44 protein-coding genes, 1 tRNA gene, 1 pseudogene and 2 riboswitches (1 of these 48 running past the window's edge) are annotated in these 57,671 nt (G+C 65.1%); of the genes and pseudogenes, 22 read left to right on the top strand and 24 right to left on the bottom strand.

Annotated features, from left to right (window positions below; translation table 11 throughout):
• From GY769_18470 to GY769_18455, 4 genes are all read left to right on the top strand, one after another.
• Window positions 1-11,890, top strand: partial view of a hypothetical protein gene (locus GY769_18470; GenBank protein MCP4203906.1) — the 3' portion only. 5,372 nt of this gene lie to the left of the window's left edge; only the last 11,890 of its 17,262 coding nucleotides appear in the window; its start codon lies beyond the left edge, outside the window; it ends in the stop codon at window positions 11,888-11,890.
• Window positions 11,842-12,678 (top strand): hypothetical protein, encoded by an 837-nt coding sequence (locus GY769_18465; GenBank protein ID MCP4203905.1) that lies wholly within the window; start codon window positions 11,842-11,844, stop codon window positions 12,676-12,678. The genes GY769_18470 and GY769_18465 overlap by 49 nt, the downstream gene beginning before the upstream one ends.
• 64 nt (window positions 12,679-12,742) lie before the next feature.
• Entirely contained in the window at window positions 12,743-12,997 is a 255-nt protein-coding gene (locus GY769_18460; protein ID MCP4203904.1) for a hypothetical protein, read from the top strand.
• A 150-nt stretch (window positions 12,998-13,147) separates the two neighbouring features.
• Window positions 13,148-13,681 (top strand): hypothetical protein, encoded by a 534-nt coding sequence (locus GY769_18455; protein MCP4203903.1) that lies wholly within the window; start codon window positions 13,148-13,150, stop codon window positions 13,679-13,681.
• 345 nt (window positions 13,682-14,026) lie between these two features.
• On the opposite strand, the gene GY769_18450 is transcribed toward GY769_18455, so the two are convergent.
• Together GY769_18450 and GY769_18445 are read right to left on the bottom strand one after the other, a co-directional pair.
• Window positions 14,027-14,206 carry a hypothetical protein gene (locus tag GY769_18450; protein MCP4203902.1) on the bottom strand — a complete coding sequence of 60 codons (180 nt, stop codon included), beginning with the start codon at window positions 14,204-14,206 and terminating at the stop codon, window positions 14,027-14,029.
• Window positions 14,207-14,308: 102 nt separating this feature from the next.
• Window positions 14,309-14,461, bottom strand: coding sequence for a hypothetical protein (locus tag GY769_18445; GenBank protein MCP4203901.1), 153 nt, complete (start codon window positions 14,459-14,461; stop codon window positions 14,309-14,311).
• A 97-nt stretch (window positions 14,462-14,558) separates the two neighbouring features.
• Window positions 14,559-14,641, top strand: a riboswitch (cyclic di-GMP riboswitch).
• 21 nt (window positions 14,642-14,662) lie between these two features.
• Here GY769_18445 and GY769_18440 point away from each other — a divergent pair.
• Entirely contained in the window at window positions 14,663-16,090 is a 1,428-nt protein-coding gene (locus tag GY769_18440; GenBank protein ID MCP4203900.1) for a DUF1566 domain-containing protein, read from the top strand.
• Between the two features lie 383 nt (window positions 16,091-16,473).
• Here GY769_18440 and GY769_18435 read toward each other — a convergent pair whose 3' ends face one another.
• Entirely contained in the window at window positions 16,474-17,286 is an 813-nt protein-coding gene (locus GY769_18435) for a hypothetical protein (protein MCP4203899.1), read from the bottom strand.
• 454 nt (window positions 17,287-17,740) lie between these two features.
• Here GY769_18435 and GY769_18430 point away from each other — a divergent pair, with 454 nt between their 5' ends.
• Together GY769_18430 and GY769_18425 are read left to right on the top strand one after the other, a co-directional pair.
• Window positions 17,741-17,962, top strand: a complete 222-nt coding sequence (locus GY769_18430) for a hypothetical protein (protein ID MCP4203898.1) — start codon at window positions 17,741-17,743, stop codon at window positions 17,960-17,962.
• A gap of 110 nt (window positions 17,963-18,072) precedes the next feature.
• The gene (locus GY769_18425) at window positions 18,073-19,197 is read left to right on the top strand and encodes a hypothetical protein (protein MCP4203897.1); all 1,125 of its coding nucleotides are present in this window, start codon (window positions 18,073-18,075) and stop codon (window positions 19,195-19,197) included.
• Here the strand turns inward: GY769_18425 and GY769_18420 are convergent.
• A complete protein-coding gene (locus tag GY769_18420; GenBank protein MCP4203896.1) occupies window positions 19,194-19,583 on the bottom strand; it encodes a PIN domain-containing protein in 390 nt (129 codons plus the stop codon). The genes GY769_18425 and GY769_18420 overlap by 4 nt on opposite strands.
• Window positions 19,570-19,800: a type II toxin-antitoxin system VapB family antitoxin gene (locus GY769_18415; protein MCP4203895.1), complete on the bottom strand. Its 231-nt coding sequence runs from the start codon at window positions 19,798-19,800 to the stop codon at window positions 19,570-19,572. The genes GY769_18420 and GY769_18415 overlap by 14 nt, the downstream gene beginning before the upstream one ends.
• A 226-nt stretch (window positions 19,801-20,026) precedes the next feature.
• On the opposite strand from GY769_18415, the gene GY769_18410 reads away from it, so the two are divergent.
• Window positions 20,027-20,548 (top strand): GNAT family N-acetyltransferase, encoded by a 522-nt coding sequence (locus tag GY769_18410; GenBank protein MCP4203894.1) that lies wholly within the window; start codon window positions 20,027-20,029, stop codon window positions 20,546-20,548.
• A gap of 136 nt (window positions 20,549-20,684) precedes the next feature.
• Here the strand turns inward: GY769_18410 and GY769_18405 are convergent, their stop codons facing one another.
• The 4 genes from GY769_18405 to GY769_18390 all read right to left on the bottom strand — a co-directional run bounded on the left by GY769_18405 (window position 20,685) and on the right by GY769_18390 (window position 26,271).
• Complete coding sequence (locus tag GY769_18405; protein ID MCP4203893.1) at window positions 20,685-22,139, bottom strand: GMC family oxidoreductase; 1,455 nt, start codon at window positions 22,137-22,139, stop codon at window positions 20,685-20,687.
• Window positions 22,140-22,467: 328 nt separating this feature from the next.
• Window positions 22,468-22,863 (bottom strand): hypothetical protein, encoded by a 396-nt coding sequence (locus GY769_18400; GenBank protein MCP4203892.1) that lies wholly within the window; start codon window positions 22,861-22,863, stop codon window positions 22,468-22,470.
• A 68-nt stretch (window positions 22,864-22,931) separates the two neighbouring features.
• Window positions 22,932-25,712: a protein kinase gene (locus GY769_18395; GenBank protein MCP4203891.1), complete on the bottom strand. Its 2,781-nt coding sequence runs from the start codon at window positions 25,710-25,712 to the stop codon at window positions 22,932-22,934.
• A 7-nt stretch (window positions 25,713-25,719) separates the two neighbouring features.
• Window positions 25,720-26,271 (bottom strand): sigma-70 family RNA polymerase sigma factor, encoded by a 552-nt coding sequence (locus GY769_18390; protein MCP4203890.1) that lies wholly within the window; start codon window positions 26,269-26,271, stop codon window positions 25,720-25,722.
• Window positions 26,272-26,605: 334 nt separating this feature from the next.
• Between GY769_18390 and GY769_18385 the strand changes: the two genes are divergently transcribed.
• The 5 genes from GY769_18385 (at window position 26,606) to GY769_18365 (ending at window position 32,358) form a co-directional block, all read left to right on the top strand.
• Window positions 26,606-28,972 (top strand): trypsin-like peptidase domain-containing protein, encoded by a 2,367-nt coding sequence (locus tag GY769_18385; GenBank protein MCP4203889.1) that lies wholly within the window; start codon window positions 26,606-26,608, stop codon window positions 28,970-28,972.
• A gap of 185 nt (window positions 28,973-29,157) precedes the next feature.
• Window positions 29,158-29,868, top strand: coding sequence for a hypothetical protein (locus GY769_18380; protein MCP4203888.1), 711 nt, complete (start codon window positions 29,158-29,160; stop codon window positions 29,866-29,868).
• Window positions 29,865-31,076 carry a hypothetical protein gene (locus GY769_18375; protein ID MCP4203887.1) on the top strand — a complete coding sequence of 404 codons (1,212 nt, stop codon included), beginning with the start codon at window positions 29,865-29,867 and terminating at the stop codon, window positions 31,074-31,076. The genes GY769_18380 and GY769_18375 overlap by 4 nt, the downstream gene beginning before the upstream one ends.
• A 729-nt stretch (window positions 31,077-31,805) precedes the next feature.
• Window positions 31,806-32,078 carry a DUF4258 domain-containing protein gene (locus tag GY769_18370; GenBank protein ID MCP4203886.1) on the top strand — a complete coding sequence of 91 codons (273 nt, stop codon included), beginning with the start codon at window positions 31,806-31,808 and terminating at the stop codon, window positions 32,076-32,078.
• 4 nt (window positions 32,079-32,082) lie between these two features.
• Window positions 32,083-32,358, top strand: coding sequence for an antitoxin (locus tag GY769_18365; protein MCP4203885.1), 276 nt, complete (start codon window positions 32,083-32,085; stop codon window positions 32,356-32,358).
• A gap of 8 nt (window positions 32,359-32,366) precedes the next feature.
• Here the strand turns inward: GY769_18365 and GY769_18360 are convergent, their stop codons facing one another.
• The 10 genes and pseudogenes from GY769_18360 to GY769_18315 all read right to left on the bottom strand — a co-directional run bounded on the left by GY769_18360 (window position 32,367) and on the right by GY769_18315 (window position 40,469).
• Window positions 32,367-32,564, bottom strand: a complete 198-nt coding sequence (locus GY769_18360) for a hypothetical protein (GenBank protein ID MCP4203884.1) — start codon at window positions 32,562-32,564, stop codon at window positions 32,367-32,369.
• Between the two features lie 265 nt (window positions 32,565-32,829).
• Window positions 32,830-35,187: a S8 family serine peptidase gene (locus tag GY769_18355; GenBank protein ID MCP4203883.1), complete on the bottom strand. Its 2,358-nt coding sequence runs from the start codon at window positions 35,185-35,187 to the stop codon at window positions 32,830-32,832.
• Between the two features lie 223 nt (window positions 35,188-35,410).
• Window positions 35,411-35,521, bottom strand: a riboswitch (cyclic di-GMP riboswitch).
• Window positions 35,522-35,644: 123 nt separating this feature from the next.
• The gene (locus GY769_18350; GenBank protein MCP4203882.1) at window positions 35,645-36,103 is read right to left on the bottom strand and encodes a helix-turn-helix transcriptional regulator; all 459 of its coding nucleotides are present in this window, start codon (window positions 36,101-36,103) and stop codon (window positions 35,645-35,647) included.
• A gap of 93 nt (window positions 36,104-36,196) precedes the next feature.
• Window positions 36,197-36,361, bottom strand: a pseudogene (locus GY769_18345) (PAS domain-containing protein).
• A 322-nt stretch (window positions 36,362-36,683) separates the two neighbouring features.
• Window positions 36,684-37,370 (bottom strand): carbohydrate kinase family protein, encoded by a 687-nt coding sequence (locus GY769_18340; protein MCP4203881.1) that lies wholly within the window; start codon window positions 37,368-37,370, stop codon window positions 36,684-36,686.
• A gap of 140 nt (window positions 37,371-37,510) precedes the next feature.
• Window positions 37,511-37,705: a hypothetical protein gene (locus GY769_18335; GenBank protein MCP4203880.1), complete on the bottom strand. Its 195-nt coding sequence runs from the start codon at window positions 37,703-37,705 to the stop codon at window positions 37,511-37,513.
• Between the two features lie 298 nt (window positions 37,706-38,003).
• The gene (locus GY769_18330; GenBank protein MCP4203879.1) at window positions 38,004-38,693 is read right to left on the bottom strand and encodes a hypothetical protein; all 690 of its coding nucleotides are present in this window, start codon (window positions 38,691-38,693) and stop codon (window positions 38,004-38,006) included.
• 10 nt (window positions 38,694-38,703) lie between these two features.
• A complete protein-coding gene (locus GY769_18325; protein MCP4203878.1) occupies window positions 38,704-38,952 on the bottom strand; it encodes a hypothetical protein in 249 nt (82 codons plus the stop codon).
• The gene (locus tag GY769_18320; protein MCP4203877.1) at window positions 38,949-39,986 is read right to left on the bottom strand and encodes a zinc-binding dehydrogenase; all 1,038 of its coding nucleotides are present in this window, start codon (window positions 39,984-39,986) and stop codon (window positions 38,949-38,951) included. The genes GY769_18325 and GY769_18320 overlap by 4 nt, the downstream gene beginning before the upstream one ends.
• 45 nt (window positions 39,987-40,031) lie before the next feature.
• On the bottom strand, window positions 40,032-40,469 hold the full coding sequence (locus GY769_18315) for an Hpt domain-containing protein (GenBank protein ID MCP4203876.1): 438 nt from the start codon (window positions 40,467-40,469) through the stop codon (window positions 40,032-40,034).
• A gap of 287 nt (window positions 40,470-40,756) precedes the next feature.
• On the opposite strand from GY769_18315, the gene GY769_18310 reads away from it, so the two are divergent.
• Both GY769_18310 and GY769_18305 read left to right on the top strand, forming a co-directional pair.
• Window positions 40,757-41,431, top strand: a complete 675-nt coding sequence (locus GY769_18310) for a DUF4198 domain-containing protein (protein ID MCP4203875.1) — start codon at window positions 40,757-40,759, stop codon at window positions 41,429-41,431.
• The gene (locus GY769_18305; protein MCP4203874.1) at window positions 41,421-43,556 is read left to right on the top strand and encodes a hypothetical protein; all 2,136 of its coding nucleotides are present in this window, start codon (window positions 41,421-41,423) and stop codon (window positions 43,554-43,556) included. Before GY769_18310 ends, GY769_18305 begins: the two co-directional genes overlap by 11 nt.
• 11 nt (window positions 43,557-43,567) lie before the next feature.
• Here GY769_18305 and GY769_18300 read toward each other — a convergent pair whose 3' ends face one another.
• The 5 genes from GY769_18300 to GY769_18280 all read right to left on the bottom strand — a co-directional run bounded on the left by GY769_18300 (window position 43,568) and on the right by GY769_18280 (window position 50,540).
• Window positions 43,568-43,831, bottom strand: a complete 264-nt coding sequence (locus GY769_18300; protein MCP4203873.1) for an FHA domain-containing protein — start codon at window positions 43,829-43,831, stop codon at window positions 43,568-43,570.
• A gap of 340 nt (window positions 43,832-44,171) precedes the next feature.
• The gene (locus GY769_18295) at window positions 44,172-45,920 is read right to left on the bottom strand and encodes a protein kinase (protein ID MCP4203872.1); all 1,749 of its coding nucleotides are present in this window, start codon (window positions 45,918-45,920) and stop codon (window positions 44,172-44,174) included.
• Window positions 45,921-46,116: 196 nt separating this feature from the next.
• The gene (locus tag GY769_18290; GenBank protein ID MCP4203871.1) at window positions 46,117-47,430 is read right to left on the bottom strand and encodes a hypothetical protein; all 1,314 of its coding nucleotides are present in this window, start codon (window positions 47,428-47,430) and stop codon (window positions 46,117-46,119) included.
• A gap of 13 nt (window positions 47,431-47,443) precedes the next feature.
• On the bottom strand, window positions 47,444-49,216 hold the full coding sequence (locus GY769_18285; GenBank protein ID MCP4203870.1) for a hypothetical protein: 1,773 nt from the start codon (window positions 49,214-49,216) through the stop codon (window positions 47,444-47,446).
• Between the two features lie 49 nt (window positions 49,217-49,265).
• A complete protein-coding gene (locus GY769_18280) occupies window positions 49,266-50,540 on the bottom strand; it encodes a hypothetical protein (protein ID MCP4203869.1) in 1,275 nt (424 codons plus the stop codon).
• Window positions 50,541-50,667: 127 nt separating this feature from the next.
• Here GY769_18280 and GY769_18275 point away from each other — a divergent pair.
• The 7 genes from GY769_18275 to rho all read left to right on the top strand — a co-directional run.
• Window positions 50,668-50,754: transfer RNA gene (locus GY769_18275), tRNA-Leu, on the top strand.
• 44 nt (window positions 50,755-50,798) lie between these two features.
• Window positions 50,799-52,151 (top strand): trigger factor, encoded by a 1,353-nt coding sequence (gene tig, locus GY769_18270; protein MCP4203868.1) that lies wholly within the window; start codon window positions 50,799-50,801, stop codon window positions 52,149-52,151.
• A gap of 20 nt (window positions 52,152-52,171) precedes the next feature.
• The gene (locus GY769_18265; GenBank protein MCP4203867.1) at window positions 52,172-52,774 is read left to right on the top strand and encodes an ATP-dependent Clp protease proteolytic subunit; all 603 of its coding nucleotides are present in this window, start codon (window positions 52,172-52,174) and stop codon (window positions 52,772-52,774) included.
• A gap of 141 nt (window positions 52,775-52,915) precedes the next feature.
• Window positions 52,916-54,151, top strand: coding sequence for an ATP-dependent Clp protease ATP-binding subunit ClpX (clpX, locus tag GY769_18260; GenBank protein ID MCP4203866.1), 1,236 nt, complete (start codon window positions 52,916-52,918; stop codon window positions 54,149-54,151).
• Between the two features lie 48 nt (window positions 54,152-54,199).
• On the top strand, window positions 54,200-56,617 hold the full coding sequence (lon, locus tag GY769_18255; GenBank protein ID MCP4203865.1) for an endopeptidase La: 2,418 nt from the start codon (window positions 54,200-54,202) through the stop codon (window positions 56,615-56,617).
• A gap of 138 nt (window positions 56,618-56,755) precedes the next feature.
• A complete protein-coding gene (locus GY769_18250) occupies window positions 56,756-57,379 on the top strand; it encodes a YihA family ribosome biogenesis GTP-binding protein (GenBank protein ID MCP4203864.1) in 624 nt (207 codons plus the stop codon).
• A partial coding sequence (gene rho / locus GY769_18245) for a transcription termination factor Rho (protein ID MCP4203863.1) occupies window positions 57,372-57,671 on the top strand: 300 nt, incomplete at its 3' end. The genes GY769_18250 and rho, both read left to right, overlap by 8 nt.

Here is a 57,671-nt window from a genome sequence, read left to right as displayed (position 1 = left end):
CCCCGCCTCGGTGGCGCTGCCGGGCGCCGTGACGTTGAGTGCCTCGACCGGAGCGCTGGCCGGCAGCGTGGCCCTCGTGGCCGGCGGCGTCGAGGCGGTCTTCACGCCGGACGCCGCGCCACCCGCGGAGGCGCTACGCTTCGAGGTCTTCCGCCTGGTCGAGGATCGCGCCGCCAACCCGCTGGCGTACCCGTTCTCGCAGATCTTCGGCGGCGCGGAGGGGGAGAGCTTCATCACCGGCACGGTTCTCGACAACTCGACCGGACGGCCGCTGGCCGGAGCCCAGGTGACGGTCGTCGCCACCAACGGCACGCCGCTCCCCCAACCGGCGCCGCAGCAGACCACCGGCGCCGACGGCCGCTTCTCGATTCCCACTTCGGCCGGGACCCATGAGGTCCTGGTGCTCAGGTCCGATTACACGCCGGTCTTCCGCTTCGCCACCAACCAGAGCCAGCTCGGCGCCGACCTGCTGGACCCGCGGCTCACTCCGGTCGCCACGTCCCAGACCCTGGGCCCGGGGGGTGGCGTCTACGAGGACGGGAGCGGGCTCGTCCTGTCGTTCGCGGCCGGCGCTCTGGCGGCCAACGCCCCGGTGGCCACCAGCCCGGTCCAGGAGCAGGGGCTGCCGGCGCTGCTGCCGTTCGGCTGGACGCCGCGCGGCGCCGCGTGGACTGATCTGGGCGGCGAGGCGCTGCTGGTGCCGGCGACTCTCACCCTGCCGGTGACCGCGCCGGAGGGCACGCAGCTCGCCTTCGTCACCCTCGACCTCGCGACGTTGCAGTGGCGGGTAGCGCGGCTGCTGACCGTCGAGGACGGCGCCGTGACGACCACAGTGGAGACCGACGGAGCTTTCGCTGCGGTGGAGGCGGACGCCGGTGCGCTGGCGCCGCCGCCGCCGGTCGTCGGCACAGTCCTGGGCTCGTCGCCGACGCCGACCGGCCAGGAGGTGGACGCCGCCACGCTCGACTTCTCGCCGGAGGTGGTGCTGCCCTCCCAGCGCAGCCTGGCGACGGTGACGTACGAACTCGGCCTCGACGCGGCGAGCGGCCTGCCGCTCACGCTGGTGATCCAGGAGGAGCTGCAGCTCCTCGACGGAAGCGTTCGCTCCTCGGCTCCTTACCAGGCCGATCTGGTGCTCTACCGGGCGCCGGACGGCTCGCCGCGCTCCGAGTTCCTGCTGCAGCCGTCCGAGGCGGCGCGCCTGGCGCCGCTCACCCTCGGCCACGAGGACGTGAGCGTCAACCGCTTCGTCGACGAGTCGGTGCGCGGCAACGTGCTCGGTCCGGCGGGCGGCTCGGTGACCAACGCCGAGGGCGACCGGCTCGACGTTCCCGCCGGCGCCTTCGCCGAGCCGACCGCGGTGACCGTTCGCCGCAACCCGGTAGCCGACCTACCGCTACCGGCGCCACCCGAAGGCCAGGTGGACGGCGTCGTGACGATCGAGAGCGGTGGCAACACCTGGACGCCTTCCGCGGCCCTGAGCCTGGCGCTCGACCCGGCACCGACCGCGGGCGAGTATGGCGTGCTGCTCGAGGTCTTGGAGCTGGCGACTGGCGCCGCCTACCGTGCGGTGGCCGCGCTCGAGCCTACCGCCAGCGGCTGGACGACGGCCGCCATCGATCCGCTCGATCTCGCCTGGCCGGGGGTGACCGGCGACGGCACCTTCGTCTTCGTCCGCCATACCCAGGACGTCGCCTATCTGCGCGGCGCGGTGTTCGACGTGCTGTCTGCACCGCTCGCCGGCGCCCTGGTGAGCGCCGCCGAGGTCTCCTGGATCCAGGTCACCGCCGGCGACGGCTCCTACGTGCTGCCGGTTCTGCTCGGCGCCGCCACCGTCAGCGCCGAGGACGCCACCAGCGGCAACTCGGTAACGGTCGCCGCGGCTCCCGCCGTGGCCCGGGAGCGCCTCGATCTCGACCTGACGCTGGTCGTCGTGCGGCCGGAGGTCGTGTCGATCTCGCCCGCGGACGGCGCCATCGACGTGTCGGCCGGAATCCAGCCGACGGTGAGCTTCACCGAACCGGTGGCCCCGGCCTCGCTCGCCGCGGGCATCGAGCTCGTCCAGGAGGGCGTGCCCGTTGAGGTCACCTTCGACACCCAGGGCGCGGTGGTGACGGTTCTGCCGGCCGCGACGCTGCTGCCGGGGACGCCCACCGAGCTGCGCGTCGGCGGCGGCGTGACCGACCTCCAGGGTTTCGCTCTCGGCACCCCGGTAACCACGACCTTCACCACCATCGAGGTCCTCTTCAATGAGGACATCGACCTCACCAAGGTGCTGCTGATCGAGCCCGACGCGAGCGGCTTCGCCACCGTCATCGGGGAGCCGGGGGCGATCCCGTTCGGCACGCTTGTGTTCGTCGAGAACATCACCTCGCTCGCCACCACGACCTCCGTCGAGGCCGGGCCGGACGGCGACTTCCTCATCACCATCGAGGCCAGCGTCTCCGACCGCATCCTGCTGCACGTGCTGATCGAGGGCAGCAACGAGCTGGTGCTCGAGCTGACGCCGTTCCGCACCGCCGACCTGAAGGGCGCGTTCGTTGGTACGGAGGGGGCGCGCTTCGCCACCGCCGACGACCTCATCGTGACGGTCGAGGAGGGCACCTTCGACGCCCCGGCGCGGGTCGTCGTCGAGCCCATCACCATCGACGTGGATACCGTGCCCACCGCGCCGGGCTTCACGCCCACCTATGCGTTCTCGCTCGACCTGGGCGGCGCCCAGGCCAACAAGGGGCTGCGGATCAGCGTGCCGGCGCCGGTGGATGCCCTGGACGGCCAATACCTGCTGACGCGTGTGGTCGACACCTTCTTCGGCCCCCGCTGGATGATGGAGGACTTTGGCCTGCTCGTGGCCGGCCGCTTCACCAGCGAGCCGGAGCCGCCGCCGGCGACTGCCGCTCCGGCCACGGGCGCTCCCGCCGGCGTGAGAGCGGCCGGCGACGGACCCAGCACCGGCGCGGTGCGGAAGGTGAGCCTCGAGCGTCTTCGCGCCTCGACGCTGTCCGGGCTCGCTGCGCTCGGCCCGGAGGCGCAGGGGCCGCAGGCGGCGGGACCCGAGCCGCCGGATCTGCCACGTCACCTCCTGCCCGGTATGCACTCCCCGGTGGGCAAGCGCGACTACCAGTTCTGGCTCGCCAACGATCCGCTGGGCTGGGCCTCCCTGCCGCTCATCCCCGACGCCGTCTACTACAGCTCGTCGATGGTCATGGCGACCGCGATCGACGCCGCGGTGAGTCGCATCCTGGGCGGCAACGTCTCCAGCATCGTCATGCCGAGCCGGCTGCAGCAGCCGTTCGAAGTCGAGGCTCGTGATCTGACGACCGGCTTCAAGCTGTTCGAGGACGTCTTCGACCCGCCGCCGGGGCCGGGCGAGACCGTGGAGCTGCCGGTGGACACCACCGTCGCCGACGAGACGCCGCCGCTGCCGGTGGGTGGCTCGCCGGTCCGCCTCATCGTCCTCGAGGTAACGCCCGGCATGGACGAGCTGGTGACTCCCGACGTCATGGCGACCTTCGGCGGCGGCACGCTGGAGATCGAGGGGCTCGCGGGCGCGGTCCACTCGGAGGTGCGTGTCCGGGTGCTGGCGCTCGACCCCGAGCTCGACGAGGACCGGTTCACCACCGCCATGAGTGACGGCTCGTTCACGCTGTCGATCCCCGCCGAGGCCGGCCAACGGTACCTGCTCGCCCTGGGGGCGCGGGTGGCCACCGACGAGACCCTACTGCTCGAGTTCAGCGAGGCGCTCAACGAGGGGCTCACCGGCATCACGGTGACCGCCGCCGACGGCGTCGACGTGGACCCGAGGATCGATCCGCTGGGCACCCGGGAGACGGTACGCATCATGCCCAACCCCGGCTGGCTGGCGGGCGAGACCTACATCCTGAAGATCGAGTCGGACCTCACCGACAGCGCCGAGAACGAGTGGGGCAAGGAGCTCGAGATCCGCTTCGAGGTGGAGGAGAGCGAGGTCCTCGACACCTACGAGCTCGGCGACGCCCGCGACGTGGCGCGGCTGGGGAGCCTGCTGTTCGTGGCCGGCGCCTCCCAGGGCCTGGTGATCCTCGACGCCAGTGATCCCACGGACATCAAGAACCTGATCCCCAACGACATCACCTTCCCGCTGGTCTTCTCGGCCTCGGTGCGCGGCGTCGCTGTGGACCCGCACGGCCGCGTGCTGATGGTGGGCGGCGGCGACCGCAGCCCGGGCCAGATGTTGATTCTCGATCCGCTGGACCTCGATCCCGAGGCCATCGCCGCCAACCCCGACGACCTCGACGTGCGCTACGCGGCGTTCAAGGGCGACACGATCCTCTCCAACTACCCGGGCGGCTTCGTCGCCAACCTGCCCGTCGGCACCCCGCGTCGCACCGCGATCCTCTCCAACGACGACCGCGAGGAGTGGCGTCTGGGCGAGGCGCCTCCCGGCGGCGTCACCATCAGCCCCGACACGCCGCCCGAGGGGGTGACGGAGTACGAGGTCACGGTCACCGGGAGCGGTGCCTCCGGCGGCCTGCCGGTCACTCTCAAGGATCTCGAGAGCGGCCGCTGGAACCGGGTGGACGCCGACGAGTTCGGCAACTACATGGTCACGCTGACCGTCCGCGTCGGCACCCGCCTCGAACTCCTGATCAACCGCAACACGGTGGCCTACGTGGCGGTCGCGCTTGCCGGCGTCGCCGCGGTGGACGTCAACGCCTTCTACAACGAGCCGGACGACAACCCGATCAAAAGCGACCTCGTCGGGTTCTTCACCGGCGAGGGCGCCGGCATCAACCTCTGCGACGAGCCGATCAACTCGCTCGGGCTGGTGCTCAACGTCGGCGTGCTGCTGGACCAGCAGAACCCCAACCCGCTGGTCATCCCGTCGCTCATCTTCCAGAAGGGCCTGGAGATGCTGCAGAGCTTCCCGTCGTCGCCGGGCGCCATGCAGCACCTCACCAACCGCTGCATCACCCTCGACGGCACGCAGCAGGTGGTCGGCCTCGAGGTCCTCCAGGACTTCATCTTCGACCTCAACGACGACGGCATGCTGGACGAGAACGAGCGCAGCGACTACCTCGTGATCGGCCACGCGAGGGGCGGCATCCTGATCTACGACGTGCACAACCGCGCCGCGCCCTTCCAGGTGGCCCAGATCCGGGTGCCCGGGTCCGTCAACCACATCGGCGTCGACCGGACGAACCGGCGCATCTTCGGCGCCGGCTACGGCGGCGGGCTCTACGTCGTGGACATGAACGCGCCGCTCTCGAGCGAGCTGGTGGACGTCAACGGCGACGGCACCGACGACCGCATCCTCGAGACGGTGGACCTCGAGGGCACCACCAAATCGCCGATGGTCGTCGATCCCGAGCTCGGCATCGTCTACGTCGGCGGCAACAGCCGCGGCCTCACCGCGGTGAGCTTCGATAAGCCGCTGCTCACGGCTCTGGCCCGCAACGAGGACGGCAGCCTACGCCGCATCGACCGCCTGGCGCCGTTCGGCGTGCCCACCACTCCCGACGGCCGGCCGAGCGAGAGCGGCGAGGAGCCGCCCGACCTGAAGGGCTCTTTCTACGTACTGGCCTCGCTGCCCGGCTTCTCCGGCGACGAGGTCAAGCTCGACCTCGAGGCGCTGGGCCCCGGCGGCCTGCCGATGGACGGCGCCGGCGATCCTGACCTCATCCCCAACCTTCCGCCGACCTCGTTGACCGGCGACGACGGCATCGTCCTGCGCCGCCTCTCCGACACCAACACCGACACCGGCCACCAGCTCTACATGTCCGACGAGATCGCCGTCCTCGCCGATCTCCGAGCGACGCGCGAATACGGGCGCACCGAGGATGAGAAGGACGAGAACCTCTGCCCGCGCTGCGACCAGGCGATGGAGGAGGTCAGCGAGGACGCCGTCCAGATCCTCTCCGGCGACACCGTCCGGGTCTCCTTCCCGGCCGGTGTGCGCGAGCTGCTGTCAGGCATGTACAGCGAGAGCCGCCTCGACTCGGCCGAGCTGAAGCTCGCCAGTGTGCGCTGGGAGACGAGCCCGGCGGTGCGCCAGGAACCGACGCAGAATCCGTCGATGGGGACCGGGGACGTGGCGGCCGGCACGCTGCTGCACTCCGGCGAGTGCGCGATGAGCGCGGTGGACATGTCGGTGAAGAGCCGCGGATTCGACTTCCTCTTCCGCCGCACCCAGCGCACCCAGACGGTGGGCGCCGGCCCCTGCGGCCCGGGCTGCGATTTCAACTACCGGCAGCGCCTGCGCGAGCTACCCAACGGCGACGTCGAGTACTACGACGGCCGCGGCCGCCGCGAGCTGTTCGAGAGGAACGAGGAGAGCGAGGAGCTCGAGCCGCCGCCGGGCCGCTTCGCCGTCCTGCGCCGGACAGCCAACGGCTTCCTGATGATCGACGCGCGCCGCAACCTGGCGCGGTTCGACCGTTTCGGCCGCCTGGTCAGCCTCGCCGACTCCACCAAGGAGGCCGAGGACACCGGCAACGAGATGACCTTCGGCTACGACCTGGCGTCGCGGCTCACCCGCGTCACCGACACCCTGGACCGCGACTACTTCCTGGAGTACGACGACGACGGCCGGCTCACCAAGCTAAGAGACTTCGACGAGCGGGAGGTTCTCTACGAGTACGACGACGACGGGCGGCTGACCGACGTGCGCTCGCCGGAGGTCTCCACCGGCGGGCCGTCGGGACGGCTGACGAAGACGGCGGCCTACGAGCCGGTCGGCGGCGGCGATCTGGCGACCCTGCTCAACACCCGCGACAACATCGCCTCCTACGACGACGCGCGCGGCATTGAGTGGCTGACGCTCACTTACACCGACCCCGACAACGACGGGCGCTCGGACGAGGTGACGTCCCAGACCTGGGGCGGCCACGGGCTCTCGGTCTCGTACGACTTCGTGAGCCGGATCACCACGGTGACCGACCGGCGCGGCAACCCGTGGGTGTACCGCCACAACGACGACGGCCAGATGACCAGCGTGGCCGACCCCATCACCGCCACGACCTCCTACGAGTACAACGACGACGGGCTGGCCACCAGGATGGAGCTGCCGCTCGGCCGCGTCACCGAGTACGCCTACGACGAAGGCGAGAACCCGCGCAGGCACGGCAATGTGGTGCGGATCACGGTGACGGAGGACGGACGCGGCGCCAACGGCTCGAGCTCCGTGCTCGTTACAACGATCGAGTACGACTCGGTGACCAACCAGCCGTCGATGATCACCGATCCGCGCCAGGCCCTGACCTCGATCACGCGCGACAGCAAGGGGCTTGCGCGCGTCATCTCCCGTCCGGAGTCGAGCGTCACCCAGATCGACTACAACGAGTTCGGGCAGCCCACCAAGGCCACCAATCCGAACGACAACGTCACCGAGTTCACCTACTTCGACGGCGGACCATCCACCGGCTACCTGAGCCGCAAAGTGGAGGACCCGGGAGGTCTCGGGCTCACCACCCGTTACGAAACCGACGCACGGGGCAACGTGACCGAGGTGACCGACCCGCGCGGCGTGCGCCACACGACCGAGTACAACGAGCTCGATTGGCGGGTGTCGTCGACCGCGGCAGAGATCGGCTCTGACGACGGTCCCGACGCGCCGATGCTGGGCTACACAACGGTCTACGGCTACGACCGGAACGGCAACCTCGAGACGGAGCGCCTGCCGTTCGGGGAGACGGGTGCTTCGAGCACCACGAACACCTACAGCTACGGTGTGCTCAACCATCTGGAGACTACCGAGCGCGAGATCGGTCTGGGCGAATCCACGCTCGAGACCCGCACCTACGACGCCAACTTCAATCTCGAGACGGTGACCGACCCCGAGCTCAATGTCACCAGGTACACCTACGACCCGCGCAACCTGGTCGATACCGTGACCCGCGGCTTCGGCTCGCCGGAGGCCTCGACCGACACCTTCGTCTTCAACGCCGACCGCGAGCGGACGACCGTGACCGACGGTCGGACCCACCCCTGGACGACCGCGTACGACGGCTACGGCCGGGCGAAGAGGACGACCGACCCGGTGGGCAACTACGCGGTGTCGAGGTACGACAACAACGGCAACCTGACCGAGTCCCAAAGCTACGACGCGGCGAACACGCTTCTGGCCGAAGGCGGTGGTGTGTACGACCTCCTGAACCGAAGAACCGGGTTCAACCAGACCCTGTTCGGTGCCGGCGACCCGGCGACCGAGGGCCCCTTGAGCTCGACGACCGTCTACGACCCGGCTTCGAACGTGACCGCGACGACCGACTACGAGAGCCGGACGACGAGCTACCGGTACGACAAAGCCGAGCGGCTGATCGAGACAACCGACCCGGCAGGCAACCGGATGGCGTACACGCTCGATGCGAACGGCAACGCGAGTCTGACCCAGTCGATTGAGAAGACCGCCGACGGCGCGGGCGAGGTGACGGTCCCTTACACGGCGACCTACGACGCTCTGAACCGCCGGGTGACCTCGGCCGACGTCTTGGGCAACACGACCCGCACTTCCTACGACGCGCGCTCGAACGTGATCCGCTCGCGCGATCCGGAAGACTTTCTGACGACGTACGCCTCCGACGGGCTGCACCGGTTGACGAAGCCCGATCGCACCGACGGGATCTCGGGCGACGACAAGTACGACAAGAGTTCGCGCTTCGAGGAGTACAAAGACGCTAACGGTAACCGGACCACCTACACCTACGACGCGCTCGACCGTAAGGAAACGACGACCTATCAGGACGGGACGAGCGAGGTTCTGGCCTACGACCCGGCTTCGAACGTCATTCAGATCGCCGACGCCAACGGCACGACGATCGGCCAGGTCTTCGACCCGGCCAATCGGATGAGCTCGCGGTCGATCATCCCGGGAGGCGCTGTCGAAGGTGTGACCACCGAGACCTACGACTACGACGGCCTCTACCGGACCACGCGGGCGGTTTCGGGAAGCGTGACGACGACCTTCACCTACGACTCGCTGTCGCGGATGACCTCGGAGGGCACGAGGATCGGCACCGGGCCGCTGGCCATGACGAAGACCGTCTCGTACCAGCACGACAAGGTCGGCTCGGCGACCAAGATCGGCTATCCCTCGGGCCATGAGGTAACCCAGACGTTCGACCCGCTCGACCGGCCGCGGGTGATCTCGACCGGAACGGCGGGGAGCCCGGATCCTGTGGCCCAGGCCGCCTCCTACGGCTACCGCGGTCCCGATCTCATCCAGACCAAGGCCCTCGGCAACGGAGTCTCAGGTGAGATGACGTTCGACTCGGCCAAGCGCATGACCGGTCAGAGCTTCCTGCCGGGCGCGGCGGCGGGCCCCGACCCGGTCGCGGCTCTCGAAGAGCAGATCGCCTGGAGCCCGCGGTATTTGAAGACCGCCACTACCCGCGGCGATCTCGGCAATCGCGGCTTCCAGATGGGCTACGACGGCGCGGGGCGGGTCACCGAAGCGGCGAAGCTGCCCGATCCCGCGGGCTCGGTTCTGCCGAACTCCGCTTCGACGCCGGGCTTCTCGGCCGATGCCGCCGAGGCATATCAGTACCAGTTCGACAAGGCCGAGAACCTGATCGCCCAGACCTCGGTCGAGGACGAGATCGGCGAGGCCGAGAGCCTGCCACCGTCGAACCGCAACCGCCCGACCTCGATCAACGGCTTGGCCCTCGCCTACGACCTGAACGGCAATCTCACCCAGAAGGGCAAGAGCCGTTACTTCTACGACTACCGCAACCGGCTGGTGCGCGTGGCCCGCGAAGATCTCCTGGGCGGGCCGCTCGAGGACGTGGCGACCTACACCTACGACGCTCTCAACCGCAGGGTCGAGCGCGAAGTCGGCGTCCGGAGGAGCCAGACGGTCTGGCACCGCTGGAAATCGATCGAGGAGTACCGGGTGGAGACCGACCCGGCGACCTCGATCGAGACCGAGGAGCTGTCGGCGGTGCGCACCTTCGGGCTGGGGCTCGACGAGATCGTCAACCAGGCGGTGGACGTCGATGGCGACGGCACGCTCGAGACCGAGACCGTGCCGCTCTACGACTCGACCGGGAACCTCGCGGCTTCGACCGGCCCGGACGGCAGAGTGGTCGAGCGCTATGAGTTCACACCGTTCGGTGAGCGGACGATCTTCGCCGATGCCACGCCGCCGGCGGTCGAGCAGGTGCGGACCGAGGGCTCGAGCCTCGTCCTCGAGCTGACCGAAGCGGTCGATCCGGACGACTTGGAAGAGGCTGTCACCGCCGAGGCCCTCCGTCTGACCGATACGGCCGCGGCCATGAACCTCCCGGTCACGGTCACCCAGCCGGTCGAAGACGGCCGGCAGGCCCAGAGGCGGCTAGTGGTGGATCTGGGCTCGGTCCCCGCCTCGGGTGACGCCCTCGAGCTCGTGATCGAACCCGAGGCCCTGGTCGACCTCTTCGGCAACCGGCCGAGCGCGGACTACGTCCTGGCCTTCTCCTGGCCGGCCGCCGACAGCGTCGTCGAGGACCTCTCCGATCCGCGGCTCGTAACCGTGGACTACAAGGACGGCGGGCTCCGAGTCCAGCTCTCCGAGACGCCGGACCCGGCGCTCGCGGGTGCGGCGATCACCCTCGACGGCCAGCCCACGTCCTGGAGCCTAGCGGCCAACGGCTACCGGCTCCTGGGTTCGGACTCGGTCGGCAACGGCACCCACACGCTCGAGATCGCGACCGGTCCGATGGATCTGGCCGGCAAGGGCGTCTCCGAGACCCTCACCCTCGACTTCCACCTGGCCTCGTCCCTCGCCGGCTGCCCGCCGGACATCCTCTGCATCTTCACGGACGAACGTCGCCTCTACGACACGCCCAAGCCGGGTGAAGTCGCGACCTCGACCGTGGGCAACGACCACGGCTTCCACGGCAGGCCGGTGGACGAGGAGACCGGTCTCGTCTACGTCCGCAACCGCTACTACGACCCCGAGATCGGGCGCTTCATCACCGCCGACCCGATGGGGTACGTGGACGGGCCGAGCTTGTACCAGTACGCGGGCAATAGCCCGTTCAATGCCAGCGATCCGTTGGGGCTCGAGAGTCGTTCAAAGTACCGACCGATCGTCGAGCGAGGCGTACAAGCCATGCGTGAGCATGCCGAATTCTGTAAGGCGAATCCACTTGAACTGGACTGCCAGGGGTTGATCGCGGGGTCGTTGATTCGGCGATTTGGGGATGACGCGAACGCTAAACGCGCGAGGGTCTTGGACACGATCGGGACGGAAGCTAACTCTGCTCTGTTTGTAAACGGCATCCTGAATGATTCCGAGAGGGCGACCTTCTATGCTGACGAGACGGCCAAGATGCTTGGACGGTCCGTCACTCCGATCTGGAACCCGACGCGAAGTGGGGTTGAGGACATTCTTCAGACCACGTTTGTGAACAAGCTCAACCTTCCAGACGAGACGACACGCTTGGTGGTGAAGACAGTTCGCGGTCGCCTCGGACAGCTAGGTGCCAACGAGTCTCTGACCCTTGTGGGCCACAGCCAGGGGGCAGCGATTTCGACCTCAAGCCTGTCGCACCTGAGCGAAGCGGAGCGGTCGAGGATCGACTTCATCTCGATCGGTGGAGCTTCTTATACGTTCCCGTCAGGACTGCGTTCGACGACGGCCTACATCAACACGCGAGACATCGTGCCGATGGGCGCGGGTGCAGGCGCACCGCTCGTCAACGATTTGGCCCATGCCAATCCGAACGTGACCGTCCACTACTCGTCCTTTGGGAGGCCCTTCGACTTCCCGAACACGCACGGGGTAGACGACTATAGGCGGCATAGCGCAGCGACCTCGGCGGCCGGTCCCATCGGTGCTGAGGTGAATCGGGTACGCGGGTCGCTTCGCGGCGCGTTGTCTAGGTGGACGTCACCTTGGTACTGGTACAATCGCCTCGCCAGCTCGCCGTGACGAGTCGAACTAACAGCGGTCGCCTAGCTTTAGTCGTCGGCCTGCTGTTCGTGTGGGCAGGCTGCTTGAAGTTTGAGCAGGTCGACATCAGCGACTATCCAGATGTGCCGTTCTTGGCCGGACGGTGTATCGAGCTTCAGCAGCCGATGTTTCTAGTCAAGAGAAATGAGAACAACTTAGAGCCGCAGGTGAGGAACGCACTGGTGCGACCCGGAAAGCTCTTCGCCCCTTTCTCGGTCGATGAATACCGAAGCGGTGACTACGAGCCGGATGACCTATCCGAGGTACTGCGGTTGATTGAAGCTGGGTCTCGAATCCAGCTCGACCGCGTGTGGGACTTAGAGGCCTTTGAAGGCTCGATTCCCGCCCTGACGGCACAGATGGAGCACGATGGGCAAACGCTCACCGTCAACGTGATTCGCATTCTGGACGATGTGTGGTACTCAGCTCTAGACAAAGGGGAACTTCATCCCACCGAACGCGCCGAAGTAGCGGGTCGGGAAATCTTGGACGCGCGCTACGCACGTTTCTGTGACGAGGTGCCGGTCCAGAACTCGGTGCGAGGTTTTCTACTTCTTGATCCGAATACCCTCGATGGTGCGTGCGGTGCTTTCTTCGGAGATCTCGACGTGCTCGCGTTCGATCTCGATGCTTGTGGCGCTTCCGGCTTTGTGCTTTTCGTAGAGCCAGGCGGCCAAAACCTTGGTGGTAACTCCGCCGGCGATCGTCAACACGAATCTGGTGGCGACTTCGGCAACACCAAGGTCGCTTCTTTCGAATCCGCTTGAACCGAGTTCGCTTTCAACGCCCTCCGGGATGTCTTGCTTGATGTGATGCCGGAGTATCGGCTTGGTGTACTTACGGAACCGCTACTACGACCCCGAGATCGGGCGGTTTATCTCAGTTGATTCTAAGGAGTACCAGGACGCACCGAGCCTCTATCAGTACGGGCTAAGCGACCCCTTCAACAATGTGGACCCGATGGGGAAAGAGGTCTATCTGGTGTATCGGGAGTTCAATAAGGACTGGTTACGAGAACGCTATCCCAAGGTAGGCCACGTGTTCCTCGCGTTCGACGGCCAGGGACTCGAGGATCCGGGGAAGTGACGGAGGTTGGTCCGAGACCTTGGAAAGCAAGAGGAGCCTCCCCGTAACCCCAACCCTGAAGCCGAGACGTTCTCCTTTCACCCGTGGAAGGTTCGAGAGGTGGGCGGCGCTCAGGACTCGAGCAACGACCTGGGTGGGACAGTCTGCACGATGGGTTCGTTCATTGGCTACAGCGACAAATTTGACCAGAGGACCTTCCAAGGACTCGAGGGAGGGGCTCTTCAGTCGCAGATTGTGCCTTTGGGCGTCACGCAGGATGTACAGGAGCGCTTGTATCGAGTGGCCATTGCGTCGCGCAACATCAACAACAAATCGCCACTGAGTGGCGACATCGGGACGTACAAGCTCGGTACGAATAACTGCGGCACCTGGGCGAAGCACATCCTAGAGTCGAATCAAATTGCGTTGCCGAACGAGGCTAAAGACTGGAACGAAGGTATTGGACTTGGTGGCAAGTGGGACACGAATCCCAGGACTGGTGGCGTTATTGAGGGAATCACTCAAGGTGTATGTATCGGAGGTCTCACCGCGCGTCAGATCGGTGCTGCGGCGCGGAAGCCCAAGGACAGTTGGGAGGCCGGGATTCCGAGCTACGAACCTACGCCACCGGCACCGCCAGGGACCCCGCCAATCGGCAATGAGAGAGGCTGTGTAGATCAGGTGACACAGCGACGAATCGGTTGATGTCAACACCCGAAAGCCAGTTTGGTCAGGGGACACTTCTGACCATTCTGTTCTTGAGTCTGGCGATTCTCGGTTCAGTTACAGGTTGCGGGGCCTGCGAGGACGACTACGACGGTGCACTAAACTGCGGCCGGCTGGAGCGGACTCGCTTAGTCGGTGAATGGCGTCTGCGGGAGTTTCAGCATGCCGGAGTTAGTGCAGAGATACCGACAGACGTTGATGAGCACTTCGTGTGGGATTCCAACGATGCGTTCATTGGTCTCCATATCGCCTCGCCGCCATGGTGGGTCCTGGATGAAGCCAGGCCTCTGCTCAAGATTCCACTGAAGCGGATGCGCCCGTTGCCTATAAGGTGCCGTCTCCGACATCGACCATCTGGGGGTCGAGATAGTAGTAGACCCCAAGAAACTCGACCGAGAGGGTGTAGCTGTAGGTGCGCTTCACTGTCGCCTCTTCGTGCTTCACGACAACGTCGCCGGGGCTCACTCTCCACTTGAGATCGAGCCGGTCGGTTTCCGGCCTCATCGGGTGGATGGTGAGGTCGTGAAACCGCCACGGACAAATCGGTTTCTGCTCTCGGCTTCCGAGATCGAAACCGTAATGAGTATCCTGTCACCGCTTTGCGGCTCAATCTTCTCGGCGGGCTGACTTGGCTTTGGCCTCGCGGAGGAGGTCGACCGCCGCCTGGCCGATCACTCGGCGCTGGGAGGCGGTCTTGGAGTCCTCGAGAGTCAGGATGCCGGCGTCGAGGTCGACGTCCTTCCACCGGAGGCCGTCCAATCCCCCGCGAAGGGCCGAGCCTCGCGGGAGGCCACAGCGTCTGCCCGCCCCTCCGGGTGGCGCGTCCGGCATGCTGCGGGTGTAGAAGGGGAACCAGCCCCGAAAACGGCAAAGCCGCCGAAAGACGGCGACGCAAAGCCACGGGTCCGAGACCCACCTCCAGACCGCCGAGCTGCCGAAGGGCACTGAGGAGGTGGAGTCATGAGACGGACGACACTGGATGGGGTCTTCTTCGGGATCCTGCTACTGGTCTCGGTACAGGCGGCTGGAGCTTCCGCGCCACACCCCGTGGCGGTGTCGCCGGGGAGTCCGACGGGCTCGATGATCGGCGACACGTGTCCGACCTTCAGCTGGGGTTCCGTCGCCGGGGCTCGCTCGTACGAGCTGGTCGTCTACCGGCTGGGCGACGGGGGCGAGGAGGCAGAGCCAGTGCTGCGGCAGAGCTTCGCGGGTTCGGTTTCTAGCTGGACACCCTCACTCGCCCGCTGCCTGGAGCGGGGCGGACAGTACGCCTGGACTGTCCGCGCTACCGGCGAGAACGCGAACACTGGGTGGTCGGCTCCGAGCTTGTTCGAGGTGGCATCGGGCCCGAGCGAGGTGGAATTCGAGCAGGCTCTGGCATTGGTGCAGCGTTACCTGGAACAGCACGATGGTCCGCCTGATCGGGCTCCGGAGCCGGAGAGCGGGGGCCCTCTCTCTGGGGCTACCCCTCCTGCGACCAGCGCCGCGGCGTCGAGAGTCGCGGTCGAAGCGGAGGCTTCGACTGCGGGGCCATCGGTGCTCGCCCTTGAGCCGCCGGTTATCCCAACGGTCTCACTGGTTACGGAAGGGGCTCTCGTAGTTGGGACCGCCACGCCGCTAGCGGACGTTCACGTGGTCGGCAGGCCAGCGATCGGGAGCCTGTTACTGGCCCCGGACGAGCCGTCCGCCAACCAAAGCTCGGAGATTCTCCTGGCCGAGGACGACGACGGCACCTACGGGATGGTGATTCGGTACGACGGACAGATCAGCAACACGCTGGAGATCTGGGGCCGCTTTCAACGATGGGAGTCCGGCCCCTGGCTGACGATCCATCGCGACACCGGAACCACGACCTTCAGAGGACCGTTGGTTGGCATCGATCCGGATCCACCGTGTTACAGCGACACCCACAGATTCGTAAGCTGCGGCAACGGCACTGTGACGGACACGGCTACGGGGCTGATCTGGCTCGAGGATGCGGACTGCTTCGAGAGAATGCTTTACCAGAGTGCCAACGAGGCCGCCGCGGCTTTCTGGGATGGCGCAACGGGCTATCCGGGAGATGGTGACTGCGGCTTGACGGACGGCTCCCGACCCGGAGACTGGCGCCTCGCGACTGCGGAAGAATTCAAAGCGCTTTTCAACGAGGACTGTGAGGACCCGCCCGAGATCATGGGCAATGGAACGGCCGATGCCGAGGTCAACTGCTACTCGGAGTACCCCTGGGCGGGACCTCTGCGGTCAAGCTACTGGACGATGGAAACCGTCCCCTGGGTCCCGGACAAAGCGAGGACAGCGAACGTCAACGTCGCTTCGATTGGCTCCCATGTCAAGTGGGTTGAAAGCGCCGTTTGGCCGGTTCGAGGCCCGATGCGTGGTGGAGAGTGAAACGGTGAAAGGACACTCATTCCGCCGGCGGGCGCATTCGCTAGTGAAGCGCAACGACAAGAGAACGCGCCTGGGAATGCTCAGAGCTCGAGACCTGGCGTGCCCGGACGGATCGGCCTCTCCCCTCGGCTCCGGAAATCAAGACCTGAATGAGTATCCTGTCACCGCTTTTCGCTTGAAAGCCTCACATCAGATCGAACGCCATGGGAAGGCATGCCGGCCCTTGACCTAGTCCGCGATGCAATAGCTTGGTGGAAGACTCAGCTTCGCGAAATCGAGAGCGATATCCGCGTGCCGGTCGGAGCCGGGCGGCACGCCAGCCCAGGACCCGGAAAAGGGGCGATGCTGCTCGTTGACTACAACGGTCCCTGGCGGGGACTATCCTAGCGGCAGCTCCCTAGAAACTTCGTCCCCGGCTCGGTCAGAGTCACCATGTCGCCGGTGTCCATGTCGGTGAGCATGAGCGTAAAGGGCGCGGGGCCGCCCCTCGTGGTTACATCCACGAAGAAACCGCCAACTTCTATGCAGTCGTCCATAACGTCGAGGAGCACGTCCGTCGAGCCCTTAAAGAGGATAGCGCTGTCGTTGTCGGCCTGAAAGACTTCGAAGCCTGGCACCTCGGCCATGATGTCCCCGTTCGGCCCCTCGAGGCATACAACGCCTGGTCCCTGGACGCAGTCCGGGCCAGCGTGCATCGTGCATTCCCCAGTGACCTTACCTACCTTCTTATTCTTCCTTCCCTCGATCTCGATTAGGAACCAATCTGGATCATCGTCGGTAAAATCAAATTCTTCGAATATAAGCTCCCCTGGCGGCGTGAACTCCGCCGTCCCGGGGCGCTTCGTTTTGGAGACGTCAGTCCAGACGACATCATCCACCAACTCAGTGCTGTCGCAGACTTCTCCGTCCGAACCCGCCCACACGCTGACCTCAAAAGACGCTCCCTTCACCTTGCGTCCGTTGCGAGAGGCGGTCACCGTGCAACCAATGGTGACGTTGTCTACATTGATCAACTGGTCGGAAGGATCGAGTGCGATGCAGAGGCTCCCGCCGACGTCTTTGGCGCGCAACCCGTTCGCTTGTAGGACGATCTTAGCCGTGCCCCAAGCGTCTTGCGCTTGGCTGAGGCCGGGGAAGGCCAGTGCGCTCAGCACCATTGCTATGCCAAGGCGTTTCAGTGAGTCAGATCTGTGCATGGGAGCCTCCTCTGTTCGAATTTGAGTCAGATAGTACACGACGATCGGGGACGGTGACGGCAACAGCAAGAGGATGCGCCTGGGACCGTTCAGAGCCCCAGACCTGGAGCGTCACGGACGAATCGGTCTCTTTCCTCGGCTCCGGAAATCAAGACCTGAATGAGTATCCTGTCACCGCTTTGGCGGGGCCTTTGCCGGCGGCGGCGTGCGGACCCACCCGAGCGGGTGGTTCCGGAAACGCGGACGGGTGGAGCGTCGTGCTTTTTGTCAGGTTTCGTGATCCGGCGGCAATGTAAATAGATAGAGGCGGCTCAATGGAGCTCCAGTGGGTTCAGGTGCAGGGTGAAAGAGCGAAGCCAAGCCGAAGCACTGGTCGGGTTCGAGCATGATCAACTTTGAACTAGGTTTGAACCTTGCGGCAGGAGCGGTCCTTCTCACGGGCGCGATCTGGTCGATGCGAACTCGCGACCTGGAGCAGCAGGACAATCTGAAAGCCGCTTGTCTGGCGTCTCTTCTGGCGAGTTTATGGCTCGGGGGCTGCGTTGTCCTGATGTTCAGGTACTGGGGGCAAATGAGCGAGGCCCAGCTCGTGATGGCCGGTCTTGCCGCCGGCTGTTTCTTGGTCAGCGCGGTCTTCATGGGCACCCGTGCCTATCTGATACGCAAGGCTCGATAGTAGAGGGAATCCGGCTGAGATCGGCCCGCGACGGGTCGGCCGGTAGAATCTCCGCCGTGCATGCCGGCCCCGATTCGGCCCAGGTCCGAAAGGAAGCGCCTTCCCGCGCGATGAAAGGCAGATCGGCCCGCCTTCTGCTGCTGGCAACGTCTGTTCTCGTCGCTCTGGTCGTCGCGGAGCTGGGCTATCGGGCCGCGCTCCTCAGCGACGGCGAGCGGTTTCGGAAACTCAAGGACCCGGCGCTTTATGCGGACTACTTCTCCGAGGACCTCCATTGGAAGCTCCATCTGCTGCTGGATGGAGAGTCCAAGCCGCCTCGGCGCCCGCACCCGGTTTTGGGCTGGGTGGGGAAGTTCTCGAGAGCGGACTTGCGTCACCGGGACTCGGCCCGACTCGCGGGGCGCCGGCCGGTTCTGCTTTACGGCGACTCGTTCGCCGAGTGCGCCGGGGACGTCGCCTGCTTCGAGGACATCCTCAATCGGGATCGTGAGTTCAGCGAAGAGAACTACCTGCTCAACTACGGCGTCGGTGGCTACGGAGTCGACCAGTCCTTGCTTCTGCTCCGGAACACGGTCGAGCTCTTCGATGATCCCTTCGTGGTCTTCAGCCTCTTTCCCTACGATCTCGCCCGCAGCGCGCTTTCGATTCGCATTGGCCAGAAGCCTCGCTTTGAGGTCGTCGACGGCGCATTGGAGTTGGAGCCGACGCCGATCTATGAGAGTGCCGAGGCGTTCGTCGCGGATCATCCGCCGCGCGCGGTGTCTTATCTCTATCGAAGAGCCGTCTTCAGCGACCTGTTGCCGGCGTGGCTCTCTCGGACGCTTCGCCGAGAGGCTTGGCAGCGCCAGCGCAAGATCGAGGTCAGCGAGGGGATTCTGTCAGCGACTCTCGGAGAGCTGAGGCGACGCGACCTCGGATTCGTCTTTCTCGTGTTTCACGGCGAGCGCCCGTCGGACAACCCCTTGTTCGGTGGCAGCGATTGGCGAGAGGAGTTTCTGCGCCGCTGGCTCGAGGGGAACGGCGTGCCCTACATCTGGTCGAAGGACGTCGTGGCGGGGGATCGCGGCTCCCGCGGTTCTCGGAGTTCTCGGGAGTGGGGCTCGGCGACTCCCGCTCGCTACATCGACCCCGAGAGCTCCCACCCCACGGAACACTTCAATCGGATCGTGGCGCGCGAGATCAGACGGCGGGTGCTCGCGAGCGGGAAGTCTGGCGCGGGCCGAGACCGGCCCTAGAGAGACACGGTCTCGAGTGGCGCGACCTGGGCCAGGGCGTCGAAGTCCCGGTCCCGGTGGACGACAGCCAGCGAGTTCCGCAGGGCGCACGCGGCAATCAGGCAGTCCGTGCCGGAGCGCACCGTGAGCCCGAGCCGTCTCGCCGAGCGATAGAGCCCGACGGCTTCTTCAAAGATGCTCGCCTCGAGAGACGATTCGACCATGGGCAGCGACAGCATGGCTTCCCGGGCCAATCGGAAGGCTCGCTGGTCGTCGAAGCCCTGGAGCACTTCCTGGATGACCGGCAGGCAGGTCACGACTTCCTCGAAGTCGAGGTGAGCTTCGAGATCCAGGGGCCGTCGCTTGCGGAACACCTCGACCCAGATCGAGGTGTCAAGAAGAAGCACGTTCGGCCCGTTTGGCTTTCGGCTGGTCGCCCCTCATCTCCGCCAGCTCGCCTCGCCACAGCCCGGAGCCGCGCAGCTCGAGGATTTTCCTGGCTTTCGCCCGCCGCACGAAATCCTCGAGCGCCCTGGTGACTGCTTTCGAGTAGGTGCGCTCGCCGCTCAGGCGCAGGGTCTCTTCGAGAACGTCCTCGGGAAGCACAAGATTTGTACGTTTCATGTGTATATTGTGTAATCCGGCTCGACTCCGGTCAAGCGAAGTTGGAAGGCTCATGCCATTCGAACGGCCCGGCTCCTGCCAGAGTTCGCGCGCTCCGAGCATGTCTTGTCAGGCTCTTCGCGGTAGAATGCTGACAGAACCAAGGGATGACTTACCGTCCACGCCTCGTACTGCGCCGAGCTGAGATACCTCAGCGCCGAGTGGAGCCGGCGGAAGGAGCCGGAGAGTGCCATTCGACTATCAACCGACTCTGAAAGGCGACCTCGTCGAACTCAGACCGCTTCGCGCCAAGGACTACGACAGCCTCTATGCGGTCGCCGCCGACCCACTGATCTGGGAGCAGCACCCGGTCAAGAACCGCCACGAAGAAACGAGCTTCCGGGCGTTCTTCCGTGAGTCCCTGGCGTCAGGCGGAGCGCTGATCGTTATCGATGCCAAAGCTCAGCGCGTAATTGGGTCTGCGCGCTTCCATGACTACGACGAGGACCGAGATGAAGTGGAAATCGGTTGGATATTCCTGGCTCGGTCGCACTGGGGAGGAATCTATAACGGGGAGCTGACGCGCCTCATGTTGCGGCATGCGTTTCGGTTTGTGAGTGGCGTTGTCTGGCTTGCCGCTCCACAGAACCTGCGCTCGCAGCGGGCCGTGGAAAAGGTCGGCGGTGTGCGGGTGGGATCGAGGCCCGACGATGGCGGTCGCGACAGCCATGTGTACCTACTCACTGAGTCAGCGCTTGCTAGCCCTTGAAGTGGCGTGCTCCTCAGTGTGAAACCACGATACGAATCCGTCAGCAGGATCAAGAGTTGTGCCGAGTTGAGGGCCGTTAGAGCCTCCGAAGCGGACGTCTACCGCTACGGCTCGGCGGTCCCGGCTGAAGGGCGGGCTAGCCGCGCGCGGCCAGGCCGCGGATGTGATCCCCGAGACGGAGGGTGAGGGCAACGATGGTACTCACGGGATTGGCCGTGCCGGCATTCGGGAAGGTGGCGCCGCCTGAGACAAAGAGGTTACGCGTGCCGAAGACGAGGTTGTTGGCGTCTACCACACCGGATGTCGGGTCGGACCCCATGCGACAGGTTCCGGACGTATGTGACCGCCACCAGGGGAACTTCTCGCGTCCGCTGCCTTCGACAGCGCGCAGGTCCGCTCTGGTCTCGGCCACGAAGGCTCTGCAGCGCTGGAACGTGCGCTGGTCGCGGTCGGAATAGGTAAGTCTGAGATCCGGCAGGGGCAGGCCCCTCGAGTCCGTGGCGCTGTCGCCGAGCGCCACGCGGTTTTCGGCCTGGGGCTCGATCTCCGGCTGCACGCGCCACCGGAGCCTGTCGGAGTCCAAGACGTCCAATTGGTAGTGTGCGGCGTTGAGTCCCTGCTTGCGGTAGAGATCGTTGAGGGCATAGGTCCTGTAGCTGCCATGCGTGACATTGATGGGCCTGGACGGGACGAGGCGAATCTGAAGGCTCGGGTGGACCGCGAAGTAGCGCCCGACCTGACCGTGCCGGTTGCCGAGACCTTCCCCGTCCGGCGAGCGCGACAGTAGGAGGAGTCTCGCGCTTTCGATGGCTCCGGCGGCCACCACGAAGTAGCGTGCGGAGATCTTCCGCACATCTCCGCCCGTGATGGGCCGTGCCTCGAGGTGGTCCACGGTGGCGCCGTCCTGGGTGACGATGCGCGTGACCTGGAGACCCGGTAGCAGGGTACCCAGAGGGTGGGCCTCGAATCTGGAGAGTTCGTCCTGCGCCAGCCGGACCGGGCGCCCGCTTCTTCTGGACCGGGGCACTCGAAAGAACGGGCGAGGCGCACCTTCGACCCGTACGTCTGGGTTGCCGGGGGGCTGGCGGAGGGGCACGGGGTAGGGGCACTCCCGCGGGGGCTCGGCCGCCGGCACCACGTCACCGCCCCGCACGCTCAGGAGCTGTTCGGCCTCGCAGTAGTAGGGGACGAGGTCTTCGTAGCTGATCGGCCAGTTGGTCCACAACCCGTGGTTCGTCCGCATCCGAAAGTCGCTGGGCCAGAGTCTCGTCGAAACGCCGCCCCAGAGCCTGCTGGTTCCTCCGACCCCGATGGCGCGCGTCGAGTTGAGCGGGTACTGCACCTCCCCGCTGTTGCGATAGGCGAACAGATCACCGCGGAGATCCTCTCCGGAGTCCGTCTCGGGTCTCGGGCCCGCTTCCACGATGATGGTGTTGAGCCCCGCGTCGGCAGTGCGGAGCGCCAGGTGCATGCCGGCGAATCCGGACCCGATGACGCAGACGTCCCAGGGCTCCGGATGCCGAGGGCAGGCAAGGGTCGATGCCGCCAGTGCGCCCGCGCCGGCGAGGAACTCCCGTCGTGTGATTGCCATGCGCTTGTCCTCCATCGGGCAGGGTTGGCCGTCTGGAGTCCAGCCTATGGCTGGCTTCCCGAGCGCCGCACCACTTGTGAGGGTAGGGCCGTGGGCTCAGATGTCTCGGTTGCGACTCAGTCGTCGCTCTACCCAAATTCGAGGCACCTCGAACGAGAAGTCGCCACGCCGGCGAAAGCGCTGCCCCATAGAGGGGGGTCTTTGCTCTCGGCTTCGGAGGTCAATGCCGGGATGAGTACTCTGTCACCGCTTTTCCCGGCGGAGGCGGACACTCGTTTCGGCAGAGTCCCGCCCCCGCTTGTTCAGTCAGGCGCCGGGTGTCCGTCGCCTACTTCTGACCGCCGCCGACATCCACCATCTGGGGATCGAGATAGAAGTAACTTCCGGCGAACTCGACCGAGAGGGTGTAGCTATAGGTGCGCTTCACCGTCGCCTCTTCGTGCTTCACAACAACGTCAGCGGGGCTCACTCTCCACTTGAGATCGAGCCGGTCGGTTTCCGGCCCCATCGGGTGGATGGTGAGATCGTGAAACCGCCACGGCCACACTACCTGAGCTGCTACCTTCTTGAAACGAAGAACCGCCCCTCCCATGGGAACCTGGATGTCGCCCTTGGTTGGCTGGCTCCCCGCGTAGTCGGAGAACAGCTTGATCTCGAAGATCTCGTAATCCCCGGTGGGTTCGATTGCGGCATAGAGTGTGATGTCTGCTGGTTGCTCTGTCATCTGAGTTCCTCCTTCTGTTAATTCAGGTTCTTGACTTGCGTCGGTGAGTCGGGCCCCGGAGAGCTAGTTCATGGCCACACCCCCATGTCACGGCACAGACGCTCGAACGCTCGGCGGCGGAAGCCTTGCCTGTGCAGCTTGGCGACGATGGGCCTCGCTTCCTCGATCCGACCGAGCCGCAGCAAGGCCTGGGCTCGGGTCGCGCCGTGCTGTGGATCGGACGACTCGCCGTTTGCGCGTTCGATAGCTTCGAGGGCACGCGAGAACGCTGCCGCGGCCTCGTCACCGCGCTCCAGTTGAAGATGAACCTCTCCGAGTGCCAAGAGACTGTGGCTATAGAGCCTCGGCATGGTCGAGTCACCCGGATTGTCCTCCAGGATGGCCCTGGAGATTTCCGTGGCCTCCGCTGCTTTCTGCAGAGCTTCCTTGGCAAGGCCCCGTTGCCAAAGAACATTGGCGAGACCTGTGCGGGCGTGCGCCAGCTCCCACTTCCAGTTGGTGTTGCTAGCGTCGATGGCGATCAGGCGCTCTAAGATCGCTTCCGCGGCTCGGAGGCGTTCCTGCCCTTGCTTCGACTCTCCGAGGTCTACGAGCGCGTTGCCGACCCGGGTATGAGCGACCGCCAGCTCGCGTTGCCAGGTCGAGTTCTCACCGTCGTGCTCGACGAGAGCCTGGTTGATCTCAAAGTACTCCTCATACCTGGGCAGGGCCTCGTCCAACCGGCCCGTTATCTCCAGAACCCATCCGATCTTTTCGTGCGCGATGCCGAGCAGCCACTGCCGGCGGGTGTTGGCCGGTTCCGCCGCCACCAGCTCTTGCAGGATCTCGAGGTTGGCTTGGTATTCATGCAGGGCGCCCTCGAGGTCTCCACTCGAAAGTAGCGCCCGACCGAGCCAGACATGGCTCCCGGCAAGGTCCGTCTGCCACTGGCGGTTCTCGGGCTGTTCGCTGACCAGCCGGCGCTTGATGTCCACGGAAGATCGAAACTCGTCAGCCGCGGCGGCGAGATTCCCCGCGGCGCTCAGCACCGAGCCGATGTTGTTGTGAGCGTAGGAGAGCTCGAGCTGCCAGTCGAGGTTCTCCGGGTCGCGTTCCACGAGCTCGCGCGAGACGTCCAGGTACGCTCGATAGCTCCCCAGCGCACCCTCCAGATCGCTGCGCTTCCAGTCCACGAAACCGACCCAGAAGTGCGCGGCTCCCAGCCAGGCCAGCCAGTCACCGTTGTCCGGCTCGCGCTCGGTCAGGTCCCGGGCGAGACCCAGGGACTCATTGAAGGCTTCCAGTGCGGCGGCGAGATCGCCCTGGTCCATTCGCACCTGGCCGATCTGGGAGAGGGTCTGAGAACGAAACAGTAGCTCTTTCGAAGTCAGCTCGGCCGCCGGGACGGCCGCGAAGTAGTCGAGCGCCTTGTCACCGATGGTGTCGAGCACCTCGAGCCGATTGACCGGCGCAAGCTTGGAGCGCAGGTCGCCGATCATGAAGCCGATCAAGTCCTCCGCCTGGTCGCGGCGCCGAGTGGCCTCGTCGCGCGCCACCTTGAGATCGAAGGTGTACTTGGCGCCGCCCAGCGCGAGCAACGCCAGGACGGCGGCGGCGATCAGTCGGCGCAGGCGGCGCTTGGGCTTGCCGCGGACCCAGCGCAAGCGCTCGAGGGCCTCGACCGCCGTCGGTCTGGCCGCCGGTGCGGCGGACTTCATGCGCCCGATGAGAGCCGCCAGGTCCTTGTCGACGCCGGTGGCGGGAAGCGTTTCGGCCCGGCGGGCGCGGCTGAGGATCTCGACCGAGTCGAGGCCGGCGGGGTAGGGAGAGGCGCCGGTGAAGAGCGCCTGCAGTAGGAGCGCGAACGAGTACATGTCGCTGGCGGTGGTGACCTCCTCGCCGCTCGCCTGCTCGGGGCTCATGAAGACGGGCGTGCCGACGAGCTGGCCGCGCCGGGTCCGAACGCTCGGTTCCCGGCCGGCCTCGGGGCCGCCGAGCTCCGGCATCAGTGCCGTGTCGGCCGAGGATTCGTCCGGGATGGCGAGGGTCCGGCCGTCCGGTGCCGCGACGGGCTCGGGCGCGTCGAGTTCCGGCGGTTCGGGCCCGGTCGGTTCGGGGCCGGTCGATTCGCTGGGCGCGGGCTCGCCCGAGCGCGCCAGTCCGAAGTCGAGCACCTTGGCTTCGCCCTCGGGCGTGACCATGACGTTCTGCGGTTTGAGGTCGCGGTGAACGACGCCCTGGCCGTGCGCCGCTTCGAGCACGGCGGCGATCTGGATCGCCACTTTCATCTTCTGAGCCGGCTCCAGCCCCTCGGCGATGGCCTCGGCCAGATCGCCTCCCTCGATCAGCTCGAGGACCAGGAAGTCGCTCTCGTCGCCTTCGATGTAGTTGTGGATGCGGCAGATGTTGGGATGCTCGAGCTGGGACAGGATGCGGGCTTCGCGTAGGAAGCGGGCCCGGGAGCCGGCGGCGAGGCGGTGCCGGGCGCGAATGGCCTTGAGCGCCACGCGACGCTGCAGGGTCTCGTCAAAGCCCACGTAGACTTTGCCCATCCCGCCCCGGCCCAGGAGCTGGAGTACCCGGATCTGGCCGACGCGCTGGCCGACGAGCGGGTCGGGGGCGGGCGCGGTCTGGGTGCCCCTGCCGTCGCCGGTACCGGCGACGCCGCGCGCCTCCGCTCGCACCGCTTCGCCGATCGCGTCGCCGTGGTCGCCCGCTTCGAGGTCGTGGTCGAGAAGCGATTCGACCTCGCGGCGCAGCGCGGCATCTTCGCCGCAGTTGTCGTTTAGAAACGCCGATCTCTCCTCGGGATCGAGGAGGACGGCGGCGGCGAAGAGTTCCCGGATCCGGGACCAGCTGTGAGGGTCCATCTGATTCTCAGGCCTCGGCGTTTCCAGCCGCCGGTGCCAGCTCCCGGCGCAGCCAGGCTCGGGCGAAACGCAGGTCGCGGTCGACGGTGGCGGCCGAGACCTCGAGGGCGTGCGCGATCTCCTGGTAGGTCAGGCCGCCGAAGTAGTAGAGCTCGACCGCCTGGCTCAGCCTGGCGTCCTGTTCGGCCAGGCGTCCGAGCGCCTCGTTGAGGTCCAATACGTCGCTCGCCGGCTGCTCGGGCTGGCCGTGGCCTTCGGACAGCGTGACCATGACCGCGCCACCGCCGCGCTTCTCGGCGCGGCGGGCCCGGGCGTGGTCGACCAGGACCCGGCGCATGGTCCGGGCGGCCATGCGGTAGAAGTGCACCCGGTCCTGCCAAGACAACTCGAGGTCCACCATGCGCGCGTAGGCGTCGTGGACCAGCTCGGTCGGCTGCAGGCTGTGGCCGGGTCGGTCGCGCCGGAGCTCGCGCCGGGCCAGGCCGCGCAACTTCTCGTAGACGAGAGGCACGAGCTCCTCCAACGCCTGCTCGTCACCATCTTTCCAGTCCCGCAGCATGCGGGTGATTGTTTTGGGCGATTTAGGTATGACCTCCCCCGGACGCTCGAGGCGCCGCGGGCCCTCCGACGGTCTGACAGTGACTTGCCAAACGTAGCCGAAACCGTGGGGGCGCGCAACTGCGAGATTCAACTGCATTATTTCCTCTCTATCCCTAAGAAGGCGCAAAAACGCCGTGAAGAACCTCATGGCTCTGGGGTGCCGGCGCGAGATTGCTCTGCGACAGCAGGTGGGGAAGCCCGTGCGAGGCGGTCACGGATGGACCCTGGCCAAGGTGTAAGCACGTGTGAACAAATTCATGAAGCTCCCGGTAGGGAGGACCTAGACTCATCACATGCGCTGGAAGGGGCGAGCAGTAGCTGTCGGAGCCGCCTGCCTTTTGGCCGTCGGGATCCTCGCCTGCGGCGCGCCGGTGGTCGAGGAGACGGCCGGTGACTCGCCCGCCGAGGCGGTCGAGTCGGCGGAGAATTCGGTTGCCGATGCGACGGGCGAGCCGGCTGCTGGGCCCGGACTCGAGCGCTCGCGCGACTACCGCACCGAGGTCGCGGCCCGGTTCCTGGGCGGTCTGCAGCGCGACCTGACGCCCGCCGAGGTCACGAGGGTCAAGGCGGCGACGGTCATGGTGCGCTCGCCGCGGGGGTCGGGGAGCGGGTTTGTGTTTCATCGCAATGGCGACGGCTCGCATCTGGTGGCCACGAACCATCACGTGGTCGATGGGCTGGAGGATTTCGGCTCGACGCTCGAGGTGGTGCTGGATTCGGGCAGTCCCCGGCAGGAGCAGCTCCTGGCTCAGGTGGTGGCGATGGACCCGGACGTGGATCTCGCGGTGCTGAAGATCCAGGAGCCCGAGCGGCCCCGGGAGGTTTTGGCTCTGGCGGTCGACGATGCGGTATTCGAGACCCAGTCGATCGTGGTCGCGGGCTTTCCATTCGGGGAGATCCTGTCGCGCTCGGGTCTGCCGGCGCCGACGCTCGGCAAGGGCTCGGTCTCGAGCCTGCGCCATGATGACCGGGGTGAGCTCTTCCGGGTGCAGCTCGACGCGGATGTGAATCCCGGCAACAGCGGCGGCCCGGTGGTCTCGGGTGGCGGCCAGGTGGTGGGGGTCGCGGTCGAGTCGGTCTCGGCGACCAACATCTCGTTCATGGTGCCGGTGTCGCGGCTGCACGATCTTCTGAACGGCTATGTGGTGGCGCTTCGCTATGAGGTCGAGGGCGGCGCCCGCGACAAGCTGGTGACGATCGAGTTCGACACGCGCGATCCGATGGCGCGGATCTCGGGCTTCGGGGTGAACCTGGTGGCCTCCGAAGGCGAGATTCCCCAGGTCGAAGCGGGCGAGGCGGTCCCGCGAGTGGGGAGCGAGCTGGCCCGATCGGCGCCACAGGGCGAGACGACCCAGCTCCGGGTCCGGGTGGCTCGCCAGCCGAGTGACCGGGTGTTTCTCCAACCCTGGTTTTCGAATCCGCGCGGCGGCCGGAACTTCGCCCCGTTCCGGGTGTCGCTCCTGGATTCCGGCCGGCAGTCGGGCGAGCTGAAGTGGAACGCCGAGGTCGAGCAGGGGTGGTCGGACGAGAAACCGAAGTGGGCCTCGGGCGGTGGCGTGCCGCTGACCGGCGACTGGCTCGAGCCGGACCCCGATGCCGGCGACGGCACTCTGGCCGGCGATCCCGAGGCGATCCCGGACGTGATCGCTCAGACTTCGTTCGCGCCCAAGAAGACCGCTACAGTGGCCGATGCCACGGCTTCGCTACTGCTCGAAGACGCCAAGAACCTGCTGCCGCACCTACTGTGGTCGTCGGACCAGAACGCCTTCTTCGCCCTGACCAAGGTGGGGGCGCTGCATCGGGTCGCGCTCGACGGTTTTCGTGAGACCCACCGGGTGCGGTTGTTCGAGGAAGCCTCGGCGATGGCGCAGAGTGCCATGGGCCTGGTGGTTGCGGTGCCGGGAAGCCAGCTGGTGCGCGTGATCGCCGAGGACGGTCTGCGGACGCTTCGAACGATCCGCGTGCCCGGCGTGTCGCAGCTCGTCTCGTCACCGCAGCTCAAGGTGGCCTATGCCGCCGACGAGAGGAGCCCGTGGGAGCTCTCGGTCGTCGATCTGCACCGGAAGCGAGTGGCCCGAACCTACGCGGCGCGCGAGGTCTCGCAGCGCTTTCGGCACCTGATCCGCCGTCATCCTGATGGCGTGGTCCTGAGCGAGTTCGACGCCCTGACGGTGTCACCCGACGGCAAGTACCTGTTTGCCGAGGGTTTCGAGTGCCTGCACCGCTTCCGCATCAAGGGCACCAGCCTGGAGTACGAGGAGATGGGGCCGAGACTCGGCACGGGGCGGATCGAGATCAGCCCGGATTCGAAGTACCTGACGATGGTCGGCAGCTTGTCGTCGAATGCGATCAAGAACCATCCGAGAATCAAGCAGGGCTCGCTGCCGATCTACCGGCTGGAGAATCTCCAGGATCCGGTGCGGGTGGTGGAGGTGGGAATCCATCCCCGGGCCCTGGGCTTCGACGTCGCCCGCGGCAGGCTCCTCGGCCACGACCACAACCGCCCGCTCTTGGTGCTCGGCAGCCGCTCCGAGCCGGAGCGCGAGTACGCCCTGCCGGTCGCCAGGAACTCCCGCGTCCGTCAAATCCTGCCGCACCCGGTTTACTCGGGCGCGCTGGTTCTGACCGACAAGGAGCTCTGGTGGGTCGGGTGGGGCTAGGGCCCCGGATCGTCGGTCACACCGGATCTCCGAAAATGTCGAGCTCGATGGGCTCGCCGCGCCCCAGCTCCTTGATGCGCTGGCCTTGGGTCGCACCGTCGCCGGCGACGACTTAGACCATCTGGCTTTCGTCTCTGTGCCAGCCGATCATCCCGTGCGCGTCGGCCAGGGTGTGTCGGATGCAGATGTGGATCGGCCTTTTTGACGTCGAGAAGCTCTCTGTGTTAATACTCTCCGCAATGTTCCTGTCGATTCGCGCAGTGGGGGGGCTCGTGTGCCTCGTCTTGGCCGTCGTGAGTGCCGCTCCGGTGGCGGCTGCCGACACCGGACCGCTCGCCCAACCGGCTGTTGACTACTCGCGAGATCCCGGAACGCTGCTGGTCTCGTTTCGAGAGGTCTGGCCGGAGTTTCGGGACCAGGATCCGACGCCGCTGGTGCGCGTTTTCGGCGACGGCCGCGTAGTGGCCTACTTCGCGGCGTACATGAACCGAGCCGGCCAGTACGAAATGCGGCTGCCTCCCGATGAGCTCGAAGCGCTGCTTCTCCAGCTCACGCCGGTGCTGCTGGCCTTTGATGAAGAACAGGTCAAGAGAGACAGGCAGGCGGCGGAAGAGCTTCTGCGCGCGGCGGCACTCGCGGCCGAAGAGCCGACGCTCTTCTATGTCGCCGACGCTGAATACTCGAACTTCCATCTGAATATCGAGGGCTATCGGCCGGGTGGAGAACCCGGGCTGACGATCTCCAAACCCGAGCTGGACAGGACCTGGCGCGGACTCCGGTTCGACGCGGAAAGATATCCCGAGCTCGGGGCGATTCAGGATCTGTGGCAAGTGGACCAGGCCTTGCGGGCGCTCACCGAGCGAGACGAGCTGGTGCGAGTCGAGTCGGTGCCATGACGATGCGTAGGGGCAGAGGAGCTCTCAGCGCCAAGCTCTCGCTGTGTGTCGCGGCGGTTCTCTTGCCCGCTGCAGCCAGCGCCGGTTCGTTCGTATTTGCCGGTGAAGCCAACGGGTTGGACGTCATTACCCATCCTCCCGGATATACCGGCGTAGGCGGCGTGCTCGATGTCGAGGTCTGTATTGACTCAACTGCCGCGAATGCCGCGTTGATGGCGATTCCGGTGCAGAACATCGTGTTCGAGATCAACAACATGACCGCGTCGACGCCGAACTTGCTGTTCGGTGGCAACAACAACATTCCGGCTGGAGTCGTGGATTTCGAGTCGCTGACTCTTCATGAGCTCGGGCACTGCACGGGGCTGGCGCATCCGAACCTAGGTTTTGAGATGGGAGTCGTCGAAGGCGCGAACACGAACTTCACCCAGGCCACTGACGGCGCGAACAATATGTTTGCTTTCGACGCCGGCGTTGACACGGTGATCGGCACAAGTGACGACCAGCGGGGCGACGACCAGAACCTCCATTGGTTCGAGAAGCTGGTCAACAACCCCTGCATCGGCGTCGCGAATCCCGAGTCGAGCAACTACAGTCGGCTGGTGGCGGACCTCCCGGGCGGCCACGACTTTGCCGCCAACGCCAGTCGCGACGTTTGCTCTGCTGTGTCCGTGGCTGACACCGAGGCGGTGATGCAGCAAGGTCAGGGCTCGGACGAGGATCAGCGATCGCTCCAGGCCGACGATGTCGCGACCTACAGAATGGGAATGACCGGGCTGGACGAGATCGCCGGTACGGCGGACGACTACACCATCAACATGGTGTATGGCGGGATCAAGGCCGACACGAGTGGCTGCGACATCGTGATTCGGTCGGCGACGACCGGCTTCGGGTCCTGTTCGTTCGGAGGGTCCTTTATCGGCGCCAGCGATCACATAAGGATGACCAACCCCACGTTTTCCTACAATTCGAATCTCACCTGGTTTTTCAATCAGGTCTTGAACTCGGGCTGCTCGGTGGGCGACATCGATCTGACCTTCACGGGTACCCACAACAACACCCAGAACCACGAAGCCTGCAACAGCATCACCTACGGTCCGAGCTACACGGTCGGCGCCAGCGGCGTGGTGACCGCGACCGCACCCTCGGTGATCCTGGCCAATGGCACCATGGTCATCGGCCAGTTCACAGCGGATAGCTCCGTTCCGTAGGCGGCCGCCTGTCCGGCGCGGGCATCGGGGTACGCTCAGAGCCAGTCGGCGATGCGGTTCCATTCAATTGAGGTGCTTGATGGCTAGTGACGCACTCAACCGAGTACGGGTGGTGATCTTGTTTTGTTCAGTAGTCCTCTCTACGCCGGCTATTGGCTCAGACCTCGTAGAACGAGTCCTCACATTTACGCCGGACGGGAAGACCTGTGTTGACTGCGACAATGGGAAACAGGAGAAGAAGCTGGCAGAGGTCGTCGCTCACCGGCAGAATCTGAACATCGCCAAATGGCTCTTCGAAACGATGAGCGCAAGCGATCAGCGTTTCGAAGCCCGTTTCCAACGCTCCGGTGAGATAGCTGCCTACGAAGCCCTGTTTGGCCTGCTTGAGGTACCTGGTGGGGTCCTTTTTCGTCTCGGAACCGCAGAGATCGCCTACGAGCGAGCCGAGTGCTGGATTCCCGACTGCTACAAGTTTCTCCTTTCCATGAGGGATAGGACTCGACGTTGGCGATGGCGGAGACGGGTGTCCTGGCTTCAGTTTCCCATTCATCCCTTGTTGACTGATCGGGGTGTCATGATCCTGACGGAGAAGGGCGGCTATCCAAGCACAACGCACTTGACGGTTATCGAGCCGAGTAGCGGAAGGCTCCCTGCTGACGAGGTGCCACCCTTTTCTTGAACGTCTCCTGGGCTGAGGACGTAAGGCACACATTGTGTTAAGATCCTGTCGTGAAGTACTTCTCCTGGAGTGTGGAGAAAGGCAACCAGCTACGCCAGGAGCGTGGCATCACGTTCGAGGAGATCGTCTTTCACATTGAAAGGGGCGATCTGCTCGACATCCTTGAACACCCGAATAAGGAGCGATATCCGAAACAGCGTGTCTTTATCGTCGAGGTAGAGGCATACGCTTATGTCGTTCCGTTCGTAGAGTCCGAGACCGAGGTGTTTCTCAAAACAATCATCCCCAGCCGGAAAGCGACGAAGAAGTACCTGGGAGGCTAGTTCAATGGCTAAGCTAGACAAGGAAGAACGCGACCTCGTGCGAGCGGTCGAAGCCGAAGAATGGCAACCGGTCCGCAATCGGAAGAGAGAGATGGCTCGCTACAGCGAGTACGCCAAGGCTACTTTTCGAAAGGACCGGCGCATCAATATCCGGATTTCCACCAAGGATCTCGAAGCTCTTCAGCTGAGAGCGTTGGAAGAGGGGATCCCCTATCAGACCCTGGTCTCGAGCGTTTTGCACAAGTACGTGTCGGGGCGCTTTGAAGAGCGCGGCGCATAGGGCCCCGGCTAGTCTTGCGAGGGCGGCAACACCCCGTGAGGTGGGAGTAGCCGCCGCTCGCTCACATCGCGAGGCAGGTAGCGGTAGAAGGCGACGAAGAAGTTGAGCATTGCCGCGACCGCCGCGGCGACGATCGGCAGCGACAGGAGCGCGACCGCTGTCGACCTCTCGGTCAGCCAGCGCAGCTCGCCCGAGTGCTCTGACAAAGGGGTGCCAGACGCTTCTTGAGGTTGGGTACTCAGCCGATGGATGAGAAGGTTCCAGCCCGAAAAAAAGGTTCCCCCCGATAGAGGTACCAGCCTTTTCTTGATCTTCCCAAAGCCCAGCGGAGTCCAGCCCGGGGGCCTCGCCATGCCTTAGAAGACGCAAAGCAACCGCTTCTTCTTGCAGAAAAGGGTGGCACCCAGCGCCAAGAGCCCCGGGGCGCCGGCGGCGCCCCGGGGCTTCTCGCATCAACTTCCACGCAATCGGCTAGAGGAACACTGCGAGTGCGTAGATCTTGTTCTGGCTCTGATTGGCGACGTACAGCGTACGGCGCGTCGCGTCGTAGGCCAGGCCCTCGATCCGTTGGGCCCCGCCGCCGGGGACCGTGATGATCCCGCGCACGTGGAGAGTCCACGGATGGAAGACGGTGACCTCGCCGGTTAACGAGTTGCCGCTAAACAACCAGCCTCCGCCGAACGTGAGCGCGCGGCAGGGGCCACCGGGAGGTGGATACGACCGCACCACCGCACCGGTCGGAGCCCACAGAATGTGGATCCGGTTGATGGTCGAGTAGAAGAGCCAGGGACCGGCCGCCGCCAGACCCTCGCCGCGGCCGGCGGGAGCCGGGATGGAACCGATCTGTGCTCCGGTGAACGGGTTGATCCGGTTGATCGATCCGGCGCCGACGGTGACGTTCGCCACGCGCAGGGCGGCGCCGTCCCAGGCCAGGCTGCCGATGGTGTCGTTGGCCACCGGGTCCACGGTGCGCAGAACCGCCCCGGACCATGGGTTCATGAAGAACACCTGCTCCGAATAGGCCTTCTGAGTGAGGAAGGCCAGCGCCGGCCTGATGCCGAACCAGGGCACCTGGATCTTCGGCACGAACGACAGACCGGTCGAAGATCCGGCGTTAGGCTGCGGATACTTCAGCTCGCGCAGGAGCTTCCACGGAATGGGAGGCGCCGGCGTCGCCTTGAGTGCGCGGTAGGCGTTGATGCGCCCGGCACCGAGCTTGCCGACCAAGGTCGGGTTCTTCGCGTAGACGTCGTCGCAGGTCGTCTCGATGATCGAGCGGACCTGGGCGTTGGTGAGGCTCGGGTTACGAGACCAGATCAACGCCGCCAGACCGGCCACGTGCGGTGAGGCCATCGACGTTCCGTCCAGATAGCCGTAGGTATCGTCCGGCATGGACGAGTAGACGTTCACACCCGGCGCCGAGACGTCCACCTCGGGGCCGAAGGCCGAAAAGTTGGGCTTGACGTCTTGCTGATCGGTAGCGGCGACGGCGATTACCTCGGGGTAGACCGCCGGATAGGTGACGGCACCGTAGCTGTTGCCCGCGGCGAAGATGACCACGACGTTGTGCGCCACCGCGTTCTGGATGGCGTTGTGGACGCCGGCGAAGTTGCCACTCATCTTCCAGCTGCAGTTGATGACAAAGCGCAGCTCGGGATGGGTCGCCGCCTGCTCGGCCACGTAGTTGATGGCATCGGCCCGGTTGGCGTTCATGCCGGAGATCAGCTTGACCCGCAACGGCATGGTGCGGCAGTGCGGAGCCACTCCGACCACTCCCTGGCCGTTCTCCGGTGCCGTGGCTGTTCCGGCGACATGACTGCCGTGATAACCGGAGTCCCAGGGCACGTTGTCGGTGGGGTCAGCGAAGTCCCAGTCCTCAGCCCCGCGGGGGAAGAGGTTGGGCGCCAGATCGGGGTGGTCGAGGTCGGCTCCGGTGTCGACGACCGCGACGACGACCCGATCCGAACCCTTGGTGATGGTCCATGCTTGCGGAGCGTCAATGTCGGCGTCGGCCAGCCCCGCGGTGCCGTTGACCATCTGTCCGGTGTTGTGCAGACCCCAGAGCTTCCCGAAATGGGTGTCGCTCGGCAGGGCCAGGACATCCTCCTCTTCCTCGAAGAGGAACTCGGGAAGTGCGGGAACCTCGATCCCCTCCTCGAAGCCGGTGAGCTCACCGAATTCCGTGATCGGCAGTTCGCCTTCGGCCAGGCGCACGGTTGGCTCGGGGGCCTCGGGGGGCTTGGCCACTTTCACCGGTGGCTCGGCTGTCGCCTCGACCAGCGTGTCGTCGAGACCGACCTCGCTGGGCTCGGCGAACGCGACCTCCTCGAGCTCCGAGAATGCTCGCAAGGTCTCGAAGAGGCCCTTGTCCTTGGGAACGCTGAGAGTGAAGTAGCCCGGCGTTCGCTGCTGGACCACGACCCGGCACCCTTGCGCTTCGATGATCTCCCGAGCCTGTTCGGGCGTGATCTCTCTCTGGAACTGAACGGTCAGCTCGTCGGGTAGAAAGTAGCGCCGATTGTCGGCTTGGTCGAACAAGACGGGCAGTACGTTGGCCACCTTGTCCTCGGCTTCCAGGGAGTCCATCGCCTTGGCGGTCGTTTCCTCCTCGCCCAGACGCAGAATCGCGAACCCGCGATCCGACCGCGCGGCCAGGGGCGTGCTGGTTGCCCGCATCGACAGCGTGCTCGCGGCGTCGGCGGCCTCCAGCTCGTCGAATGTCGCCACGACCTCGTCCTCGGACGGCCTGAACTCCAGCTCCTCGGCCATGAATTTGTTCGTGTAAACGAACTTGGTTTCCTTTTTGACTCGTTCTCGTGTGATTGGCATGTCGCTCTATTCCTTCATCGGGGTGTGGCACGGACAGGGCCACCGGTTTGTATCTCTCATGATTGCGGAGACGGAGACGGCCGCCGATCGGGAGCCCGCGGCGATCGGGCACTTCGGTCGGGGGGGTGCCCGAGCCTGTTCACTCGGTGGGAGCTGCCCCGGCATTGCGATCTCGCTGGTTGACACCGCCACTTCCTCTCTTGCTCGAGGGAATGAGACGCCCTTCGGCAGCCCGGCGGTCTTGGGATCTTCGTGGCGGGGGGCCGTCGCGGAGAAACGAGGATCCGTAGCTTTGCGACCCTAGTCTTTTGAGCTAGGTGAGCCCTTGTCGGGGCAATGCTCTTATTGCCATATCCAAATGGCTTTGGGAACACCCGCACGGGCAGTCGACGACCACCCCTCGATGCGGCGACGGTTCTTTGGCGGGAGGCGACAAGTATTTGGCGCGCCCCGAGATCTACGACGGCCGTTTCGTTTTCTTGTACGCGACCGCAGTCACGCCGGTCGTTCTCAGAAAGACGCGCTCGAACGAGCGAACACTGCCATAGCCGACCTTGCGAGCCACCTTGGTGACCGGAAAATCTCTTTCAGCGAGAAGCTCCTGCGCTTTGGTCACGCGAACGCCAGCTAGCCAGTCCCGAAACCGAACGCCCGTCTTGCGGTGAAAGAAGTCGGAGAACGCCGTCCGTTCCATGCGGGCAACCCGGGCCGCATCCGCCAGGGTGAGTTGTTCCGAATAGCTGGAAAGCACGAACTCCCGAACCCGCGCAAGGCGCGGATAGTAGCGAAAGGCCGCTTCGTTCAGGGGCGCGGCTCTAGAAAAGGTGAACCACCTCTCTCGTTCCGGTCTCTTCCTGCACCACGAAAGTCGACATGTCGACTCGAGTCGGCTCGCCGGACGCTTGCGGGAAGTCATCCGCTTTGGCCTCATCGGGCACAGAAACAGCTGTTCCGGGCTGCCCGGTGCTCTCAGCGATGCCAGGTAGGGACAGCTCTCGTCGCAGCGACGAGCGCGGTGGACCTCCCGGCCGTCTAAAACGCTCCAGCAACACCGGCCGACGACCTCGGAGGGCGGATAGCCGAGGCGCTGTTCTGCGGTCTCGTTCCAGGCGATGATCTTGCCCCCTGAGTCGGCCGCGAAGGTGGCATCGCCGGCAAGCTCGACGGCTCTTACTCGCGTTCATGAATGTCACCTCCTTGTCGAACGGAGCACTCACGCGGGCTCCGACAACCCTTCGGCAACTCGGCGGCCTGGGTTTTCCCAGATGTGCCTTTGTCGAGGCAATCCCTTCCTATACCTTGCGATGGGACAGGGCAACACCCGAAAGGGTGGGCGTGTCAGGGGAGAGCCGTCGGAGGGGCCGCAAGACCCTAAAGAGCCGCCGTCCGTCGTTAGAGACGCTTCGAGGTTTCGGTGCACCCAGGTGCCCAGACTTGGAGGGACGCTGGCCGGAGTTCGAATCCCGTACGGTCTACCATCCTGAATCTAACGAGTGTCACCATCCGAGCCTTTCGAGCTCGGCCCGTATACGGGCAGGACTGAGCTCGGCCGACGCCAGCTCTCGTGAGGTGACGCAGAGGCCGGCGACCACGCTGGCGACCTCGAGGCACCGGCGCACCGGCTTGCCGTCGAGCCAGGACGAGAGGAAGCCGGCGAAGAAGGCGTCGCCGGCGCCGTTGGTGTCGACCCGCTCGAAGCCACCGGCGATGGGCTGCTCCGCCCACTGTCCGTCTCCGCTTAGGACGGAGGCGCCCTGGCGTCCGTGGGTGCAGACGACGAGCGACTTGCCGGCCGCGACCTGAGCCTCCATAAAGTCGCGGTAGCCGGGCAGCTGGTCCGAGCTCAGGAACAGGACGTCAGCGGCTTCCACGAAGTCGCGATGGTAGTCGGCGTGCCCGTCGTAGTCGTGAATGTCGCACCAGATCGGCCGATCGAGTCCCTGGGCCAGCGGGATCAGGCGTCGACAGTAGTTGTTGATGCCGAGCACGAGAACGTCGTGCTTCGCGATCGCTGCTTCGAGGCGCTCTAAATCGAGGTCGGGGTCGAGGGTGGCAAAGGCCACGTAGATCGAGATGCGGCCGCCGTTCTCGTCCATCAGGTTTAGGTGGCGCTCCGTACCTTTGGGATCGATGTCGAGCAAGAACCGTACACCGGCCGAGTCGAGCCGCTCGCCGTGTGACACCGAGGTGCCCTGCAGCGAGCGAAGATGCCGGGCCTAGACTGTTCTGCGCTGCCGCGCCTTGGAAAGGCTCTGATGTCGGTACCGGCGTGTCAAGGGTGCGACTGTGACCTGACCCCACCAACCCGTCCGATGAGTGAGAGCTAGCCGCCGCTCCTTCCCGCTCCGAACAAGAAGGCTGCGATCAGCAGCAGGCGAAACGCCTGCCAAAAAGTGATGATGTTGAGATTGAAGACGTCAGGCATGGTGATGTTCCAAAGCCACTGAAACAGTGCAATTGCTAACGGAATGAGCACCAGGGCTGCGAGGACAGCGAGACCAACCATCAACGGCTCCATGGGTTACCTCCTTTTCAGGTCGAAATCGAGAAGGCGTCGACTAGCGAAAGCCTATTCAGAGTTGCTAAGCCACAAGTGTAGCGGAGTGTGTCGGCGGCTCCTGACCGCGTCTGGAGTCGAGCTAGGATGTACTTGCAGGCGTCCTCGCGGTGGCCCACACATCGGCACGATCCCAGCGACTGCGGCAGCGCTCACGTCGTAGCAGCCGCAGCCTTTGGCCAGAGTCTTACGGCGTTTTGCACAAGTACGTGTCGGGGCGCTTTGAAGAGCGCGGCGCATAGGGCCCCGATAGTTACGGCTAGTCTTGCGCGGGCGGCAACACCCCATGAGGTGGGGGTAGCCGCCGCTCGCTCGCATCGCGAGGCAGGTAGCGGTAGAAGGCGACGAAGAAGTTGAGTATTGCCGCGACCGCCGCGGCGACGATCGGCAGCGACAGGAGCGCGACCGCCGTCGACCTCTGGGTCAGCCAGCGCAGCTCGCCCGACTGCAGATAGAAACCCAGCACGATGAGGTTGAGTAGCACGATGACCGCGGCGCCGGCCAGGGCCGTCGTCGCGCCACCGCGCAGCCTGGGTCGCTCGGTCTCGTCCATGTCGCGGCGGTAGACGGCGAAGAACAGAACGACCGTCAGCGCGCTCAAGAGGGGCGCCAAGGGTGCGACCAGTGGTGATCGCGCCAGCGGCGAGAATACTCCGATCTGGAGGACCTGCAACAGCGCGCGCAGCGACGGCAGAAGCGCCACCGCCGCGCCCGCCGCGGCCAGCATCGAGACCTGTCGCAGGGTCCGGCGCTCTACCCGGGCTATCTGGCGGAAGAAACCGACGAAGAACAATAGCGCCGCGAGGTCGCTCAGCAGGTGGACGATGATCGCCGTCCACGCCATCGAGGCACCCTGGCTGGCCCCGGGGAGGAAGGTCGCCAGGGTTCGCAGGAAGAAGACGCAGCAGATGCCGACAATGACCGCCAAGGTAACCGGTCTGAGGTTCATCGTGACGTTCTCACTCAGGAACAATCGAACGGATCCAGGTCGATACTTGGTCGAGGATGGTGTCGGCCATGACGTGGTCGATGGCCTCGTACTCGTCGGGCATGCCGATCTCACAGCGCTGGAAGGCATGGTTCATCTCGGCCATCTCGAGAATCATCCAGTTCTTTCGCTTCTGACGGTGGAGCAGATCATGTGCCGCCGCGGGGTTTTCGCGAGCAGGGTCATCGACGTCCTTTGAAGCGTACACCGGCTCACTCATTCTCCCATCGTCAGGACCAGCTTGCCCACGGTGAGCCCGGACTCGATCTCGCGATGGGCGTCGGCGACCCGTACTAACGGGTAGCACTTGACCGGCGGCGGCACGATGCGGCCGTCCGCCAGCCACCGGAGCAGGCGGCCCATGATCTCCCTCAACAGCTCGGTCTGGTCGAAGAAGTAGCTCAGGTTGAAGGCCAGGACGCTGCGGCTCGAGTTGGTCATGCGGAGCGGGTCGAAGCGCGGCGTGCGCAGCCAGGCCAGCAGGAGCCGGGGCCACGACGGCCGGCTCGTTCCCTTGGCAAGCATGGAGTGAAAGCCGTAGACGACCAGCCTGCCGGGCCTTCCGAGATGGCGGTAGCTCTGGCGCAGCGTGGCCACGCCATTGGCGTCGAACACCATCGCGTAGCCGTCGGGCTCCAGGCGCTCGGCCGCGGGCCACAAGGCTTCATTCGACCGGTCGATCATCGCGTCCGCTCCCAGACTCCGCGCGGTCTCTACCTTGTGCCGAGCGCCGACCACCCCGATCACCCGGCAGCCGCAGGCCTTGCCGAGCTGCACCAGGGCGCCGCCGACGCCGCCGGCCGCCGAGTGAACCAGCATCGACTCGCCCGGCCTGGGATTGGCGAGCTGGACGAGTCCGTAGTAGGCGGTCAGGAAGGGCGATGGGAAGGCGGCGGCTTGTTCGAGACCGAGGCCGTCCGGGATCCGGAAGGCCTGGCCCCGTGGCACGACGACTTCGGTGGCGTAGCCGCCGAAGCGGGTGACAGCGAGGACCTCGTCGCCGGGCTCGAGATCGTCGACTCCGGGACCGAGCGCGTCCACCCTTCCCGCGACCTCGAACCCGGGTGTAACCGGCCATCCGATTTGATCGCGCGAGGACTTGTAGAGACCCATGCGAATCAGGCAGTCGGCGAAATTGACTCCGGCGGCGGTCACCTCGATCCGCAGCTCGCCGGGGCCCGGCTCGGGCGTCGGGTGCTCCTCGATCTCGAGGCGCTCGTGGCCCCCCGGGCGATGCACGACGACCTTCCGCATGGGGAGATGATAGAGGGCGAGACCAATAAGGGCGAGGCGGGTCGCTCAGTCCGCCTTCGCGTGAGGGTCTCGCGCCTCGAGCGAGAGCAGCACGCGGTCGTATTCTCCCTTCACTCTTTCCAGCTGCGAGGAAGCCTCCGCGCTCGTCCCCTCCCCGGAGGCTTCCTCCAACCGGTTGCATGTTTCGTAGAGCGACTCGGCTCCTACGATCGCGCTACTCGATTTGAAGGCGTGGGCGAGCTCGGCGAGCCGCGTCCATTCTCGGCACCGCAGGGCCTCGCGCATGTCCTCGATGAGCCCGGGTGCAGTCCTCATGTAGGTCGCGAGAGCCCGGAGCGCGGCTTCGGTACTCAGCCCCTGCCAGAGATATCGATCTTGGACGTTCTGGTTGACGGCCGGGCGGTTTGCGGAGGCCGGCTCGGCTCCGGCCGGAGTACCCGCACCTCCGGGACTCGTCGGTTTCGAGAACGGTGCGGGTCTCACTCGTCACTCCTGTTCGACCCAGGTGTTGATTGACATGGTCCCAGAAGAGGCAAGCCGGGTGCTGTTGTCTTATTGGCATGCGCGCATGAGCACGGATCGAGCGAGTGCCGATCAAGTCGCTATTACAGAGCGACTTAGGGACTCTGTCGCTTGAAATGCAGAAGGAAGCACGGTTTTGCGGCTGCATATGGAGCAGGGAGTTTTTCCCGGCCGGGTGGGTCGGGGCGGAGAAACGGGAGGGTTCGAGTTCGTCGACCGCCTGCTAGACTGAACTTGGGACCCGAGCGGTGCGCGCACTCTTCACGTGGCTTGTTTTCCTCCTGGCGCTGGCGACCGCGGCCGGGGCGGAATCGCTGCGGCTCGAGAGGCTCCAGGGCGGGACCCACCGGCTGAGCCTGCCGGCCGAGCTCGGGGAGTCGTGGCGAGAGATCAACGTCGGCCGCCTTCAGGTGCGATCCGCGAGTGGCCAGAAGGCCGTCGACCCCGAGCGGCTCCCGGCGACCGGTCATCTGAACCTGTCTCTGTCGAGGACCGGCTGCTCGGTCGTGCAGGTCGACGTGGGACCGGCGGCGACCGCGGGACGGTCGGACTCATGGCAACGGGTGACCCGGTGCACCAAGATCGCCGCCTGCCCGGAGGGAGGCCGTGCGGGTGCCGGAGCCGCCATGCGCCAGCGAGCGGGAGCACTGCTGACGGCCAAGACCGGCAGCCGGATCGAGATCCGGCCGCTGTTCAACCCGCTGGCTCTGGAGCCCGGGAGCGATCTGCCGGTGAGACTCTATTACCAGGGTGAGGCCGTGCGGGGCGGCGTGATCTCCGGCCGCGGTCCCGACGGCGTCGAGATCCAGGCCACCGCCGACGGCGTCGGGATTGCGACCCTCACGATTCCAGCAGCCGGTGGCTGGACCCTGCGCTTCGGCCATGCCGGAGCGGTCGCGGAGTTGATTTTCGATGTGCCGTAGCGCGCAACGGCTGCGTGTTGCCGCGCTGGTGGTGGCCGCGCTTGTTCTCGGCCTGTCCGCGGCCGAAGCCCAGCAGTGGCGGGCCCTGGGGCCGGCGCCGATCACGGATGTGGAGCAGGCCGGGCGGGCGTCGGCGCTCGCGCTCAGCGCCAAGAAAAGGAACCAATACTGGGTGGGAGCGGCCTCGGGCGGCGTATGGCGGTCGAAGAACGGCGGTAGCTCCTGGAAGGCGAAGACCGACGGACTGCCGACGCTCGCCATCGGTGCTCTGGCGCTCGACCCGGCGAACGAGAAGGTGATCTACGCGGGCTCGGGCGAGGCCAACTACGCGTACCACAGCCTGTACGGGCTCGGCCTCTACAAGTCGACCAACCGGGGTCGTAGCTGGAGAGTGCTGGCCGGCAAGACCTTCGCCGGTCGCACCTTTTCGCGCCTGGTCGTCTCGCCCGCGGATGGCGACGTGGTCTGGGCGGCGGTGGCGCGAGCCGGCGGTACCCGCGAGGGCAATGAGGGCGCTCGCCGCCACCCCAAGCGCAACCGGCGCATGGGCATCTTCCGCTCGCTCGACGGCGGCGAGAGGTGGAAGCGCCTGACCGGCGGACTGCCCAAGATCCCGGCCAGCGACGTGGACCTCGATCCCGAAAACGCCAAGCGGATCTACGCCAGCTTCGGCAGTGTCTTCGGCCACTCGAAGAACGGCATCTATCGATCGACCAACGGCGGCGAGAGCTGGAGCCGGCTGCCGATTGGAGCCGCCGGTAGTTCGATCGGCCGGATCTCGCTGGCGGTGGCGCCTGCCGATCCAAACCGGATCTACGCCCTGGTCGCGCGCCCCGCGAGTCGAAACACCACGGGCGGCTCCGCTCCCGGCGGCGCGAGCACCTTCGGGGTGCTGCGCTCCGACGACGGCGGCGACAGCTGGCGGCTGCTCAACCCCGGCAACCCCCAGTCGTGCTGCGGCCAGTACTACTCGACGATCGCGGTCCACCCGACGGACCCCGACACGTTCGTGATCGGCGGCCTGAATCTGCTCTTATCGACGGACGGCGGCGCGAGCTACCGCGACGTCACGCCGCCGCACGTCGATCAACACGATGCCGCCTTCGACGCCGCCGGCCGGCTGGTGGTGGCGAGCGACGGCGGCGTCCACCGCACGGCGGACCTGGGCAGCACCTGGATCAACCGTAACCGGAGCCTGGGCACGATCCAGTTCTATCCCGGGCTCGCGCTCGACTCTTCGGATCCGCAGGTCGTGCTCGGCGGCACCCAGGACAACGGCACCAATCTGCGCTCTGACCTGCCGTCGGGCGGCAGTGAGCGCTGGCGCAGCGTGTTCGGCGGCGACGGGGGCTGGTGCCTGATCGATCCGGAAGATTCCTCGATCCAATTCGTCCAGTTCCAGGGTGTCGGCAATGTCTTTCGCTCGTCGAATGCCGGCGTCACCTTCACCGATGTGGGCGCCACGATCGGCGCCAACGACCGCACGGCGTTTCAGGCGCCGATGCTGTTCGCCCCGAACGATTCGAGCCACCTCTACTACGCCACCCAACGCCTGTACGAGAGCATCGACGGCGGCTTTACCTGGAACCCGATCGGTCCCGATCTGGCGTCTCGGCCCTGGGCGATACGATCGCTCGCGATCGCGCCGTCGAACGCCGACGTGCTCTACGCCGCCACCAGTGACGGCGGTGCCCACGTGAGCGAGGACGGCGGCGTCTCCTGGACCCGTTCGCTCACCGATCTCGGGGGCTGGCCGCGTGTCATGCGGCAGATCGGCGTCGACCCCGAGGACGACCAGCGGGTCTACCTGGCCGACATGCGCTTTGGCGGCCGCAAGGTCGTGCGGAGCCTCGACCGGGGCGCGAACTGGGAGTCCATAGCCGGCGACCTGCCGGACGTTCCGGTGAGCGCGATCGGTGTTCACCTCGCCGGCGGCGTTCGATATCTCTTCGCCGGCACCGACGCCGGGGTCTACCTCTCGGACGACGAGGGCACGACCTGGCGCCGCTACGGCGAGGGGCTCCCCAACGCCCCGGCCATGGACGTGCTCGTCGACGCTTCTCGCAACCGCATGGTGGTCTCCACCCTGGGGCGGGGAATGTGGACCGTCGAGCTGCCGGGCTAGAGCCTGCTGGGCTAGCTATCGTCCCAGGGAATCACTTCCTCGATCCGAAACGAGAAAGTCGTTTCCCCCGCGTGGATGGTGTCGCCGGACTTGAGCCGCGCCGATCGGACCTTGTGGCCGTTGAGCCGAGTGCCATTGCTGCTGTCGAGGTCGCGGACGAAGAAGCTATCGCCTTTGGCCTCGATGGCGAAATGGCTGGCGGACAGGGCCGGATCGGCGATGACGACGTGGGCGCCCTTGCGGCCGACCTCGGTACGGGGCCCGGTCAAGGGCATGTGGGCTCCCTGCGACCCTTCTATGCCCAGGTTCGCCCGTCTGATGGTCCTCGGCGGCTCAGGCTGAGGCTTCGCCTTCAGGTCTTGTCCGGGAATCAGGAGCGCGGTCCCGCTCGACGGTCGTGCGGTCGCGACGCCGTAGCCCGGTTCAGAGGCTGAACCCACCGATTCATCCGCGCTCTCGGTCGAGGCTGGCTGATAGGAGATGGTCTCGAATCCCGTGGGCTCTGGCACCGTGGCCCCGAACTGCGATCCGCAGAAGGCGCATTCCACCACGACCCAGGAGCCGACCGAACCGGGGGGCAGTGGAACCGCTGCGCTGCAGGATCTGCATCGGATCTCAGCCACTGTTCTGTTTGCCCCACGACAACTTGAGTTTCTTGGGCGGAACCATGGCGACCTTGAGTCGCTTGGTCTCTCCAGCCACGAATTCCGCTTCGGCGCGGCGGACCACGTCGACCTTGCCTTCCACGCCGATGACGCGAACGTCGATCACGTGCGAGCCCTCCGCGACAGGGATGAGCGTGAAGACGTTGCGTCCGACGACACGCTTGAACACGCTCTTGGGCGCGGCCACGGCTCGCGACCAGATCTTCTCTTCATCGATCCAGACCGAGACCTCGGCGTTCTTGAGACGGTTCTTGAACACGATCTCGAGATTGGCTCTTCTGACCGCAGGAGCCTGGACCGGCTTCGCAAGCTCCACCGGGGCGGGCTCGGCCGGCGCGGGAGGCAGGGAAGCCGGCGCGGGGACCGTGGCGGGCTTCGGAGCCGCTCTCTCGAGGCTGCGCCTGGTCGGAGCGCGCTGAGGCTCCGGCTGGTTGTCTGCCTGGGCTGCCTCTTCGGCACCTGTGAAGGGCGGCGGCTCGACGGGGACGTCGAGCGCCGGTCGCTGAGGATCAAGAGGATCCACCGGCTGAGGATGAGCGTACGAGAACGGCTCGGTTGCTTCAACCAGCAAGGTCGCGGCTTGCTGATCCTGCGACGCGGACGTTCGTAGCGCTGGCCCGACGAGAAAGAGCAGCAGCAGGCCGATCGCGGCCAGCGCGTAGCGGGTGAGCCGTGAAACCGGTCTCGAGCTGGGTGGGGCCGGCTCGCTGTAGTGCGCCGCGGCCGCCGAAGGGGCTTCGGGGTCAGCCGCCTGGAGCCGCACCGTCGCCGTGCGCTCTCTCGCCGTGACCGTGCCCGTCCGGTGAGTCGGCACGCTGGTTTTCATTGAGTGGGCCGATGCCCCCGGCGCCCACCGGGGCTCGGATGAGACCCGTCGCAGGGCCTCCGCGAACTCGAGGGCGCTCTGGAAGCGGTCTTTCGGGGCTTTTTCCATCGCTCTGCCCATGACCGCGGCGAGCTGATCCGAAATGTCTGGATTCAGGGGCTGCGGAGGGCGTGGGTCCACTTCGAGGATCATGTAGGTCACGCCGGCGAGCGAGTCGCTCTGGAAGGGGACCTCTCCGGTGAGGCACTGGTAGAGCGAGACTCCCAGGGAATAGACGTCTGAGCGGCCATCGATATCCTGCCCGCGCACTTGTTCCGGGGACATGTAAAAGGGCGAGCCGGGCACCCAGCCGGTAGCGGTTATCGACATGGAAGCCAGCTTTGCGATGCCGAAATCGGTGACCTTGGCCTCGTCGGTAGCCGTGAGCAGGATGTTGGCCGGCTTGATGTCCCGATGCACGAGATCCGCCTGGTGGGCGGCCTCGAGAGCGTGAGCCACCTGTTCGAAGATCTCGACGGCTCGTGGAATGGCCAGGGTGCCCGACTCGCGGACGACATCGTGTAGGGAGGGGCCGTCGACCCACTCCATGGCGATAAAGGACAGCCCGGTGTCGGGATCGGTGTCGGCGTCGAAGAGCGTGACCACGCCCGGGTGTTTGAGCTTACCGGCGGCGCGCGCCTCGACCAGGAACCGCTGGCGCAGCTCGGCCTGCTCCTTGACGCCGACCTTGAGCAGCGGCAGCAGAACCTTGAGCGCGATCCGCCGCTCGATGTTGGGATCCAGCGCCAGGTAGACGTCGCCCATTGACCCGCGCCCCAGCTCGGAGAGGATTTGATAGCGGCCGATCTGGTCGGGGACTCTGCGGAGGATCATCGTTTCCTCGATTCCGCCTCGCGGCCGGCCGGCCGGCTACGATAGGACTCGGGACAGACCGGCCGTCAGCCTCGGGCTCCTGCAAGCTTCCTCCGTCTATGCGATTCTTGCTGTGATCTGCGCCACTAACGGCCGGAATATTACGAATTCCGGCCTCGGCGCTGGCGGGAATGACCAGGTAGAATCAGGCGGTTCTTCAGTTCCCGGCCAGACGAACTCCGCGTACGGCCGCGGTCAGGGTGATCTCTCTGGGCAACGGCCGTCCCCGCACCCATACGAGCTGTTGATCTTCCAGATCCGTGCGCAGGCGGCGAACGGCTCCGGCGTAGTTTTTGGCGCCGTAGATCTCCTCGGCGGACTTGCAGAGCCCCGACTCGCGGTTCGCGCGTCGAACGCGCGCTATCTGCCAGACTCGCAGCGGCACATGGAGCTCCGCCAGGTAGTTGCGCACCGCTTCCGCGCTGTACTGGCCGCTGACATTGGCGCAGTCTCTGGTAACGACCAGCACGGCCCGCCGCTTCTGGCTCTCGACCACGTAGCGCCCGGCGATCGCGACGGCGTCGGTGAGTCTCTGAGACGGCGTGTTGTCGCCCTTGAACAGCACGTTCCCGAGAAGTCCGGGCAGCGGGCCGTCCTGTGGGCCGTAGGCGCGTGAGATGGGGAAGACGTCATAGCGAATTGTCGGGTGGAGGGCACTCGAGGGCCTGGTCGAGACGAAGCGCACGCGGTCACGCCGGTTGAGGCGCAGGATCTTGTAGTTGAAGCCGCGCGCCTCGCGCATCGTGAGATCGATGTGGGCGAGGGGCAGCATGGCTCCGTCCTCTCGGACCACGGCGATCTCGGCCGGACCGTCATCAACAGCCACGACCGGCAGCTCCGAGCCATCGACGTGGCGCAGCCAGCCGCGGGTCGCCGCGATCGAACGCACTCTGCGTCTGGGGGCAACCAGCGGGACGGCGGTGAGCTCGGTTTCGACCGAGGCACCGTAGGCTCCTCCGAAGACTACCTCTGCCGACGCTACGTTCCGGTTCGGGAAGAAGATCTCGGCGGTGATGAAATGGAGCTCGCCCGGATCCAGCTCCGGTAGCTCGATCCGGTCCGGGTCGGATGCGTGCAGGGAGACATTGTCGAGCGCAACCGACAACCGCTCCGGCTCGAGGGCTTCGGCGGAGTGCCACACCAGGCGGGCGACGGTGGGACTGCCACCAACCCACTCCTCGAGAAGCACCTCGGTTTCGACGCGGGCTCGGGGCACGTTGAGGTGCTGGGCCGTGCGGCCGATCTCTCGCCCGGTGTCGTCGAGCGCGATCGCGGTGAGCTCACGAGTCGTCAGCTCCGGACCGAAATCGTGGGTGGTTCGCCAGGGCGCCTCGCGCATCTCCGCGACGAGCGCGCCGTCGACCAGAATCCGGACGGCGGCGACGTCCTCGGACACCGCCACACCGACCGTTTGCTGGCCGGTGACGATGCCGAGAAACAGGGAGACGAAGACGATGACGTTCGACGGCAATCGAAAGACCTCGCTAACGCAGTCCGCTCGGCGCCATCAGGACGGTTCCCTTCTTGTCTCGCAGCCGAATCCTGAGCGGGCCTCGAACCTCGGGCGTTTCGCTGCGATCGATCGTGATCACGTAGTGCCCGGTGAGGGTGCGCTCCATCTTGTGCAGCGCTTGATTGGCGAAGTGGTAGCTCGACTCATAGGTGCCGCCGGTCGCCTGGGCCATGGTCATCAGGCCGCCACCAAGAGTATGGAAGTCGGCCTGCGTGGTGTCGATGACGAAGGTCGTGGCACGCGCCGCCTGCAATGCCCTGAGCATGGGCCTCACGCCACCACCCTCGAGGCCGTAACCGAAGAAGATGATGTCCTTCTCGCTCGGGATCGGGGCGAGGGCGTCGGAGGTGAAGTGCAGCGCTTCCACCGAGCTGGCGACGTCGCGAGCCCCTTCTTCGTCGAAGTAGTCGAGCAGCGATACGCCGGGACTGGGGATGGCGGTGTCGGGCTTCGCTCCGGGGTAGAACGCTCGCTCGAGGCTCGCCTTGACGGCGGTGCGGTCGGTGGTGAAGTCCTGCCAGAGCTTGAGGTGCCCGAAGTAGGACAGAACCGCGACTCGATCTGCGGGATCGAGGCCGTCGACCAGCTCGCGCAGGCCCGGAAAGAGCTTCATCATGCCCTTGACGCGCGTGGGCTCGAAGTCGTTCTGCAGGAAGATCAGCACCAGCCTCCCCTCCGCATCCGGCTGGTCTCGGGGCTCCGCGGGCAGGGGTAGGGGCTCGATCTCCCGATCGGCGGGCTCCGGCTCGGCCTCGGGTCCTCGGGTCACCCCGTACCAGTCGAGCGCAGTGACCGGGAGCTCCTGATCGCCGATCGTGGCGATCAGGTCGCCCGGCTCGAGGTCCAGCAATGGGTAGCCGGAGTCGGTGACGATGCGCGCCACGACCGTGAAAACATCGATCGTGATGACGTCATAGAAGCCTCTCTGCGGGTCGAAGGCATCCGGTGCCCCGGTCTCGCCTGGCTCCCATTCGGTGACCTCCCGGGTCGCGGTCGGTGGTGAGAACGCGACTCGGTTCTCGATTTCGGTGTCCTCGAAGGCCGCCTCGGAATGGCTCACCCGGACGGTGGTGGTCTTCGGCCCGGTGGCGGCGCCGGGAGCCGCCCGGGCGGCATCGGCTGTCGGGGCAGGATCGCGTACGATGACCTCGACGTCGTGGATCCAGAACGTACCGGTTTCGACCCTGAGGCGAATCTCGCCGTTCGCGGTCAAGGGTGCGGACAGCTGCCGACATTCCCGATCGTCGAAGCACGGCTCCGGTTCGCCCACGGAAGCGGACATGGCCAGCGCATCGAGGGCCTGCGAGCCGACGCCGAGCTCGAGCAGGGAGGGAACGACCAGAGCCTGGCCGATCCCGGCCCCGAGGATGTCCTCGATGCCCTTGGCGATGGACCGCACCGGCTTGGCCTGCCAGAGGCCACCGTCGTAGACCATCACCGAATCTCCGGCGAGCCAGACGACACGTTCTTCGAAGCCCCGATCGGATTCCATCAGCGCCCGCCACACCATGCCGGCATCTCGAGTGGTGGCCGTCTCGAAGAAATGAACGCGCGATTCTTCGATACCGTCGATCTCTTCGATGATCTCGATCTGGCCGACGTCGGAATAGGAGGCCCGCTCCGAATAGGCCTTGCGGACGTCCGCGAAGAAGGAGACGCCGTCCTCCGTGGCTGACACGTTGCCCGCGAGCGCGAGGGCCAGAAAGCCCATGCCTATTGGGTGAGCCAAGCTGGTTCCGGTCACGCTCACCAGGCTTTCAATAGGGGTGCCAGAAGGTTGGGGAACGCGCGAGTCAGTCGAGCGTGGTCGCGGTTCTCTCGTTCGAATACGAGGACGGGCCCGAGGGGCCGGACGCGCGCAGACGGAAGTCGTAGGTCCTGCCGGGCTCGAGGCCCTCGAGGACGATCTTTCGGAGGTTGGTCGGAACGGCGGCGACCTGCTTGAATCTTCTCCTGCCTGTTCGCCGGACTTCGATCTCGAGGGTGTCGGCGTCGGACTTCTTGAAACGGAATCTCCACTTGAGACGGGCCTCGCTGCCCGAGAGCACCTTCACCTTGAGCTTGCGCGGCGCCTGGAGGGCACCGGGTTCCAGGGCCGGAGCGCCGGGCGGGTCGTAGCGGCCGACGAAGTCCGAGCCCTGCGCGCTGCCGGCGACGGGAGCGCCACCGAAGATGAAGATCGAGTTGCCGAAGGTCGCACCGGCGTTGCCGTGAGTGGGTAGCGGCGGCTCCTCGGCGGTGGTCCAGGTGTCGGTGCTCGGATCATAGAGCTGGGTCTTGTCCACCACCGCTTGGCTTTCCAGATTCTCGCCGCCGAAGACGTAGATCTTGTCGTCGACCACGCCGGTCGCCATGCCGCTGGTGGCCTCGGGCAGGCGCGCGCCCTCACTCCAGCTGTCGGTGGCGGGATCGTAGATCTGCAGGACGCCGCGGTTGACCGCGTTGTCACGGCCCGAAATGACGTAGATCCGGCCGCCAACGACCTCGGCCTTTACGTGTTCGGTGGCGATCGGCAGCCCGGCCGCCGCCGTCCAGCGGTCGCGTTCCGGGTCGTAGACCTCGTGCGTCGGCTGCGCGCCGCCGAAGAAGATATTCGCCGCGCCGCCGATCGCGTGGAGCTTGCCGCCCACTACCGCCACGGCCATGGCGGTACGAGGTGTCGGCAGCTCGTCGCCCTGTGACCAGGTATCGGTGTTCGGATCGTAGATCTGAAGTCTCTCCTCCGATCCCGAGCCGCCGACGGCGTAGAGCCTGCCGCCCAGAACGGCGACTCCCGTGTGGTGGCTGTGCTCCGGAAGCCCCGCCATCCGCCGCCAGGTGTCCGAGGCCGGCGTGTAGCGCCAGAGCTCGTCGGCGCGCGGATCGTTGATGCCGCCGACGGTGTAGACGTGGTCGCCGATGCGCGCGGCGTCGAATTCCGAGTTGGCAACCGGCATGGGCCCGAGCACGGTCCAGCCCTGGGCCAAGGCCGGCGAAGGTCGAGACCAGCCCGCGGCAATCGTGCCGAGTACCACCAGGCCGATGAGTGGCGCTCGCGAGTGTCTTTTTGATTCGAACAGTTGGGGCATGTTGGGCCTCTTAGTATACGGAGACGCCAGATGAACGACGCGAAAGGACCGACTACCCGTCAGCCTTTGTTTTCAAATCCGATTGGACTAGAGTGACCTTCCCCGCCGGCCCGGCCGGCTGATCCCAGCGAAAGTGGCGGAATTGGTAGACGCGCTAGACTTAGGATCTAGTCCCGTAATCGGGGTGGGGGTTCGAGTCCCCCCTTTCGCACCAGATTCAAGAGCCCCGATCCTTCTTACCGACCGAGAGTTTTGACAATGAGCGTAGTGGTTTCCATCGAGGACCTTGGCGGCAGCCAGAAGCAGGTCAAAGTGGCCGTGCCCGCGCCAGCCGTCGAGGCCGAGACCGACCGCGTGACCGCGGAGTACCGCAAGCACGCCAAGATCCCGGGCTTTCGCAAGGGCAAGGTGCCGACGTCACTGGTCTTGCAGCGGTTCAGCGACGACATCGAGAAGGACGTCGTGGAGCGGCTCGTGCCGCGCTACTGGAAGCAGGCCGAGGCGGAGAGCGAGCTCGATCCGCTCGTGGCTCCGCAGTTGGGTGCCGTGGACTTCGAGTTCGGGTCCGAGCTGACGTTCGTCGCGACGGTCGACTTGAGGCCGGAGTTCGAGCTCGGCAATCTCGACAGCTTCGACTTTCCCGACGAGCCGAAGGAGGTCACCGACCAGGATGTCGACAAGGCTCTCGAGGATCTGCGCCGGAGCGTTGCCGACTGGAAGAGCGCGGAACGGCCGGCGGCTCGCGGTGACCGGGTCCGGGTCGAGATCGCCGAATCCAAGGCGGCCGGCTCGGCTGGCTCCGCTGGCTCCGACAGCGCCGCTGGCGCCGACAGCACCGAGGAGGCCGAAGCCGAGCCGCAGAAGAGCACCTTCGAGGTCGGAGATTCCCAGGTCTGGGAAGAGCTGTCTCTGGCGGTGACCGGATTGAGCGCGGGGCAGAGGGGGGAGTTCGAGCGCGAGTTCCTCGAGGGAGCGGAGGTCGAAAAGAAGGAGTTCGAGTTTCGCGTCGAATCCGTGGAAGAGCGCGAGCTGGCGCCTCTGGACGATGCCTTTGCCGAAAAGTACGGCAATTTCGACGACCTGGCGGACATGCGCAAGGGCGTGCGGGACAATCTCGCCAAGGTCGGCAGGGAAGACTATGAGCGCGGTCGGCGCGGCGCTCTGATCGAGCAGCTGTGCGAGCGTCACCCGTTCGAGCTGCCCAAGCGTGTGGTTGTCGAAGAGACTCAGGAGATGTTGAGAGAGTACGCCGGAAGCCTGGCTCAGCAGGGCCTGGACGTCGAGAACGCCGGGATCGACTGGCAGAAGATGGGCGAGGAGCTCGGGCCCCAGGCCGAGAAGCGGGTTCGGGCTCGGCTGGTTCTGGACGCCGCGGCCAAGAAACTCGAGCTCGCGATCGAGGAAGAGGAGCTCGAGGGCGCGCTCGCGGACATCGCGAGATCGCAGGGGCGCTCCTCGGGACTGCTGCGCCAGGAGCTCGACCGTTCCGGGCGGCTGACCGAGCTCAGAGGCCAGCTTCTGCGTGACAAGACAATCAAAAGCCTGCTGGGCGAGCTCGAGGCCGAGACCGGGCCTGACGCCGAGCCTGAAGCAGAGACCGAAGATTCGTAAAGCAACAGGAGAAGTTTTCGATGTTAGTACCGATGGTAGTCGAGTCGACCAACCGGGGTGAGCGCGCCTACGATATCTATTCGCGCCTGCTCAAGGACGGCATTATCTTTATCGGCCGCACGATCGACGATGATGTTGCCAACCTGGTGATCGCCCAGATGCTGTTTCTCGAGGCCGAGAACCCCGAGAAAGACCTGTCGCTCTACATCAACTCGCCAGGCGGCTCGGTGACTTCCGGCTTCGCCATCTACGACACCATGCAGTACATCAAGCCGGATGTCGCGACCCTGTGCGTCGGCCAGGCCGCATCCATGGCCGCGATTCTTCTGGCCGGTGGCACCAAGGGCAAGCGATCGGTGCTACCCAACAGCCGGGTCCTCATCCATCAGCCGCTTCTCTACGGTCTCCAGGGGCAGCAGACCGACATCGACATTCATGCCAAAGACCTTATGCGCATGCGCGAACGAATCGATGAGCTGCTCGCGCACCACACCGGGAAATCGCAAGAAGAAGTGCATGGCGATACCGAGCGCGACAAGATCCTGACCGCAGAGGCGGCCGTGGAGTACGGCCTGGCCGACCAGGTGATGACGAGGCGCCCCATCGAGGCGGCCAAGAGCTGAAGACGGTCTGGTATGATTGTCGTAAGGTTTCCGGCCAGAGTTCCTGAGGAGTACTTCATTGGCGGAATACATCAACCGCGATCTCCTGTTCTAAGCTACGAGAGGTACGGCGTGGAGCCGGTCCGACTGGGTGGAGGATAGATGCCGAAAAAAGAAAATGGCGATGAAGCGCTGAGGTGCTCCTTCTGCAACAAGAGCCAGCGCGAGGTCAAGAAACTCATCGCCGGCCCGACCGTCTTCATCTGCGACGAATGTGTCGACATCTGTCTGGACATCATCGCCGAAGACCGGATGCTGGAACAGCAGCAAGAGACGGATCTTCCCAAGCCCAAGGAGATCAAGGCCTTCCTCGAGGACTACGTCATCGGTCAGCAGCAGGCAAAAAAGAAGCTCGCGGTCGCGGTCTACAACCACTACAAGCGCATCGAGTTCGCCGAGAAGGCCCGCGGTGAGGTCGAGCTACAGAAGTCCAACATCCTTCTGATCGGACCGACCGGTACCGGTAAGACCCTGCTCGCCCAGACCCTGGCTCGACTGCTCTCGGTGCCCTTCACGATCGCCGACGCCACCACCCTGACCGAAGCCGGCTACGTCGGCGAGGATGTCGAGAACATCATTCTCAAGCTCTACCAGGCGTCGGGGAACGACAAGGAAAAGACCCAGCGCGGCATCGTCTATATCGACGAGGTCGACAAGATCGCCCGCAAGGGCGACAACCCGTCGATCACGCGAGACGTCTCCGGCGAGGGTGTGCAGCAGGCGCTCCTCAAGATCCTCGAGGGGACGCAATGCAATGTCCCGCCGCAGGGCGGCCGCAAACACCCGCATCAGGAGTTTCTGCAGATCGATACGACCAATATCTTGTTCATCTGCGGCGGGGCGTTTGTCGGTCTCGACGAACAGATCGCGGCGCGGATCAATGAGAAGACGCTTGGCTTCGGAGCCGAGGTCAAGACCGAGAAGGAGCGCCGTTCGAGTGCGCTTCTCGAGCACGTCGCCCCCGGCGACTTGATCAAGTTCGGGCTGATTCCCGAGTTCGTCGGCCGCCTGCCGGTGGTTTCGACGCTCAACGAGCTGAGCGAGGAAGACCTCGTACGCATTCTTCGTGAGCCCAAGAACAGCCTGGTCAGGCAGTACCAGACGATGCTTGAGCTCGAGGACGTCGAGCTCAACTTCACGGATGGCGCACTTGCGGCGGTCGCCAGCGAGGCTCAGAAGCGAAACGTGGGCGCGCGAGGGCTGCGCATCATCCTTGAAGAGCTGATGCTCGACTTGATGTACACTATCCCCTCACAAGAGGACATTTCCGAGGTGATGATCACCAAGGAGACGGTTCTTGACCGGGTGCAGCCGGTTCCCCTCAAAAAAGCGGTCTAGCGGGTATCGCCCGTGGGCCGTAACTAACCATTAGCAAAAGAGAAAGGCATGAGCCACAGGCCGAGCTTCATCAAGACCAAGCGCGAGAGTCTGCCTTCGGTTCCTCTGCGAGACATGGTCGTCTTCCCGCACATGATGGCGCCGTTCATCGTCGGGCGCGCGGGTTCGGTCCATGCTCTCGAGCAGAGCTTGGCGCGAGGTGATCGCAAGATCTTTCTGATCGCCCAGAAGGACCCCAAGGTCGACGATCCCGGGCAGGAGGACATGCACAAGATCGGTGTCGTCGCCCGTATCGTCCAGAACCTGCGCCTGCCGAACGGCAACGTCAAGGTGATGGTCGAAGGTGTGCAGCGTGTCGAGCTCTTGGAGCTGCACGAGGAAGAAGGAGCGTTTACGGCCACGGTCGAGGTTTTCGAGGTCGATCTGGAGGTCGACGAGGGGCTGGAGAAGTACATGGCGCGGGTGCTCAACGTCTTCGAGCAATACGCCAAGATGTCCCAGCACCTGGCCTTCGAGGGCCTGGCCTCGACGATCAAGACCGACGAGCCCGATCGTTTCGCGGACCAACTGGCCGCGCACCTCCTGGTTTCGACCTCGGAGAAGCAGGAGCTGCTCGAGCTGTTGAGCCCCTACGAGCGCCTGCAGCACCTTCATGATCTGCTGGACGTCGAAGTCGAGAAGGTCAACATCGACAAGCGCATCAACGTCAAAGTCAAGAAGCAGATGGAGAAGGCCCAGAAGGAGTACTACCTCAACGAGAAGATCAAGGCCATCCATAACGAGTTGGGCCGTACCGACGACAAGAACGACGAGATGGCCGAGCTCAAGGAAAAGATCGAGAGCTCCGGCCTTCCGAAAGAGGTTCAGGAGAAAGCCGAGCAAGAGCTCAAGCGCCTCGAGTCGATGCCCCCGGTTTCGGCGGAGGCTACGGTTTCGCGAAACTACATCGACTGGCTAGTGAGCGTTCCCTGGAAGAAGAAGAGCCGGGAGATCAAAGACCTCGACCGGGCGCAGAAGATCCTGGATCAGGACCACTTCGGCCTCGACGAGGTCAAAGAGCGCATTCTGGAGTTCCTGGCGGTCAGGCAGCTGGCGAACCAGACCCAGAGCTCGATCATCTGTTTCGTGGGCCCACCTGGCGTGGGGAAATCGTCGCTCGCCAAATCGATCGCGCGCGCGATGGGCAGGAAGTTCGTTCGTCTGTCTCTCGGCGGGGTTCGAGACGAGGCCGAGATTCGTGGCCACCGGCGCACCTACATTGGCGCCTTTCCGGGCCAGATCATCCAGATGATGCGCAAGGCCGGAACCGTGAATCCGGTCTTCCTGCTCGATGAGATCGACAAAATGTCGACCGACTTTCGCGGCGACCCGTCGTCGGCTCTGATGGAAGTTCTCGATCCGGAGCAGAACAACGCCTTCAAGGATCACTACCTGGACGCCGAGTTCGATCTCTCGAAGGTCATGTTTATCGCAACGGCCAACGTCAGCCACACGATTCCCCCTGCGCTCAAGGACCGGATGGAGATGATCCAGCTCTCCGGCTACACCATGACCGAGAAGCTCGCGATTGCCGAGGGGTTCCTGATTCCCAAGCAGAACAAGGCTCACGGTTTGAGCAAGGGCAAAATCGAGTATCGGGAAGACGGTCTGCGCAAGTTGATCGAGAGCTACACGCGCGAAGCCGGCGTCCGGAACCTCGAGCGCCAGATCGCCAAGGTCTGCCGCAAGGTGGCGCGCGCGATCGTCCAGAAGAAGAGAAAGGGCAAGGCCAAGATCGACGCCGAGGCCGTGATCGAGTACCTGGGCAAGGAGAAGTTCCGCCGTTATAAGATGGGCGAGAAGCCCGAAGTCGGAGTCTCCATGGGGCTGGCCTGGACCGAAGCCGGCGGCGAGTTGCTCGAGACCGAAGTCGGTCTGATGAAGGGCCGCGGCAAGCTGATCCTCACCGGAAAGCTCGGTGAGGTGATGCAGGAGAGCGCCCGAGCCGCGGTCTCCTACCTGCGCAGCCGGGCGGATCTTCTGGGCGTCGATCCCGAGTTCAATGAGGGCAGGGATCTCCACATTCACGTGCCCGAGGGCGCGATTCCCAAGGACGGACCGTCCGCGGGTATCACCATGGCAACCGCTCTGGTTTCGGCGGCGACCGGCTTGCCGGTCCGCAAGAACCTGGCGATGACCGGCGAGATCACCCTGCGTGGCAAGGTGCTGCCGATCGGCGGCGTCAAGCACAAGCTGCTCGCGGCCTATCGGGCCGACATCAAAGAAGTGATCCTGCCCAAGGAGAACGAGCGAGATCTGGACGAGATTCCGGATGAGGTTCGGGCAGATTTGGAACTCCATTTGGTCGAGACCATGGACGAGGTCCTGGCATTGGCCTTGGACGGTGAGATTCGCTCGCTGCCGGGAACGGAAGCGAGCTTGGAAAAGACCCCGGCGGATCCCAAGCCGGGGTCGGTGGCCCACTAGCGGCCGCCGCCGGGTCGCTCTTCCAGCGGCCCATCCCGCTTAGTCACAAGCATTATCAAAAGTTGTTCATCCGGCATCCGCCGGGTGGGGATTCGGGAGGGAGGGGCGGTTCCTTTGAACCCGGGTGCGGTGGAGAGAGTGAAGGTCAAGAGTGCTCAATACCTATGTTCGGTTGTTCGACCGGGAGATTTCCTGGACGACGCCCGTCCGCAAGTTGCGTTCGTCGGCCGTTCGAACGTCGGCAAGTCGACACTTCTGAACAGGCTGGTGGGCCGGCACGGTTTGGCGCGCATCAGCTCGACACCAGGTAGAACGCGAGCCATCAACTACTTCGAAATCAACTCGAGTTTCTATTTCGTCGATCTCCCCGGATATGGCTACGCAAGGGTCTCGAAGACGGAAAGACAGAGCTGGGCGAATCTGATGGCGAGCTATTTCGAGATGGCATCCGGGAAGGCGATGGTCATTCAGCTCGTCGACGCCAAGGTCGGCGCAACCGAGCTCGATCAGCAGAGCGCCGAGTACTTACGGTCCGTTGGCGTCGACCCGATCGTGGTCGCGACCAAGGCGGACCGGGTCAAGAAGGGCAAGCTCCAAGCTACGCTGGGCTCGATCCAGCGAGACCTGGGGCTACTCGACTCGGTGATCATTCCCTTCGCGGCTCCAAGCGGCGAGGGCTCGAAACAGATCTGGAGATCCATCGAACAATACCTCGGCTCATTCGATAGCCGAGGAGACAACCAAGGGGACGACCATGACTGAACCCGCACAGCAGGAAAGCTCGGTTCGCCGGGTACGCGAGGCCAAGGACGCGCTCGACATCCGTACGCTGAAAGAGATGAAGAGCGCCGAGCTCACCAAGATCGCTGTCGAGCTCAACGTCGACGGCGCGACCTCGCTTCGCAAACAGGAGCTGATCTTCAAGATGCTTCATGCGCCAACCGACACGAGCGGCCTGAAGGTCGCGCGGACCGTTATCGTATCCCGGCCCGGGGGATACGAGCTCATACGCCCGCACGACTACAACTATCTTTCCGCTCCGCTCAGGCACTTT

It is taken from the genome of bacterium, assembly GCA_024224155.1.
Lineage (GTDB): Bacteria > Acidobacteriota > Thermoanaerobaculia > Multivoradales > JAHEKO01 > CALZIK01.
Note: the sequence above shows the minus strand (reverse complement) of the source record. Positions and strands in the feature narration are given on the sequence as shown.

Excerpts from the sequence above, each read along its gene's own strand:
- GY769_18435 (MCP4203899.1), bottom strand. The coding sequence starts at position 17,286 with ATGCACAGATCTGACTCACTGAAACGCCTTGGCATAGCAATGGTGCTG.
- GY769_18300 (MCP4203873.1), bottom strand. The coding sequence starts at position 43,831 with ATGCCCTTGACCGGGCCCCGTACCGAGGTCGGCCGCAAGGGCGCCCAC.
- GY769_18385 (MCP4203889.1), top strand. The coding sequence starts at position 26,606 with ATGCGCTGGAAGGGGCGAGCAGTAGCTGTCGGAGCCGCCTGCCTTTTG.
- GY769_18415 (MCP4203895.1), bottom strand. The coding sequence starts at position 19,800 with ATGAAACGTACAAATCTTGTGCTTCCCGAGGACGTTCTCGAAGAGACC.
- GY769_18280 (MCP4203869.1), bottom strand. The coding sequence starts at position 50,540 with ATGCCCCAACTGTTCGAATCAAAAAGACACTCGCGAGCGCCACTCATC.
- GY769_18440 (MCP4203900.1), top strand. The coding sequence starts at position 14,663 with ATGAGACGGACGACACTGGATGGGGTCTTCTTCGGGATCCTGCTACTG.
- GY769_18455 (MCP4203903.1), top strand. The coding sequence starts at position 13,148 with ATGGGTTCGTTCATTGGCTACAGCGACAAATTTGACCAGAGGACCTTC.
- GY769_18295 (MCP4203872.1), bottom strand. The coding sequence starts at position 45,920 with ATGATCCTCCGCAGAGTCCCCGACCAGATCGGCCGCTATCAAATCCTC.
- GY769_18335 (MCP4203880.1), bottom strand. The coding sequence starts at position 37,705 with ATGGAGCCGTTGATGGTTGGTCTCGCTGTCCTCGCAGCCCTGGTGCTC.
- lon (MCP4203865.1), top strand. The coding sequence starts at position 54,200 with ATGAGCCACAGGCCGAGCTTCATCAAGACCAAGCGCGAGAGTCTGCCT.
- tig (MCP4203868.1), top strand. The coding sequence starts at position 50,799 with ATGAGCGTAGTGGTTTCCATCGAGGACCTTGGCGGCAGCCAGAAGCAG.
- GY769_18265 (MCP4203867.1), top strand. The coding sequence starts at position 52,172 with ATGTTAGTACCGATGGTAGTCGAGTCGACCAACCGGGGTGAGCGCGCC.
- GY769_18305 (MCP4203874.1), top strand. The coding sequence starts at position 41,421 with ATGTGCCGTAGCGCGCAACGGCTGCGTGTTGCCGCGCTGGTGGTGGCC.
- GY769_18380 (MCP4203888.1), top strand. The coding sequence starts at position 29,158 with ATGTGGATCGGCCTTTTTGACGTCGAGAAGCTCTCTGTGTTAATACTC.
- GY769_18325 (MCP4203878.1), bottom strand. The coding sequence starts at position 38,952 with ATGAGTGAGCCGGTGTACGCTTCAAAGGACGTCGATGACCCTGCTCGC.
- GY769_18400 (MCP4203892.1), bottom strand. The coding sequence starts at position 22,863 with ATGACAGAGCAACCAGCAGACATCACACTCTATGCCGCAATCGAACCC.
- GY769_18330 (MCP4203879.1), bottom strand. The coding sequence starts at position 38,693 with ATGAACCTCAGACCGGTTACCTTGGCGGTCATTGTCGGCATCTGCTGC.
- GY769_18390 (MCP4203890.1), bottom strand. The coding sequence starts at position 26,271 with ATGCTGCGGGACTGGAAAGATGGTGACGAGCAGGCGTTGGAGGAGCTC.
- GY769_18430 (MCP4203898.1), top strand. The coding sequence starts at position 17,741 with ATGCGAACTCGCGACCTGGAGCAGCAGGACAATCTGAAAGCCGCTTGT.
- GY769_18450 (MCP4203902.1), bottom strand. The coding sequence starts at position 14,206 with ATGAGGCCGGAAACCGACCGGCTCGATCTCAAGTGGAGAGTGAGCCCC.
- GY769_18320 (MCP4203877.1), bottom strand. The coding sequence starts at position 39,986 with ATGCGGAAGGTCGTCGTGCATCGCCCGGGGGGCCACGAGCGCCTCGAG.
- GY769_18355 (MCP4203883.1), bottom strand. The coding sequence starts at position 35,187 with ATGCCAATCACACGAGAACGAGTCAAAAAGGAAACCAAGTTCGTTTAC.
- clpX (MCP4203866.1), top strand. The coding sequence starts at position 52,916 with ATGCCGAAAAAAGAAAATGGCGATGAAGCGCTGAGGTGCTCCTTCTGC.
- GY769_18365 (MCP4203885.1), top strand. The coding sequence starts at position 32,083 with ATGGCTAAGCTAGACAAGGAAGAACGCGACCTCGTGCGAGCGGTCGAA.
- GY769_18350 (MCP4203882.1), bottom strand. The coding sequence starts at position 36,103 with ATGACTTCCCGCAAGCGTCCGGCGAGCCGACTCGAGTCGACATGTCGA.
- GY769_18405 (MCP4203893.1), bottom strand. The coding sequence starts at position 22,139 with ATGGCAATCACACGACGGGAGTTCCTCGCCGGCGCGGGCGCACTGGCG.
- GY769_18425 (MCP4203897.1), top strand. The coding sequence starts at position 18,073 with ATGAAAGGCAGATCGGCCCGCCTTCTGCTGCTGGCAACGTCTGTTCTC.
- GY769_18395 (MCP4203891.1), bottom strand. The coding sequence starts at position 25,712 with ATGGACCCTCACAGCTGGTCCCGGATCCGGGAACTCTTCGCCGCCGCC.
- GY769_18375 (MCP4203887.1), top strand. The coding sequence starts at position 29,865 with ATGACGATGCGTAGGGGCAGAGGAGCTCTCAGCGCCAAGCTCTCGCTG.